The organism is Cytobacillus solani (genome assembly GCF_006704205.1).
GTDB classification, from domain to species: Bacteria; Bacillota; Bacilli; order Bacillales; family Cytobacillaceae; genus Cytobacillus; species Cytobacillus solani.
In genome coordinates, this window is sequence record NZ_CP041305.1 from 2,883,576 (window position 1) to 2,940,556 (window position 56,981).

54 protein-coding genes, 21 tRNA genes, 3 rRNA genes and 1 pseudogene (2 of these 79 cut by a window edge) are annotated in these 56,981 nt (G+C 37.2%); 63 read left to right on the forward strand and 16 right to left on the reverse strand.

The genetic code is table 11. From position 1 onward, the window contains the following. The 6 genes from FI644_RS14400 to FI644_RS14425 form a co-directional block, all read left to right on the forward strand. Window position 1 carries a 1-nt sliver of a hypothetical protein gene (locus tag FI644_RS14400; protein WP_142108546.1) on the forward strand. The gene continues 182 nt to the left of window position 1, outside the view, so just 1 of its 183 coding nucleotides falls inside the window; its start codon lies off the left edge, out of view; the stop codon is cut by the window's left edge — 1 of its three bases falls inside, at window position 1. A 204-nt stretch (window positions 2–205) separates the two neighbouring features. After that, window positions 206–1,003 (forward strand): hypothetical protein, encoded by a 798-nt coding sequence (locus FI644_RS14405; RefSeq protein ID WP_142108547.1) that lies wholly within the window; start codon window positions 206–208, stop codon window positions 1,001–1,003. Window positions 1,004–1,114: 111 nt separating this feature from the next. Further along, window positions 1,115–2,113, forward strand: a complete 999-nt coding sequence (locus FI644_RS14410) for a hypothetical protein (RefSeq protein WP_142108548.1) — start codon at window positions 1,115–1,117, stop codon at window positions 2,111–2,113. Between the two features lie 151 nt (window positions 2,114–2,264). Then, a complete protein-coding gene (locus FI644_RS14415; protein WP_142108549.1) occupies window positions 2,265–2,777 on the forward strand; it encodes a YomO family phage-derived protein in 513 nt (170 codons plus the stop codon). Continuing rightward, window positions 2,755–3,597, forward strand: coding sequence for a hypothetical protein (locus tag FI644_RS14420; protein WP_142108550.1), 843 nt, complete (start codon window positions 2,755–2,757; stop codon window positions 3,595–3,597). Before FI644_RS14415 ends, FI644_RS14420 begins: the two co-directional genes overlap by 23 nt. After that, on the forward strand, window positions 3,575–4,327 hold the full coding sequence (locus tag FI644_RS14425) for a metallophosphoesterase family protein (RefSeq protein WP_142108551.1): 753 nt from the start codon (window positions 3,575–3,577) through the stop codon (window positions 4,325–4,327). Before FI644_RS14420 ends, FI644_RS14425 begins: the two co-directional genes overlap by 23 nt. Before the next feature lie 269 nt (window positions 4,328–4,596). Here the strand turns inward: FI644_RS14425 and FI644_RS14430 are convergent, their stop codons facing one another. Further along, window positions 4,597–4,782 (reverse strand): hypothetical protein, encoded by a 186-nt coding sequence (locus FI644_RS14430; protein ID WP_142108552.1) that lies wholly within the window; start codon window positions 4,780–4,782, stop codon window positions 4,597–4,599. A gap of 210 nt (window positions 4,783–4,992) precedes the next feature. Here FI644_RS14430 and FI644_RS14435 point away from each other — a divergent pair, with 210 nt between their 5' ends. Then, the gene (locus tag FI644_RS14435) at window positions 4,993–5,598 is read left to right on the forward strand and encodes a recombinase family protein (RefSeq protein ID WP_142108553.1); all 606 of its coding nucleotides are present in this window, start codon (window positions 4,993–4,995) and stop codon (window positions 5,596–5,598) included. Between the two features lie 227 nt (window positions 5,599–5,825). Next, complete coding sequence (locus FI644_RS14440; protein WP_142108554.1) at window positions 5,826–6,455, forward strand: hypothetical protein; 630 nt, start codon at window positions 5,826–5,828, stop codon at window positions 6,453–6,455. A 622-nt stretch (window positions 6,456–7,077) separates the two neighbouring features. On the opposite strand, the gene FI644_RS14445 is transcribed toward FI644_RS14440, so the two are convergent. The 5 genes from FI644_RS14445 to FI644_RS14465 are packed head-to-tail and all read right to left on the reverse strand — an operon-like array spanning window position 7,078 to window position 10,272. Beyond that, window positions 7,078–7,668 carry a hypothetical protein gene (locus FI644_RS14445; RefSeq protein WP_142108555.1) on the reverse strand — a complete coding sequence of 197 codons (591 nt, stop codon included), beginning with the start codon at window positions 7,666–7,668 and terminating at the stop codon, window positions 7,078–7,080. A gap of 42 nt (window positions 7,669–7,710) precedes the next feature. Then, window positions 7,711–8,289: an SLATT domain-containing protein gene (locus FI644_RS14450; RefSeq protein ID WP_142108556.1), complete on the reverse strand. Its 579-nt coding sequence runs from the start codon at window positions 8,287–8,289 to the stop codon at window positions 7,711–7,713. After that, entirely contained in the window at window positions 8,286–9,140 is an 855-nt protein-coding gene (locus tag FI644_RS14455; protein ID WP_142108557.1) for an SMODS domain-containing nucleotidyltransferase, read from the reverse strand. The genes FI644_RS14450 and FI644_RS14455 overlap by 4 nt, the downstream gene beginning before the upstream one ends. 34 nt (window positions 9,141–9,174) lie before the next feature. Then, complete coding sequence (locus tag FI644_RS14460; protein ID WP_142108558.1) at window positions 9,175–10,017, reverse strand: hypothetical protein; 843 nt, start codon at window positions 10,015–10,017, stop codon at window positions 9,175–9,177. A gap of 33 nt (window positions 10,018–10,050) precedes the next feature. Beyond that, entirely contained in the window at window positions 10,051–10,272 is a 222-nt protein-coding gene (locus FI644_RS14465; protein ID WP_142108559.1) for a hypothetical protein, read from the reverse strand. Between the two features lie 165 nt (window positions 10,273–10,437). Here FI644_RS14465 and FI644_RS14470 point away from each other — a divergent pair, with 165 nt between their 5' ends. The 5 genes from FI644_RS14470 to FI644_RS14485 all read left to right on the forward strand — a co-directional run bounded on the left by FI644_RS14470 (window position 10,438) and on the right by FI644_RS14485 (window position 12,444). After that, window positions 10,438–11,070: a hypothetical protein gene (locus FI644_RS14470; RefSeq protein WP_142108560.1), complete on the forward strand. Its 633-nt coding sequence runs from the start codon at window positions 10,438–10,440 to the stop codon at window positions 11,068–11,070. Window positions 11,071–11,208: 138 nt separating this feature from the next. Continuing rightward, on the forward strand, window positions 11,209–11,460 hold the full coding sequence (locus tag FI644_RS14475; RefSeq protein WP_142108561.1) for a helix-turn-helix domain-containing protein: 252 nt from the start codon (window positions 11,209–11,211) through the stop codon (window positions 11,458–11,460). Between the two features lie 32 nt (window positions 11,461–11,492). Further along, window positions 11,493–11,687 (forward strand): helix-turn-helix domain-containing protein, encoded by a 195-nt coding sequence (locus FI644_RS14480; RefSeq protein ID WP_142108562.1) that lies wholly within the window; start codon window positions 11,493–11,495, stop codon window positions 11,685–11,687. A gap of 169 nt (window positions 11,688–11,856) precedes the next feature. Beyond that, window positions 11,857–12,003 (forward strand): hypothetical protein, encoded by a 147-nt coding sequence (locus FI644_RS26375; protein ID WP_181758125.1) that lies wholly within the window; start codon window positions 11,857–11,859, stop codon window positions 12,001–12,003. Window positions 12,004–12,108: 105 nt separating this feature from the next. Further along, window positions 12,109–12,444, forward strand: a complete 336-nt coding sequence (locus tag FI644_RS14485; protein ID WP_142108563.1) for a YolD-like family protein — start codon at window positions 12,109–12,111, stop codon at window positions 12,442–12,444. Window positions 12,445–12,480: 36 nt separating this feature from the next. Here the strand turns inward: FI644_RS14485 and FI644_RS14490 are convergent, their stop codons facing one another. Next, window positions 12,481–12,708 (reverse strand): helix-turn-helix domain-containing protein, encoded by a 228-nt coding sequence (locus FI644_RS14490; protein WP_142108564.1) that lies wholly within the window; start codon window positions 12,706–12,708, stop codon window positions 12,481–12,483. A gap of 291 nt (window positions 12,709–12,999) precedes the next feature. Between FI644_RS14490 and FI644_RS14495 the strand changes: the two genes are divergently transcribed. Next, on the forward strand, window positions 13,000–13,635 hold the full coding sequence (locus FI644_RS14495; protein WP_142108565.1) for a hypothetical protein: 636 nt from the start codon (window positions 13,000–13,002) through the stop codon (window positions 13,633–13,635). 83 nt (window positions 13,636–13,718) lie between these two features. Here the strand turns inward: FI644_RS14495 and FI644_RS14500 are convergent. Next, window positions 13,719–13,791: transfer RNA gene (locus tag FI644_RS14500), tRNA-Ala, on the reverse strand. A gap of 223 nt (window positions 13,792–14,014) precedes the next feature. On the opposite strand from FI644_RS14500, the gene FI644_RS14505 reads away from it, so the two are divergent. Together FI644_RS14505 and FI644_RS14510 are read left to right on the forward strand one after the other, a co-directional pair. Then, window positions 14,015–15,121 (forward strand): M24 family metallopeptidase, encoded by a 1,107-nt coding sequence (locus FI644_RS14505; RefSeq protein ID WP_142108566.1) that lies wholly within the window; start codon window positions 14,015–14,017, stop codon window positions 15,119–15,121. 170 nt (window positions 15,122–15,291) lie between these two features. After that, window positions 15,292–16,314: a DUF3231 family protein gene (locus FI644_RS14510; protein ID WP_142108567.1), complete on the forward strand. Its 1,023-nt coding sequence runs from the start codon at window positions 15,292–15,294 to the stop codon at window positions 16,312–16,314. A 132-nt stretch (window positions 16,315–16,446) separates the two neighbouring features. On the opposite strand, the gene FI644_RS14515 is transcribed toward FI644_RS14510, so the two are convergent. Next, window positions 16,447–16,887 carry an Lrp/AsnC family transcriptional regulator gene (locus FI644_RS14515; RefSeq protein WP_056686080.1) on the reverse strand — a complete coding sequence of 147 codons (441 nt, stop codon included), beginning with the start codon at window positions 16,885–16,887 and terminating at the stop codon, window positions 16,447–16,449. 122 nt (window positions 16,888–17,009) lie between these two features. Here FI644_RS14515 and FI644_RS14520 point away from each other — a divergent pair, with 122 nt between their 5' ends. The 7 genes and pseudogenes from FI644_RS14520 (at window position 17,010) to FI644_RS14550 (ending at window position 21,971) form a co-directional block, all read left to right on the forward strand. Continuing rightward, a complete protein-coding gene (locus FI644_RS14520) occupies window positions 17,010–17,417 on the forward strand; it encodes a carboxymuconolactone decarboxylase family protein (RefSeq protein ID WP_142108568.1) in 408 nt (135 codons plus the stop codon). Between the two features lie 168 nt (window positions 17,418–17,585). Beyond that, the gene (locus tag FI644_RS14525) at window positions 17,586–18,140 is read left to right on the forward strand and encodes a TetR/AcrR family transcriptional regulator (RefSeq protein WP_053474597.1); all 555 of its coding nucleotides are present in this window, start codon (window positions 17,586–17,588) and stop codon (window positions 18,138–18,140) included. Between the two features lie 69 nt (window positions 18,141–18,209). Then, window positions 18,210–19,634: a serine hydrolase domain-containing protein gene (locus FI644_RS14530; RefSeq protein ID WP_142108569.1), complete on the forward strand. Its 1,425-nt coding sequence runs from the start codon at window positions 18,210–18,212 to the stop codon at window positions 19,632–19,634. A gap of 332 nt (window positions 19,635–19,966) precedes the next feature. After that, window positions 19,967–20,239 (forward strand): annotated as a pseudogene (locus FI644_RS14535) (Type 1 glutamine amidotransferase-like domain-containing protein); the annotation flags it as partial. Between the two features lie 207 nt (window positions 20,240–20,446). Then, window positions 20,447–20,986, forward strand: coding sequence for an AAA family ATPase (locus FI644_RS14540; protein ID WP_053474599.1), 540 nt, complete (start codon window positions 20,447–20,449; stop codon window positions 20,984–20,986). Between the two features lie 52 nt (window positions 20,987–21,038). Further along, window positions 21,039–21,383 (forward strand): cupin domain-containing protein, encoded by a 345-nt coding sequence (locus FI644_RS14545; protein ID WP_142108570.1) that lies wholly within the window; start codon window positions 21,039–21,041, stop codon window positions 21,381–21,383. A gap of 102 nt (window positions 21,384–21,485) precedes the next feature. Further along, on the forward strand, window positions 21,486–21,971 hold the full coding sequence (locus FI644_RS14550) for a tetratricopeptide repeat protein (RefSeq protein ID WP_053474601.1): 486 nt from the start codon (window positions 21,486–21,488) through the stop codon (window positions 21,969–21,971). Between the two features lie 85 nt (window positions 21,972–22,056). Here the strand turns inward: FI644_RS14550 and FI644_RS14555 are convergent, their stop codons facing one another. The 4 genes from FI644_RS14555 to FI644_RS14570 all read right to left on the reverse strand — a co-directional run bounded on the left by FI644_RS14555 (window position 22,057) and on the right by FI644_RS14570 (window position 25,624). After that, window positions 22,057–23,301 (reverse strand): NAD(P)/FAD-dependent oxidoreductase, encoded by a 1,245-nt coding sequence (locus FI644_RS14555; protein ID WP_053474602.1) that lies wholly within the window; start codon window positions 23,299–23,301, stop codon window positions 22,057–22,059. After that, complete coding sequence (locus FI644_RS14560; protein WP_053474603.1) at window positions 23,298–23,630, reverse strand: (2Fe-2S)-binding protein; 333 nt, start codon at window positions 23,628–23,630, stop codon at window positions 23,298–23,300. The genes FI644_RS14555 and FI644_RS14560 overlap by 4 nt, the downstream gene beginning before the upstream one ends. Further along, window positions 23,623–23,898 (reverse strand): (2Fe-2S)-binding protein, encoded by a 276-nt coding sequence (locus FI644_RS14565; RefSeq protein WP_142108571.1) that lies wholly within the window; start codon window positions 23,896–23,898, stop codon window positions 23,623–23,625. The genes FI644_RS14560 and FI644_RS14565 overlap by 8 nt, the downstream gene beginning before the upstream one ends. Before the next feature lie 70 nt (window positions 23,899–23,968). Continuing rightward, on the reverse strand, window positions 23,969–25,624 hold the full coding sequence (locus FI644_RS14570; protein WP_053474605.1) for a sigma-54 interaction domain-containing protein: 1,656 nt from the start codon (window positions 25,622–25,624) through the stop codon (window positions 23,969–23,971). Window positions 25,625–25,832: 208 nt separating this feature from the next. Between FI644_RS14570 and FI644_RS14575 the strand changes: the two genes are divergently transcribed. From FI644_RS14575 to FI644_RS14620, 10 genes are all read left to right on the forward strand, one after another. Continuing rightward, the gene (locus FI644_RS14575; protein ID WP_142108572.1) at window positions 25,833–27,008 is read left to right on the forward strand and encodes an NAD(P)/FAD-dependent oxidoreductase; all 1,176 of its coding nucleotides are present in this window, start codon (window positions 25,833–25,835) and stop codon (window positions 27,006–27,008) included. Beyond that, window positions 27,005–28,045 (forward strand): proline racemase family protein, encoded by a 1,041-nt coding sequence (locus tag FI644_RS14580; protein ID WP_142108573.1) that lies wholly within the window; start codon window positions 27,005–27,007, stop codon window positions 28,043–28,045. The genes FI644_RS14575 and FI644_RS14580 overlap by 4 nt, the downstream gene beginning before the upstream one ends. Next, window positions 28,042–28,983, forward strand: coding sequence for a proline racemase family protein (locus FI644_RS14585; protein ID WP_142108574.1), 942 nt, complete (start codon window positions 28,042–28,044; stop codon window positions 28,981–28,983). The genes FI644_RS14580 and FI644_RS14585 overlap by 4 nt, the downstream gene beginning before the upstream one ends. Window positions 28,984–29,137: 154 nt before the next feature. Then, window positions 29,138–30,607, forward strand: a complete 1,470-nt coding sequence (locus FI644_RS14590; RefSeq protein ID WP_053474609.1) for an alanine/glycine:cation symporter family protein — start codon at window positions 29,138–29,140, stop codon at window positions 30,605–30,607. A 280-nt stretch (window positions 30,608–30,887) separates the two neighbouring features. Next, the gene (gene opp3b / locus FI644_RS14595; RefSeq protein ID WP_142109043.1) at window positions 30,888–31,817 is read left to right on the forward strand and encodes an oligopeptide ABC transporter permease; all 930 of its coding nucleotides are present in this window, start codon (window positions 30,888–30,890) and stop codon (window positions 31,815–31,817) included. Continuing rightward, window positions 31,814–32,827, forward strand: a complete 1,014-nt coding sequence (opp3C, locus tag FI644_RS14600; RefSeq protein ID WP_053474611.1) for an oligopeptide ABC transporter permease — start codon at window positions 31,814–31,816, stop codon at window positions 32,825–32,827. Before opp3b ends, opp3C begins: the two co-directional genes overlap by 4 nt. Window positions 32,828–32,839: 12 nt before the next feature. Next, window positions 32,840–34,828 (forward strand): ABC transporter ATP-binding protein, encoded by a 1,989-nt coding sequence (locus tag FI644_RS27245; protein WP_075209211.1) that lies wholly within the window; start codon window positions 32,840–32,842, stop codon window positions 34,826–34,828. Between the two features lie 169 nt (window positions 34,829–34,997). Then, window positions 34,998–35,228, forward strand: a complete 231-nt coding sequence (locus FI644_RS14610) for a DUF3899 domain-containing protein (RefSeq protein WP_075209210.1) — start codon at window positions 34,998–35,000, stop codon at window positions 35,226–35,228. 63 nt (window positions 35,229–35,291) lie between these two features. Beyond that, window positions 35,292–36,359: a M24 family metallopeptidase gene (locus tag FI644_RS14615; RefSeq protein WP_142108575.1), complete on the forward strand. Its 1,068-nt coding sequence runs from the start codon at window positions 35,292–35,294 to the stop codon at window positions 36,357–36,359. Between the two features lie 23 nt (window positions 36,360–36,382). Further along, window positions 36,383–38,053 (forward strand): peptide ABC transporter substrate-binding protein, encoded by a 1,671-nt coding sequence (locus FI644_RS14620; RefSeq protein ID WP_142108576.1) that lies wholly within the window; start codon window positions 36,383–36,385, stop codon window positions 38,051–38,053. 91 nt (window positions 38,054–38,144) lie between these two features. On the opposite strand, the gene FI644_RS14625 is transcribed toward FI644_RS14620, so the two are convergent. Then, window positions 38,145–38,840, reverse strand: a complete 696-nt coding sequence (locus FI644_RS14625) for an MgtC/SapB family protein (protein ID WP_053474615.1) — start codon at window positions 38,838–38,840, stop codon at window positions 38,145–38,147. Window positions 38,841–39,041: 201 nt separating this feature from the next. Between FI644_RS14625 and FI644_RS14630 the strand changes: the two genes are divergently transcribed. Both FI644_RS14630 and FI644_RS14635 read left to right on the forward strand, forming a co-directional pair. Beyond that, entirely contained in the window at window positions 39,042–39,968 is a 927-nt protein-coding gene (locus tag FI644_RS14630) for a DMT family transporter (RefSeq protein ID WP_053474616.1), read from the forward strand. After that, on the forward strand, window positions 39,958–40,518 hold the full coding sequence (locus tag FI644_RS14635) for a GNAT family N-acetyltransferase (RefSeq protein WP_053474617.1): 561 nt from the start codon (window positions 39,958–39,960) through the stop codon (window positions 40,516–40,518). Before FI644_RS14630 ends, FI644_RS14635 begins: the two co-directional genes overlap by 11 nt. A gap of 582 nt (window positions 40,519–41,100) precedes the next feature. On the opposite strand, the gene FI644_RS14640 is transcribed toward FI644_RS14635, so the two are convergent. Beyond that, window positions 41,101–41,478 (reverse strand): DUF488 domain-containing protein, encoded by a 378-nt coding sequence (locus FI644_RS14640; protein ID WP_053474618.1) that lies wholly within the window; start codon window positions 41,476–41,478, stop codon window positions 41,101–41,103. 358 nt (window positions 41,479–41,836) lie between these two features. On the opposite strand from FI644_RS14640, the gene FI644_RS14645 reads away from it, so the two are divergent. The 23 genes from FI644_RS14645 to FI644_RS14755 all read left to right on the forward strand — a co-directional run bounded on the left by FI644_RS14645 (window position 41,837) and on the right by FI644_RS14755 (window position 48,683). Next, window positions 41,837–43,387 (forward strand): 16S ribosomal RNA (locus tag FI644_RS14645). A 320-nt stretch (window positions 43,388–43,707) separates the two neighbouring features. Beyond that, window positions 43,708–46,642, forward strand: a 23S ribosomal RNA gene (locus FI644_RS14650). Between the two features lie 113 nt (window positions 46,643–46,755). Further along, window positions 46,756–46,872: ribosomal RNA gene (rrf, locus tag FI644_RS14655) — 5S ribosomal RNA — on the forward strand. The 16S, 23S and 5S rRNA genes sit together here with 20 tRNA genes alongside, the layout of an rRNA operon. A 9-nt stretch (window positions 46,873–46,881) precedes the next feature. Next, window positions 46,882–46,957, forward strand: a tRNA-Val gene (locus FI644_RS14660). 12 nt (window positions 46,958–46,969) lie between these two features. Continuing rightward, window positions 46,970–47,042 (forward strand) — tRNA-Thr (locus tag FI644_RS14665). A 13-nt stretch (window positions 47,043–47,055) separates the two neighbouring features. Then, window positions 47,056–47,131 (forward strand) — tRNA-Lys (locus FI644_RS14670). A gap of 10 nt (window positions 47,132–47,141) precedes the next feature. Beyond that, window positions 47,142–47,223: transfer RNA gene (locus FI644_RS14675), tRNA-Leu, on the forward strand. 12 nt (window positions 47,224–47,235) lie between these two features. Beyond that, window positions 47,236–47,310 (forward strand) — tRNA-Gly (locus FI644_RS14680). A gap of 7 nt (window positions 47,311–47,317) precedes the next feature. Continuing rightward, a tRNA-Leu gene (locus FI644_RS14685) sits at window positions 47,318–47,406 on the forward strand. Between the two features lie 12 nt (window positions 47,407–47,418). Continuing rightward, window positions 47,419–47,495 (forward strand) — tRNA-Arg (locus tag FI644_RS14690). Between the two features lie 8 nt (window positions 47,496–47,503). After that, window positions 47,504–47,580, forward strand: a tRNA-Pro gene (locus tag FI644_RS14695). Window positions 47,581–47,592: 12 nt separating this feature from the next. Then, window positions 47,593–47,668, forward strand: a tRNA-Ala gene (locus FI644_RS14700). 21 nt (window positions 47,669–47,689) lie between these two features. Then, window positions 47,690–47,766 (forward strand) — tRNA-Met (locus FI644_RS14705). 21 nt (window positions 47,767–47,787) lie between these two features. After that, window positions 47,788–47,864, forward strand: a tRNA-Ile gene (locus FI644_RS14710). A gap of 12 nt (window positions 47,865–47,876) precedes the next feature. After that, a tRNA-Ser gene (locus FI644_RS14715) sits at window positions 47,877–47,969 on the forward strand. 19 nt (window positions 47,970–47,988) lie between these two features. After that, window positions 47,989–48,062 (forward strand) — tRNA-Met (locus FI644_RS14720). A 3-nt stretch (window positions 48,063–48,065) separates the two neighbouring features. After that, window positions 48,066–48,142, forward strand: a tRNA-Asp gene (locus FI644_RS14725). A 22-nt stretch (window positions 48,143–48,164) separates the two neighbouring features. After that, window positions 48,165–48,240, forward strand: a tRNA-Phe gene (locus FI644_RS14730). A gap of 11 nt (window positions 48,241–48,251) precedes the next feature. Then, window positions 48,252–48,325, forward strand: a tRNA-Gly gene (locus tag FI644_RS14735). 16 nt (window positions 48,326–48,341) lie between these two features. Next, window positions 48,342–48,418 (forward strand) — tRNA-Ile (locus tag FI644_RS14740). A gap of 15 nt (window positions 48,419–48,433) precedes the next feature. After that, window positions 48,434–48,508, forward strand: a tRNA-Asn gene (locus FI644_RS14745). A 6-nt stretch (window positions 48,509–48,514) separates the two neighbouring features. Further along, window positions 48,515–48,605 (forward strand) — tRNA-Ser (locus tag FI644_RS14750). A gap of 6 nt (window positions 48,606–48,611) precedes the next feature. Continuing rightward, a tRNA-Glu gene (locus FI644_RS14755) sits at window positions 48,612–48,683 on the forward strand. Between the two features lie 290 nt (window positions 48,684–48,973). Here the strand turns inward: FI644_RS14755 and FI644_RS14760 are convergent. Beyond that, window positions 48,974–49,171, reverse strand: a complete 198-nt coding sequence (locus FI644_RS14760; RefSeq protein WP_053477435.1) for a hypothetical protein — start codon at window positions 49,169–49,171, stop codon at window positions 48,974–48,976. 217 nt (window positions 49,172–49,388) lie between these two features. Between FI644_RS14760 and glgB the strand changes: the two genes are divergently transcribed. The 5 genes in view from glgB to FI644_RS14785 are tightly spaced (at most 41 nt apart) and all read left to right on the forward strand, a layout consistent with a single transcriptional unit that may run on beyond the window. After that, on the forward strand, window positions 49,389–51,344 hold the full coding sequence (gene glgB / locus FI644_RS14765) for a 1,4-alpha-glucan branching enzyme (protein WP_053477434.1): 1,956 nt from the start codon (window positions 49,389–49,391) through the stop codon (window positions 51,342–51,344). Continuing rightward, complete coding sequence (locus FI644_RS14770; protein ID WP_053477433.1) at window positions 51,262–52,413, forward strand: glucose-1-phosphate adenylyltransferase; 1,152 nt, start codon at window positions 51,262–51,264, stop codon at window positions 52,411–52,413. The genes glgB and FI644_RS14770 overlap by 83 nt, the downstream gene beginning before the upstream one ends. A 41-nt stretch (window positions 52,414–52,454) precedes the next feature. Beyond that, window positions 52,455–53,483, forward strand: coding sequence for a GlgC family sugar phosphate nucleotidyltransferase (locus FI644_RS14775; RefSeq protein ID WP_142108577.1), 1,029 nt, complete (start codon window positions 52,455–52,457; stop codon window positions 53,481–53,483). Then, window positions 53,480–54,934 carry a glycogen synthase GlgA gene (gene glgA, locus FI644_RS14780; RefSeq protein WP_142108578.1) on the forward strand — a complete coding sequence of 485 codons (1,455 nt, stop codon included), beginning with the start codon at window positions 53,480–53,482 and terminating at the stop codon, window positions 54,932–54,934. The genes FI644_RS14775 and glgA overlap by 4 nt, the downstream gene beginning before the upstream one ends. Continuing rightward, window positions 54,921–56,981, forward strand: the 5' portion of a protein-coding gene (locus FI644_RS14785) for a glycogen/starch/alpha-glucan phosphorylase (RefSeq protein WP_142108579.1). Its footprint extends 339 nt past the window's final position; the window shows 2,061 of its 2,400 coding nt (coding positions 1–2,061); it begins with the start codon at window positions 54,921–54,923; its stop codon lies beyond the right edge, outside the window. Before glgA ends, FI644_RS14785 begins: the two co-directional genes overlap by 14 nt.

Sequence of the window (56,981 nt, forward strand, 5' to 3'; positions counted from 1 at the left end):
GATACAGCAAGTAATATTTGATCTTATATGTGTTCCCCGTATTTTGTTAATAATAATCAATATCGGAATGGATTTATTGAATTCGTCACACAGTCAGCTCTGTCAATTTAATTGAAAGGAGGTGAAGAGGATGTTAAGAACATTGGTATTTATATAAATTATAGAAAAAGATAAGGAACATTAGCACAAGTGGAGGGGAATCAAAATGACAGTACATATGCCAAAAAAGGAATATTACGCATTAAAAACAGAAAAAAAATATGAAATCACAAATGAATTAATATTTGAAGTTGCCCGATACAAACTTTATTACATGCTTAATAATGCCCATAATCGACCAAAAAGGCGAGAAGAATATAAAAATGTTAAATACAAGCTAGGAGAATTTAGAGATGGCATGACTAACCTTTTGAAATACAGACCTGAACTTTATGAAAAGTATTTGAGTTTGATTAAAACATATCTAGAACATGAACTTAATGGTGATTTTGCTCCTACTATACACAGATTACAACAGCATTACGAGTGGGATGCAATTGATATATTGACATCGAAAGAGCATAAGGAATTAGATAATTCTAAAGAAACAATAGTATCAATTGAAAACATCTTTATAAAATCAACTAGCAAAAGTAAAAAGAGAAAAAATTTAAAATTAGCATTACCGTTAAAGAAACAATTTCCTTCCGTAGTTAAAGCTGCTGAATATTTGCAGAATGAATATAACCTTACAAATAACATGATACAAAAAATGATTGATACTGGAGAAAAAATAAATACTAAAAATAGCAGAATAGAAATTTATAAAACGGAGAATCAAATAAAAGTTTTACAAATGAAGATAAATCGAATGGATCAGAGCGATGAAAAGTTATTAGAAAAATTTCCTCAGATACTAAAAATAGTAGAACAATTAAAAGAAATTAGTAGGTGGGAAGGATCAAACTTTTTTAGTTTATTCTTAAAATCAATACCTACCCGTACAATATATAAGATTGATTAAATAACTTCTTGTATTACGTCTTAAATGTTCTTAAAATTTTGGGTTAGTGTAATTAATTATTGTTAAGTTAATGGCTTTGTAGATAAAAAAACTAAATGAAAGGTTGATACAGTGTTCGATAAAGTAAAGAGTAGAACTAGAATTCACATTGAATTGGGTAAGTTTGAACAGTTAAAAAATGAAGGTACATACATAGTAGACATAAAGAGAAATATTAATGCAGATACTGGAGAATTAACATATTCCGTTTCAATTTTAAATCATTCAATTCCTTACATTAGATATTACTTTCCATCGCAGACATTAGTAATTGAGGTATCAGTTCCCCGATATTTATTCGGAGATAATGTACATATGGTCAAAAATGCAAGTGACATAGATTTATTTTTTAACAAATTACATAATGACTTTAAGGAATTACTTAACATAAGCATTGATCGGAATGATTGGATAGCAGCTAATCGTTTTGACGTCTCATATAATTTGGACATAAGTAAAACAGGATTTTTAATTGATGAATGGATAATACATACTTCTCAACAATCCATTCCTTATAAGAAAAATAAGACTGTACACTATGAAAATGACGATAAGCTCACAGGTGTAACATTTAAAGCTAGTGCCACTTCACATGACAAGGTTCATTTCTATAATAAGCATGCAGAAGTTAAGCAAAACAAATATTATCGAGATAAAGAAGATATCCTGCAACGTGCAGAAGGTATGCTTAGAATTGAAATAGTTACTTCTCCATATGAAAGAGATAAGTATTCTTCCAGTAAATTACTAAGTGACTATTTAACAAAGGATTTTTTCGTTTACATAATGCAAAAATATAAAATTAATGAGATATTACATAAAAAATTCGAACAGGAAATTGATGAAGAAACATTTTCCTATCACTGGTTAAAACAGCACATGAAGGTATACCAGATTGAAACCATGTTAGGGTATATAAAAATTCAAAATGATTTGGAAGAATTGGCAAGGTCACTTTATAGTAAGTCCACTTATGATAATCGAATACGAGAGTTTAATAAGTTTCAAAAACTTCTAGATCAGCAAAGAGAAACAAAGCCAATTCAGATAGATTTTAAGAATTTAGCATAGAATTACATACCATAAGAAATCTAGCAAGTTTTATTAATACATATCAGAAATACATATACTTATTGATTTTCAATCGAGAGAGCCGAAGATAGGTCTATTCGTTTCCTCACTATAACTTATAAAAATAAACTAAATATAAAGGAGAATAAATATGAGCAAATTAACTTTGAAAAATGTAGAAATGGATAATAAGAAATTTGATACAAAGAAAGAGATCACTTTCCCAGATGGACATACTTTAAGTATTTATAAATACTTCTCATTTGAAAAGATCAGTAAAGTATTTGACAGTATGACTAAAATGAGCGAGGAAGCGAAGGCTGTAAGGGGAGTAGATTTGAATAAGTTTCAATTATTAGATTTCATTTCTTTATTATTAATTGAACACTTTACAGACTTAAAGTTCTCAAATAATCTCAGGAACAAATTTAAAGAGTATGATTTACTTCTTAACTCCGATTACTATCCTTTAATTTTAAAGGGATTTGATAAAGCTGAAATTGAAAAGTTTTACTCTTATTTTACTGATAAGCTCCAAATGGCACAAACGATGATATCACAAGGGCAAGAAATGAAGAAACAAATTAACGAGATTAATTCTAAGAAAGATACGCTTTTCCCACAATTAGAAGGTGCTAAAAATGAACAAGTTGCAACTAATTAATTATCTTGAAGAATCAAAACATAATAATCTAAGTTCGGGGACAAAAGTCTCCGTTCTTCCTGATTATTTTAGGCAGCAATTACTTGCGGATAAGGTAAATGAAATTATCCAAGAGTTAAATATTCAAGGTTTTCTATTCCATGCTACAACTATGACTGGTGCTATCGGTATCCATGAATCAGGAATGATTATTCCTAGAAAGAATTATGTTGCTGATGCACTTAAAGAGAATGGTGGATTAAGGTATCGTGCTAATACTATCACGGATGGTACACCTGAAAATATGTCCATGGGAGAAAACATTTTTTCATTATCAAATGTCATCGAAGAACTTAAAGGTGAAGTAGGAAGTGAAGAAAAAGTTTTAGATTATGAGAGGAAAATACATGTACTTAGTCAACTTATAGATGAAAATTGTAAGATATACTTTCATGATTTACCAAATTTCACTTTTAAATGGGATGCTACTAGTATAAACCTAAATGACGAAGGGTCAGTTTTAATTTGTATCAATCCTTCAAAGGTAAACCATCGGAAGAAATACTTTTATTTTGAGTATGTAGAGGATATTAAAATTCACGATAATAGCATTGTATATTACTTAGATGATGATTCCGAGCAATACATAAAAGATTACGTCAAAAACAATGCATATTATCAAACTTATGAGATTGTGGCATATGAACCGATACCAATCGAAGATATAGATTATCTCATTGTATTTAACAAACAGGATACGGTGTTTTTAATTAAAAATAATGGAAATGGTGAATATCAATTAATAAAGGAGTTAGGACATGAAGAGAACTTTAGTAATTAGCGATATTCACGGATGTTATGATGAGTTTGTAAAATTATTATATTTAGCCAAATACAGCCCAAGTGAAGATCAACTCATCTTATTAGGGGATTATATCGACAGGGGTAAGGATAGTAAGAAAGTTATTGAAAAGGTTATGGAGTTAGTTTCAAATGGAGCGATTGCACTTAGAGGGAATCATGATGATTGGTTATTGTGTTTTTTAGCAGACCCTGAAATGACAACCAGCTATCTTGCTGAAGGTGTTGGAGGATTCAATACGTTAATCAGCTACTTAGGATTAGATTACTTAAAAAAAGAAAGTAAAATTCAAAGTGTAGTAAAACGAATGAAAAAGGAATATAACTCACATATTCAATTCCTTTTAAATCTTCCATACTATCACGAAACAAAGGATTACATTTTCGTTCATGCTGGTATTAACCCTTTTATATCAGACTGGAAAACTGACATAAGCAACTTAAGTTGGATTAGATGGGATTTTATAAATAGTCCTATTAGGAATGTAGTTCAGACAGTGGTATTTGGACATACAACATGCAGGACTATTCATAACAGTAATGAAATTTGGTTATCTGATGATAAGATCGGGATTGATGGTGCTTGTTGTTTTGGTGGTCAATTAAATTGTTTAGAGATAACAGATAAGGAAATAAATCAATATCATGTAAGTAATGATAATTGGGAAGGGCTGAATGGTTCTCCAATGCCTAGATTGTCAGCGGTTTAGTTTGAGAGGTTCTTTATGAACTTCTCTTTTTTTGTATTATATTTGATAATCATTCTCATTATATGTGATGTAAATGAATATCACTGTTATTGACGATACGATAACCAATAAATCGACCTAAATCCTTTGTTTTCAAGGCTTCTATCGTGATTAGTGTCTTAAGTACGATACACCATATATCGCCCCTAAAAGCCAGTAATCATGCGGTTTAGAGCTATTTTCGCAATGGTTCACGATGCACTATATATAAAGACGAGAACCAGTACGAGTTAATACACTAATTCCATACGATAGTACCAATGTTTTTTCTTTATGTTTTCAAAGGTGTCTATACCCTCTATTAAGTCAGGATGTAAGGTAATGCAATCATAATGAGTAAGTGTATTGATAAAGTCTCTTTTGATTAAATCATTATCTTTTAAAGCTTCATTACAAATACCACGGCAGATATTCATTTTATCTCTCCTTTGTATTCCTAATATATATATAAGAGCGAGAAGCGGTACGAGTCTATAAACCTACACCATAATAGACTATAGAAACACCCCTTTATTATTAGTATATTTAATATGAAAATAATCCTTTATAAACGTCTACAAACAAATTGACCTTTATATACGTTTTGTGTATACTTAGATTATAAGATGAACAGGGAGGAAAAAAGGGTGGGAATTGATTTTGGATATATGAGAGTAAGTACAAAGGAGCAGCATTTGGATAGACAGTATTCTGCATTAAAGCAATATGTCACGAATGAAAAATACATATATAACGACAAAGCAAGTGGTAAGGATATGGAGCGTGAAGGGTTTCAGAGCATGCTTAAAGCTCTACGGGAAGGTGATACACTTTATATTAAATCAATTGACCGTTTAGGTCGCAATAAGGTACAGATTAAGGATTACTTAGAGTATTTCAAGAAAGAAGGTATTAGAGTTAAAATAATTGACCTCCCCACTACTATGCAGGATATACCAGACGGTCAAGAATGGGTTATTGATATGATAAACAACATCATTATTGAAGTATACACTTCTATTGCAGAGCAAGAACGTGAAACATTATTATCGCGTCAAGCAGAAGGAATAGCAGAAGCAAAAGCAAAAGGTAAGCACTTAGGAAGACCAGTGTTAGAACTACCCAAAGAATGGGATAAACTTTATAAGCAATGGAAGGAAAAAGAGATTAAGGCTGTTGAATTTATGAAGTTAGTTGAAATGAAAAAGCCAACATTTTATAAGAAGGTAAAAGAATATGAAGCTAGTCTCTAAAAAGATCAAGTCCATCTCTATTCTCTTTTCCCTTATAATAAAATGAATTAGGAATAAGTAAATAATAGATATTGGATGAATTGAAATTGAATAAATAGAAATAGTTTGAAGGGTAGTCAATTAAGAGACTACCTTTTTGTGTTAATAATTTTTATATTTTGAATAATTTCTCATGATATAGTGGTAAAATTTAACTATATGTGACTTTAGGTACAGGAGGGATTATTTTGTCTAAGAAAGTTTTATTATTTATTTTCATTTTAATATTACTAGCATCTTGTTCCAACAATCAGCAAGAAACTTTAAATGAAATAAATAACAATCAAACAAATGAGGAAGCAACACTAGAAGAAGAAATAGGAAAACAAAGGGAATTAACATCTGAAGAATTAGAGCTTACTGAACTAATTATTAATAAGAAATATGATGAAGTTGCTAGAGAGTGTATCGGATTTGAAAACCAAACTCAAAAGGACTTTTATAAATTAGCAAGTGCATTTAGAGTGTATCAAAATTATAATAAAGATACTGAAAGTGTTTTACCTGTCAGTTTTGAGAGTGTAATAGAAGACCTTGATAAAATTACATTTATTCCACCTCAGTTATCTAAAGAAGTGAAGAATTTAAGGGATTGGGCTATATGGAAAGTTAATTATTTTAACAAGAAGGCAAAACAAGAAAACTCCAAAGGTAAAATCGGAATCGGTATGACACAAGAAGAAGTAATTGAAAGTATCGGTAAACCAACAGATATAAATAAAACAGTAACTGCCAATGGAACTTCAGAACAATGGGTCTATCCAAATTATGTTTATCTTTATTTTGAAGATGGAATTTTAACATCCTATCAAAAATGAAAATATTACAATTCTAAAAGCAGGGTTTTATCCCTGTTTTTTTATACGCCAATTAGAAAGCACAAGAGAGCAATACAGGCGTTCAATGAGTTCCTTATAAATATGGAATTGAATTAAGTAAGACAATCAGAATCGAGAGTTAGTCTTATTAGAATGGATTTAAAGATAATAAAAGAGGGTTTTTATACGAAATAACAAAAAGGTAGTGAGGGGGGGATAATTACATTTACCAGTTATTCTCTATTTCTGTATAGATGCGTAGCACTCTGAGTCATCGAGAATTGTTAATAAAATCACGATAGGATATTAAACCGAGAGCGCTGAGGCACTAAGGAAAATTGTAATGTGTGATAATAAGTTTAATGAATACTCAGAATGATCACAATGTAGACCAGTTAATAAATAAGTTAAAACAGGTTAGGAATAACTGTGAATGTCTTTTAAGGAACAGGGGATTATAAGATAATTATACTTATATAAACAATTTTGTTTAAAAGGAATAAGGTCATAGTGATTATGACCTGAAACATTAACTATTTCCCAAATGAAGGCAGCTGATGCGATCTTATAGTATAGGTTTTTGACTATGTTCATATTAAAAAATATCTCTTTCATGTGGAAATTACTCATCATCATAATATCTAAATAATCCTTTTCTCGTTAACTGTTCTATTGCTTCATCTTTAAAAGGTATGTCACCTTCTATTCTAAATAAAACAGTTTTATCCAACTTATAATTACAATTATCCTTATTTCCATTTAGTCTTTTTTCTATAATTTTTTTATTGAAATCCTCAAATTTCTTTTTACTTACATATCTTCCAAATGCCTTATAATCTTCTAGTGTACAGTTATTAACTTTCATAAAATGTTGAATGAGTTCATTCATTTCTTCTCTATTTACCACAGATGAAGTTCTACCAAAGTGTTGAAATGAATGACATTTGTAGCAGACTAGCTTTAAGTCTTTTAGAAATACTAGTAATTCATCTTGAGAATATTCCTCAATTTCATGTACTTGTAATTTCCTTGTTTGTTCCTCTTCTTTAATCTGTAAACCACAAATTGAACAAGTATTATTATGAATTCTTAAAACTTCATTTCTTATTTTTTTCCAAAGGGTAGAAGTCAGAGCTTTCCTAACTGTATGACCATGATAAGCTGAAGGCTTCCAATCAATAGTTAACTTGAAGTTGCTAAAGTCTGTTTTCATATAACACCCACTAAGATAAATTAATTAATAAAACAAAATATTTTATTGGTTGCTCCTCATATACACTGGTAAAAACTTTTCTACTTCACCAGCATTAAATGTATATTCTTCGTTATCCTTTAATGCCTTTCTGGCTTCAATATAATCTTTACTTGTTGTACTCGGAGACTCCTCATATATCTTAGACAGTTGAAGGAATAATTTGTCTCTGCATTCTAATAATTGTTGATCATTAATTATTTGATCTTTATAATCTGTTATTAACATTAAATATTTATCTCGCATAAAAAGAAATTGACTAGCACTAACCTTGTGAGAATATAAATCCTCTCTGTCTGAGGAGCAAAGGTCATAAATAGAGAATCCAGTAGCCACTAATGCTAGACCAATAATACCAAGATTAAAGTAAATTGAAAAATTCGGATGAGTAGTAATTATAGGAGAGAAAACATCTGAAAGTGAACTAATAACCCCAGCAGAAGTCAAAGATAATAAGAAGATTTGAATAATCTTGATTGTTTTTATCTTCTTATTCAATCTTTCAATTGCTCTTTCGTGAGTTTTATGAGAATAAACCACTCTACCATATAACTCTAAAATATTATTAAAATTATTATTCATATCATTACCTCATTTACAATATTACCAAACAATTTTTCAGATGCGTGTTTTTTGTCTGTGTAGTTGGTAGCTTGGATTAGTTTTAGCAGCTCACTTGCAGCCACTAATGCTTTATCCTCAAATTGAAATTTATTTCTTGCTATCACATCTCCACTTCCATACAATATCCAATACTTGATATCTCTTTGGTTTACGAGATGTAATAAATAAAAACCAAAATATATCTCCAGTGTAAAAAAAATTTTTTCACGATTATTAATCATAAAATCAATAGCTAGATTATCAATTAAAATTCCAGAAATCTCAACTTGGTTAGCCTCTTTCCATGCTCTGGTAAGTCTACAAATATCCTTTATCCATCCATCTGTGGCTTTATTTACTAAATTAATTGCTTCAATTTCTTTTACTGGATCACATTGCTTCCATGCTCCGTTTTTATTTGAATCTGGATAAGTTATTTTTCCATCAATAACAAAAGAGGGAACTATTTCAAATTTAATGCCATCACTAAATTCAACTACTACTACTTGCCCATCACCTTTTTTTAATGTTCTTGAATATGTGCTATCTAAGGCTCTTTTTACATCTTGAAGCAATGCTGACTGTCCATTTTGACTATAATTAGTAAATCGTTGATATTCATGAATAGGGAGTTTAACTATTATATCTACATCACTAAAACCTTTAATTGCAGTACCTCTTCCGTATGAACCTACATATCTACAATTTTTTGAATCTGATTGGATTCCCCAATAGTATTCATTTAACACTTTGACAATTCTATGATATCTATAGGAAATTACTTCATGATTATTTGTTTTTAAATGATATGATAACTTCTTTAAATCCATATTAACTCCCTTAATAAAAGTAAATTTTATATTTCTAATCCATTATTTCTTTCACGAACTGTAAAGAACTCAAAGTATTGACTAATCTAAAATAATCTTTTTTAGTCCACTGTTCAGGATTATCTCTTCCATGTAATATCCAATTCCTATTAATAATATCAGGTCGATCTTCTGAAAAATCTTTACTCAAAAACAAGGAGTCTTGTAAAAAGTGAAATATAGAATATAATATTATTGCGTCAATTTGACTGCTCTTGGTTTTAAAGTCACGCTTCCAATATTTAATTAGTTTCTTCCCAATAAGATTGCTATTAGCAATACTACTTATCTCTCCCTCGATTACTAACATTAGATTGGGTATAGCTACTTTAAATAGCCCTGAGTCATAACAAGTAAAACATTCTTTTAATAGGTCAATCCATTTTTTTTCGATATTTCCAATTATTGAATTCTTTACATTTTTATAAAATACATCCCCTAATTCTTCATCTTTATAAGTGTAGTAATTATAAAAATAAGAATCTACTTGATTCATATTTGCGTCAACTAATTCACCGTTTAAGTAATCGCCAATACTCATCTCGCTAGTAAGTGTCCATCCAAATTTAGAATTACTTTTGGTTATTTTGCAGATTCTTTCATAATTGATTTCTGGAATATTTATTACAGGTAATTCGATTTTGGGTAACTCAAATGGAGGTAACTCGATTTTAGGTAACTTAATTTCAGCTAATTTGAGACTTGTTGCCGCTACAGTATCAACCCTTTCTTTTATAAGAGTCTTAATACCTAATGATAATTCAGAAAAGGTTTTGTGTAATCTCTCAATATCAAGCTCTTTATCATTGAGTTTATTATCAAATTCAAATTTTTTCACACACTAACACCTTTCAGTTTAATAAACTAAAAATTATTTTATCTTTTTTACTCTAACTCTACTATTCATGCCTTCAACTTCTAAATAATAAGTGCTTCCCTCTTGATACACTTTTACGTTTGGGCTATGCATGTATCTATATTGGTATTGATACTCGTCTTGTTTATAAGCTCTTCCATTTACAAGTTCAAATACTGTTTCCCTATCTTTATATCCCTGAAAAGAACCCTTAATACGACTCTCATAAACTAACACAGTGACCCCTCCAGTAAATATTTAACCTAAATCTATCTTAACATTTATGGTTATTATATCCAAAATTAATATATTTAACCGAGATACAACATATATTTTTGAATAATATCCAATCAATTCTATTTTTATGATAATATTTTACTATAAATTATAGGAGGTTGTTTAATGGAAGAGGTTATAGAGATTCCACCAAACCGAGATAATAAGAAAAAGCAAACAAAAGTTGCTATTATTTTAATTATTACCCTTTTGCTAATTATTGGTGGAGTAGTTGGTTGGATAAAATATAAGCAAGTTCAACAAGAAAAGAAAAAAGAAGAATATGCAAATTTAATAGCAGAAACATCAGTTGAAATGTATTTCGAGTTCTTATTATCAAGTTTAATAGTATCTTCATATTCAGATGTTTGGAGAAATGCTATTGATAATAGAAATGATTTTAATGAAAAATTAAGAGATTTTCGTGATGATATATCAAAAGATGGTTTATTAGAGGATAGAGAAAAAGGTAGAGATAAAATACGAGAAAATATGAAATTGTTACAAGACACGCCAAAAGAATATTTGGATTCATATATTGTTTTAAAACAACTATACGGGGTTTATACAAAAATGGTTGATCAATCATTATCTCCAACAGGTTCTCTAATTGAATTTAATAGAAAAACAAATGATTTAGCAAGTCAATTTGAACAACAACAAGAAGAATTATTAATTACAATTCCTGCTGATATTAAAAAGTTAAGAGAAAAATACGAAGAAGATAAAAAGAAGGAAGAAAAGGAAGAGAAATTATAAGGAGGAAATATCCCCCTTGTTTTGTATTGAGTAGATAGAAGAGAGATGTGGGTTAATAAAAATTAATGTAAGGAGTGGCTGAGAAGTCACTCTTTTTTTCTGTTATATCTATTAAAACTTTAAAAAATAATAGATTTCATGAATAACTCTACCATTATTGAATATTCTATAGAAAGGAAAATAGGAATAGGGAGGAAACTAAATGATTACAGAAATAATCAGAGAAGATTTCCAGAAGCTTTAACACCAAGTCACGTGCAACAAATTTTAAAAATTGGCAGAAGACAAACATACGAATTACTTGAGAAACCACCATTCCATGTTGTTAAAGTTGGAAGGTTATATAAAATTTCAAAGAAGGCATTTTTTAAGTGGTTTGATGGAGAGTGATTAATAAAACAATTTATAAAGGAGAAATTTAGGTGAACCAAAACAATTTAATTAAAAATGAATTGCCAGAGGTACTTACACCAAAACATATTCAGGAAATCCTAGGAATTGGCAGAAGAACAACATATGAAATGATGGAAAACCCTCCGTTTCATGTAGCAAAAGTGGGAAAACTTTATAAGGTTTCTAAGAAAACATTTTTTAACTGGCTTGATGGTGACCAATGAACAAACTAAATAAACAAACAATTGAAGATTATAAACTAATTGTTGAGTATTCCGATGAACCTGACGCACCTAGTTTAGAGGATATAACGTTGAGTGACGAGTTTAAAGATATCGTGAGGAAGATATTATTAAGATGAATAATAATGTAAAAAGGAATAAGGGGGGAAGGATGGCAACTGGAGATGAAATCATAAAGGTTATAAATAGGAAGAAATACGATATTGTCATCGTTAAACAAGATAATTTAGAGAAGGATTTAACTGAATACTATAAACTTGTAGCGAAGTTACTGTATAATCTGGCTATAAACCAGTGAGATAATATTTACGAGTTGTTTAAAGGGGATGTTTTGATATCCATCTTTTTTTTTATACATAAACAAGAACGTTTGTTCTATAATATATTTCGAGGAGTGATTATTATGTCTATTCGCGATCGAGGTAAAATTAAATGGTTACCTGCTAGTTTCATGCCATTACAATTTAAAATGATTCGGGAAATGTATAAGGAAGATGAGATGCAAAATAAACCAGAAATCGATGTCTATGAAATAGGGGTCTTAGAAAATAAAATTCACCATGCGATGGAGTATGCACAGTTCGTAAATGTGAAAGTGCGGAGAGATGGATTTTTCCACGATTATCAGGGACGAGTTTGTAGGTTGGATGAAATTAGGAAGGATATCTATTTAAAGAATAATGAAGGTCATGCTGAAAAGATAAAATTTATTGATATAAAAGAGCTAGATATTATTTAAAGGTAAGTTGAAATGAATTAATAAATCACCAGTCAATTAAGATTGGTGATTTTCTTTTGTAGATATAAACTCCACAACTTCTTCAATTGGGCAATCTAAATATTCACAAATACTCATAATTACAGACAAAGCAACGTTTTCCCCTTTAGACATTTTAGCTAAGGTCGCTGGAGAAATTTTCAAATCTCTTTTTAAATCTGTCTTTGTTTTATCTTTTTTTATTAAAGTAATTTCTAACGGCTTATAGCTTGGTTTAAGACCCATAAATTAATCTCTCTCCCCATTATTTCCTTATATCTATTATATTACAAATAAACAATTAGTTCTATAATGAATATTTTAAGTTCAACTTATTGAATTTTATTTTCATGAAAGTGTTGACTGTTATTAAATTAAAATGTATATTTAGTTCAAGAAGTTGAATTATTAATTTTTGAAAATAAACTAAAAGGAGTGTGACATGGAAAGTATCAAAGTTATATACAAATTGATTAATGAAGGTTTATAAGATTGGCATTCGTTTTGTACTAAAAAATTATAAGGGGAGAGATTTAAATGTTAGCATGTCAAAAGGAAGCAATTAATTTTTTCGAGGTTGGGGAAAAAGCATATGGAGTTTTGAACATGATTGAATCTTTAGTAAAAACTAATGATGATTTACATGAGATAATATCTGAAGCAATTGTAAAAAATGAACATAGATCATTCTTTGTTCTAAATAGCATTCATAAAAAAAGGCTTCTCAATAGCTCAATAACTGAGCAAATATTTATTGATACATTTAACACTGATCGGAGGAAAGCACTTGAAGATCTCTTTATAGAAAAAATTCCTCAATGGCAAGTTGATAAATTGGAAGAATATGATTTAACACCCTCACAAATTTATAAATTACATAAGTGTAATATTGGAAAAAGATTTTTAGGATTACTTCAAGATTCTACATATGAAATTATCGAAGAAGATGAAGAAGGAGCAGCCATTCGCCACAAATGGGATGCTCCAAATGGTAAATATACCGTGACAGCGAATATCTACCCTAATGAAATTGTAGCATCTGTATTCGTCCATTTAAAAGGAAGAAGTACAAAATTAAACTATAATTATCTATGTGAAGTAGATAAAAAGAAGTTACCGAAATATGTTACCAGACAATGTGAAGAAATTAAGAAGCTGTTAGAAGAAAGATAAAAAATAGGAGCATTGTTCCCGAATTGTTCCCAGTAACGATATAAAGCCACCTCTCATTTACGAAAAATGGCTTTATATCAATATGGAGCATAGGGGGCTCGAACCCCTGACCTCTACGCTGCCAGCGTAGCGCTCTCCCAGCTGAGCTAATGCCCCGGATAATGATGGATACAAGAAAATTATAACTACAACCATGGTTTTTGGCAAGGGGATTTTACTGCTGAATACATATTCATTGATCACTTTTCTTATACAAAAATATTTGTTGTAACAATGTACAGACGGATAGATTTATGGCATAAATATTGCATAATTAAATTATGAAAATTAGAAAAGTTCATTTGCTATAAGGAAAAAATAAAAGTCGGGGGATGATCATATGAATGAACAATATCAGAGCAGATTAACGGCGTTAGCAAATTATTTGTATACTCTAGATGTAGATTTAGCAATAATTAAAGAACCAAAAAACGTATTCTATTATACAGGCTTTTATTCTGATCCACATGAAAGATTTATTGCATTGGTAATTGATCTTAAAAAGCAAAGCCAATACTTATTTGTACCGTCTTTAGATTTGGAAATAGCTGAAGGAGTTTCGTATGTTAAACGCATTGTACCTATTTCAGATGAGGTCAATCCCTACAAAGTATTAAAGGAAACGATAGGTGAAGGAGTTAAAACGATTGGATTAGAGACAAAAGTGATTTCATTATTTCAGCAGGAACAGCTACATAATAGCTTCCAAAACTTCCGATACGTAAATATTGGCGATTTCATTGCTTCACAAAGAATGAGAAAAACAAAAGAAGAATGCGGTAAGGTCCAGCATGCTATTCATGTGATTGAAAAAGTAATGGAAGAGGGAATTAAAAAGGTGAAGGCGGGTATGACAGAGCAGGAATTGACAGCAGAACTTGAGTATCTAATGAGAAAGTTTGGCGCTGAGGGTCCTGCGTTTTCTTCTATTATACTCTCTGGAGCGAAATCGGCATTGCCACATGGGCGTCCTGATAGTAAGACGATAAATAGAGGTGATTTTTTACTAATTGATATGGGTGTCATTGCTGATGGATATTGTTCAGATATTACAAGAACGTTCGTAGTGGGAGAAGAAACAGTGAAGCAGCGAGAAATTTACGATATTGTTCGCAAGGCGACTCAAGCAGGTGTGGAAGCAGCAAGAGCGGGTATCCCAATTAGGCAAATTGATATTGCAGCCCGAAAAGTCATAAAAGAGGCGGGGTATGGTCAATACTTTAATAATCGTGTAGGGCACGGCCTCGGAATCGACGTACATGAAGAGCCTTCCGTTCATGGAAATAATGACTTAATCGTTGAAAGAGGAATTCTCTTTACTGTTGAACCGGGTATTTATATTCCAGGCTATGGCGGTGTCCGCATTGAGGAAAATGTATATATTGATGAAGATGGACATGGAAAGCTTCTAACATCCTTTCCGACTGAATTAATGCGAATCGGCTAAATCGTATGTGGGGTAATGCATTTACTACCCTGGTTGTAGAGAAGCCCTCAATTCTAGGATCTTATACATAGTTCTAGCTGAGAGTTCTTATAATTTTTGAGTATACTTCCTAATTAATACCATAAAATAACTTCAAAATCATAAATGTAACAAAATTTGGGGGTATTGTTTTGGGGATTTTTAGGGAAACAAAGAAAAACACCTTAACTGCTGCTGAAGTTTCTGCTCTTTGGCTTCAGTACATGGGTGACAGTATGGCAATATGTATGTACAAATATTTTCTTAAAATTGTAGAGGACGAAGAGATTAAACAGATTATAGAGCGGTCATTGCAGTTGGCTGAGAGTCATATCGCAAAAATTCCGAAAATATTAAAGAGTGCAAACTTCCAGGTTCCTATAGGATTTACAGAGAAGGATGTGAATCTTAAAGCCCCACGTCTGTTTTCTGACCAGTATATCCTGTTTTACTCGTACATTATGACGATACATGGGTTAACTGCATATAGCTTAGCGGTAACAAATACAGAACGAAAAGATATTCAAGATTATTTCTTTGAATGTACAGTAACATCTAAAGAATTGTTTCAACAAATAGTGGCATTGTCGAAAACCCACCCCAATTTCTCAAGTGTTCCAGGCATACCATCTTCTGCTGGAGGGGAATTTATTGAATCTGCAGGGATCATTTCTAACTTGATTGGAGACAAAAGACCACTCAATAGTTCAGAACTTAGTACTATTTTCTTTAATTCAAAGAAAACAGGATTTATTATGTCGCTAAGTCTCGCTTTCAGTCAGGTGGCGAAGCTGGAAGAAGTACGTAATTTTATGCTGAAAAATGTTAAATTAGCAGAGAAAGATGTACAAAGCTTTGACTCTATATTACAACAAGAACATTTGCCCGTACCTGAGAGATGGGATGCTGAAATTACAGAAGTAACAGTAAGTCCTTTTTCAGACAAATTGCTTATGTTTCACGCAGCATTTTTAGTAAATGCAGCTCTTTCTTACTATGGTGCGGCATTAGGTTCCAGCTTTCGCTCGGATATTATTCTAAATTACTATACCGTATTTAATCATGCCATGGAGGCAGGTATGATGTGTTACAAAATTATGGTTAAACATGGGTGGATGGAGAAACAGCCAGAAGCAATTGATAGGAAGTCCCTTGCACAAGGTCCGGAAAAATAAACGCAAACTCTTATTGTAAGAAGGCGCATCTTAATAAAAGATCGCCTTTTTTAATTGAACTATAGGAACAACATTGTTATGAACCGTGTCTAATTGTGCTTTTTATTGAAGTAAAATAGGTTTATAAAATAATCAGTCTGGAGAGAATCTTAGATTTGTTGAAACTTTGGAAAAGATAAAATGTGTTACAGTCTGTGCAAATGGGCTGATATGATCAATGAATTCCTCTGCTTTAGAAAATGTTTCAAAATGCATTTTTAACATATAACAAGCATTTCCAGCAATACGGTAACAAAATTCCACGTTTGGAAGTTTTTCAATATGCCTTTTAAAGGATGTATAATCCCCATTTTTTACAGTTGCCTCTATTATGCATTGGATAGGCTGACCTAATGTTTCATAATCAATTTCTAATGTATATTTTTTTATCAATCCAAATGATTCCATCTGTCGGACTCGCTCAGTTACAGATGGGGAAGATAAATTAACCCTTCTTCCAAGCTCACTCATTGATAAACGACTATTATTTTGTAATTCATCTAATATTTTTTTATCAGTATCATCAATTTTCATTTTTTTTAGTGAATCCTCCATTATTCATTAAATTTCACGGAAATTATCTTACTTTTCGTTATGAATTTAATTAAAAATAGTAATTTTGTCTTCTATAATTAATATAACGAGGAGGTGCTTTTATGGCAAGGATTGTAGAATCAAATTTTGGGAAAACATCATTTCAAAGATTGTTAGGACATAATAAAGAGGTAATGGATGCATGGGTATCCTTAGGAGATGTATTAGAAAAGGATGGACGGCTCTCTGCTGCATTAAAGGAGCAGGTCAGACGAACTTTAGCACAAAGTAACGGATGTGAGTATTGTAAAGCGAAAGGAAAACCAGAGCCAGATAAGTTTAACGAAAAAATATCTATGGCAGTAGGCTTTGCTGAAGTATTTTTAAAGATGAGGGGAGAAATGGAGGAGTCAACGTTTAAAATACTGAAGGAATGTTTCAGTGAAGAGGAAATAAGTGAACTATGTGCATTTATTGCCTTTAGCAGTGCTTCACAGTATTTTGGTGCATTGATGAAATTAGAAGCTTAATAGACTTCTTTTATAACGAATATAACAGGGGCTGACTTAGTTAGTCCCTTCCTTAATTGAGGTTGTTGTACGCAGTTGCAATAGATCGTTGAAAACAGAAAAGAAAATTGACTATTAAATAAATGAATTATATAATTTGGTTGGTTAACCAATTAAAAGAGGTGACTTATGAGTAAGGAAGATAAGAAAAAACGCATAATTGAAGCAGCTTATATCATTTTTGCTAAGAAGGGCTATATAAATGCTTCAATTAAAGATATTGCTAATGAAGCAAACGTAGCTCCAGGACTAGTACATTATTATTTTGAAAATAAACTAGAAGTACTGCTCTCTGTTCAAAAACATGTTCAAGATCAGTACCATCAACTGTATAAAAATAAAGATGTAAGTTCTTTATCACTACATAATGCTTTAGAAGAGATAAAAACAAGGGCAGAAACAGACCCAGACTGGTATCGGTGGCGGTACGAAATCTATTCACTCGGACTAAAGAGTAACGAATTGCAATTAGAAGCAGCAAAGATTTTGAAAGAGGGGAGAGATAGTTTATCTGTACCGATAAGAAAACTTGGCAAAAGCAATGGAGATCCTGAAATATTTGCAAGCATACTTTTAGCCTGTTTTGATGGTCTGGCTCTTCAAAAGATTATCGATCCAACATTTGATTCGGAAAAAGCTTATCAATTACTAGAAGGTTTATTTGAAGTCTATTTGAAGAAATAGACTTCAAATTTTAAGGTTTAATTGGTTGGTTAACCAAACAATTTATATCGAATAGAGAGGAAATGGAAAGTGAAAAGATTATTATTCGCATTTGTATGTTTCATTCTTGTTTTTCCATTACATACGAATGCAGACAGTCAAAAACAAAATGAATTAATTGAAAAGTATATGGAAAAAGCATTAGATGAATATCAAATTCCAGGCGCATCGCTTGCAATTGTTCGAGAAGGACATGTTTGGTTCCAAAAAAGTTGGGGGATACAGGGAAATGGTGATCCTGTAACGGAAGACACGCTGTTTACAATAGGTTCAGTTAGTAAACCTTTAACGAGTCTTGCTATTATGAAGTTAGTAGAGAAAGGAATGATTGAGCTTGATCAGGAAATTGATTATTATCTTCCATCCTTTCAATACAATGTAAAAGGGTATGATAAAAAAATTACTATCAGAAACTTACTTACCCATACGAGTGGAATTAGCTCTTATGATGGGTTGAAAATAGCAGATCAAAATTTAAGAGGGAAAGAAGCAATAAGTGAAGCGGTAAAGAAACTAAATAATGTAAAACTTAATTATGAACCCGGTTCAGTTCATCAATATAGTGCAGCAAATTATCTACTTTTAGGAAGAATTATAGAAAAAATTACAGGTGAGACATTTTCTGAATTTATGGATACCGAAATCTATACGAGTTTTGGTATGAATCGAACCGTATCAAGCTTTGAAGAAGCTTCAAAACTTGGTTATCAACCGGGATATCATTCATTCTTTGGAAAGCCAATAAAAAGTAACATGATCTATGATGACAGCGGTGCATCGTATGGATATACTGCATCCTCAGCTGATGATATGGCTAAGTATTTATTATTCTTGTTAGATAGTGAGGATTTATTATCAGATGAATTATTTAAGGAGTACATTTCTCCTCAAGTTCATAGAAAAGATGAGATGTATTATGGTCTAGGATGGAGAATTTCTACTGACGATGAGGATCCTTATATTTTTCATGGAGGAGAAACACCTGATTCAAGAGCTGAATTGTATATTAATCATAAGAATGATTATGGATTTATTTTGCTGACGAATAAGAATGATATTTCTGAAACGATGTCTACTCTTTCAATGAGGGAAGGAATTAAAACAATTATGGAAAGGGGACAGATGCCGGAATTAATTAAGATGAATTATCAAATGCAATGGATTCCGTTATTATTAACGATTCTGTTTGCCTTTTGTGGAAGTTTGAGCTTGTACCGTTTGAAGAAGAAAACGAGCTTTCATTATATGTCATGGAATATAGCTGGATTTTCCCTTCTTCTTTGCTCATTTGTTTTAATTCCAATAGTAACCTATTTATTTGATGCTCCTTGGTATACTATTTATCATTATTCATTCATAACGGCAATATTTATATTAAGTTCCGTTGGGGTTCTTGCTATTTATGGATTCTTAATTATTGTAATGGCATACAAGAGGAAACAAGAAATGAAATGAACTAATTCTTGCTACTCTTGAGGTTCCATTTTGCTGAACTTTGATTTGGAGAAAGAGGTTTCTTTAAATTAGAGGGTTTAAATATTGCCGTTTTTTTGAAAAAGAATGATTTTTTTATCAAGAAATATAGAAAGATTGATTGTATTGTTTATTAGACAATGCAGAGTCAGCTATTCTTCGTCATGGAGGATGGCTTTTCTTTATTTTAATGTAGCTTCAAAAATGATAGAGACACTTTTATTATTAAATGAGTAAATCTATGAAACAAGGAATCATCAATAGATGAAGAGAATATTTATATTTATCAAACTTAATTTGGAGGGGAGTAGAGCATGAGACAAATTATCGCGCTTGGTGGCGGGGGATTTTCTATGGAACCAGAGAATCCTTTACTAGATTTATATATTTTAAATCAGTCTGGTAAAACAAATCCGAAAATCTGTTATGTTCCTACTGCAACGGGAGATTCAGATATATGTATAAAAAGGTTTTATGAGTTTTTTGAAAAACAAAAGTGCCAGCCTTCACATCTGTCCTTGTTTAAACCACCTACAAGAGATATAGAGGGATTTGTATTAGAAAAAGATATCATCTATGTTGGTGGCCATTCATTATATTGGGGAAGAGGTTAGCAAAATAGTAAGCTCGAGACCAAACGCTAAGGCATATAAAGTCTGCTTTGATAAGGAAATCAAAGAAATTGAACTTGAAACGGAATACTTAGGATCTTATTAACCCATTGAGTGCGATGCTTTTTACTTAAATATCATTTAGGGGAACAAAATATTTGGTAAAGATAATGGGAGGCAATGATGACTCTTGAAAAGGGGATTTATATTCTAACAGGGATAATGGCTTCAGGAAAATCTACAATTGCACAAATGTTATCTGAACAATTTGAGAAGAGTGTTCACGTGCGTGGAGATATTTTTCGAAAGATGATTGTAAAAGGGAATATTAATATGACTCCAGAGCATTCTCAAAGTGCGGTAGAACAATTGAAACTCCGTTATAAAATGGCTGCACAAATAGCAGATATGTACTATAAATCAGGTTTCTCAGTTGTTGTGCAGGACACTTATTTGGGAAAAGAGGTAGTTTCTTTTCTTGAAGCATTCGAATCAAAGCCAGTTTACTATATTACGCTTAATCCAACTATTGAGGCAATTATTGAAAGAGAAAAGAAGCGGAATAAGACGGGCTATACAGTTTGGGAGGTTGAACCTCTATATAGCGTATTAATAAATGATAATCCTAGAATTGGGCTTTGGGTAGATACCTCCAATATGACGCCTGAAGAAACATTGTCAGAGATCATTAAATGTATACAAACTGAAGGACGCATTAAATAAATGTTTAGCAGTTTGTTATTTTTTTACTAAATGAAAGGAAAGAGGTCATTAAATGAAAATCAGTAAACAAAATGCAGAACATTACACATGGGGAGATAATTGTGATGGCTGGCATTTAGTGAAGAATAAAGATTTAAGTGTTATTCACGAACGAATGCCCGTTAACACTTCGGAAGTAAGACATTATCATAATTATGCACGTCAATTTTTCTTTGTTTTATCTGGTACTGCAACTATAGAAATAAGCGGGAAACGAATAATATTGAGTCGTGAAGAAGGTATAGAGGTACCACCTTTAGTACCGCATCAAATGCTAAATGAATCAAAACATGATGTAGAATTCATTGTGATATCGCAGCCTACTAGTAAAGACGATAGAATCTTAACGAATAAATAAACAGCTTTCTAAACTACAGGTGGGTTTTTTAATACTTGTGAATGCTTTTAACTATCGAAGAAGGATTAAGAACAAACAGATAAAGGAATGGTGAAGATAGGGATGGAAAAAGAGTTAGATAATGCTATTGATTTACGGAAGAGTGGATATTACAAAGAATCTAACGAAATACTTGTGAAATTGGCAGATGTGTTTCCCGAAAATGCGTCGGTTAACTATCAATGTGCTTGGAGTTTTGATTTATTAGGAGAAGAAGTGAAAGCCGTTCCTTTCTACGAAAATGCAATCAAGTTAGGGCTATCTTCAAAGGAATTGGAAGGGGCCTTATTGGGATTAGGCAGTACATATCGAACATTAGGAGAATATGAAAAGTCAAAAATCACCTTTCTAAAAGGAATCGAATTATTTCCTAATAATAGAGCAATTCAAACGTTCTATTCGATGACCTTATATAATTTGAATCAACATAGTAAAGCGATGGAGTTGTTGCTAAAATGTTTAACAGATACGACAAAAGACGCTGAAATTATTAGTTATAAAAAAGCAATTGATTTCTATTCGGATAAATTAGACGAAATTTGGACGTAGGTTGTGAAAAAAGTAGAAATATTCTACTTTCTGTAAAAAAGATAGATGAAAGCAGATTTTTTCTCTGTTCATCCATCCTTTTTTTTTATCCAAGCTTTTCCTCAGTATGCAACCTTGCAGGGTTTGCATAAAGCTGTTCCCAGAGATCGTACATTTTTCTTCTCCCGCTTTCAATGTCAGGATAAAATTGAATGGCAGCTTGTTTGCGAAGCAAATGGACATTTTTTACGGATTGATTCAACTGCTCGACAATGGCTGTACCGCCTTTACCAGCATGTTTAGCAATCGAATAGCCAGCAATTGTTCCTTGGGCCATCGCAATTTTCCCGCTTTCGATGCCTGTAATATTACCAGCAACAAACAGACCTTCAAGCGGGGTTTCCATCGTTTCTGAATGGTGGGGCACATGTCCGCCAAGTTCAGGAATGTATTGGAATGGGCAGCCTGAAACGGCAGCGAGTTCAGCAAGCGGATACAAACCACCTGCGATACAAACGAAATCAGCTTCATATACAGTTTCCGTACCGGGAATAATATTTCCGTTCGCATCCGTATCGGCTACACGTACACCTTCTACTTGTTCAGTTCCAATAACTTCTAAAGCAGCTTTGCGAAGAAGCAAGGGGGTGCCATTTACCTTAACTCCGCTTTTAGGAAAAAACCTCATTCCTGTCTTACGGAACCAATCATTTTTCATGAAGCGGCTACCCATCCGTAAAAGAGGGGATGGAGCTAGATGTGCGGCATTTAGTAGCGACTTCATGACTTCCTCTGGTTCTCCTGCCTTCCCGCTTAACGGGCTTTTTTCTGGCAGAACAATCCGATTAACATGAATGCCAGCTAGTTGCAGCTCATTTAAAATCGCAAAGGCTAGTATATTCGCCCCGATAATAATCCCCTTTTTTCCAACTTGAACCCGGTGAACATTGGTCATTACTTGAGCAGCGCCTATGGACATTACGCCGGGCAGAGTCCACCCCGGTAGAGGAATGGGATACTCAGCCGCTCCTGTTGCTGCTAATACAAATGGAGCGGTTAATGTTCCAATGCTTGTATGCACATTCCAAAGATCATCATCTTTTTCTAAGTTATAGACGGAAACGCCGCTGCGGATGTCAACTGATTGTTTAAGCGCTTCTTGATGAAGCCTTTCTGATTCTTTAATCCCATTCCACCATTCACCGGATAGTTCCTGATGAAGTTGTCCAATTAATCTGCCGCCAGGCTTTATAAACTCATCAATGACCATCACTTTTAAGCCAGAAGAGGCACAGGTAATGGCTCCAGCTAATCCTGCTGGCCCTGCGCCAATGACGATTACGTCAATCATTGCTGCTCCACCATCCTTTTTACGATATTAGGATGCTGCTTACCGCTTGCAATCACCATGCATTGTTCGACAACTGTTAAGCAAGCTCGTACATTTGCTTGGTCATTCACTGTTACACGGCATTCCATGCAATGACCGATATTGCAGTAAAATCCGCGCGGTGTGCCGCTCTCCTCGTGAATCCGTAATGTTCTGATGCCGTTGGCTAAAAGAGCGGCTGCGATGGTTTCGTTTTCTAGAGCTTCATAAGTTTTCCCATCAAACGTAAACGGAATGGCTTTTCTATCGTCTAATTTTCCTAATATCGGGTGATCTAATAGTCTAGTCATTTTTTTCACCAACAGTTCCAAACGATACCGGGCGAACAGGCGGCTGGTATTTTAGTGGAATATCGCTTCTGGAAAAATTTGAAAGGACATCAATAATGATTCGATCTAATGGAATTCTGCATGTTCGGCCCCCGCAAAAACCCATCCCTGCTCTTGTGCGTAATTTTAATTCCCTCGCTGTGCATTGATATTCTTCTGCTGTAGTCCGAAGCTGCCCATAAGTAACTTCCTCGCACCGGCAGACGACAATTGCTTCATTGCTGTTCATTTGGAATCCTCCTCTATTTTCTTACTATAAAAATACTATGCAAAAAACGTACCAAAATAGAGGAGCAGGATTAATTAATTCCAAGACGCTTTAAACGATTATATAAAGTTGCTCTTGTAATGCCGAGCTTTTTGGCACATTCTAGCTTATTGCCATTTGACATTAGCAGAGCTTTTTCAAGCACTTTTTTCTCATGCTGGTCCATTACCTCTTGCAATGGGAAAATGATGTTATCTATCTCATTCGAGTTGTACTGTTCAGGTACTTTATCTATATCGTTATAACTATGCTGTGAATGGAACGGCAAATAGTCCTTTCTAATGACTCCATCTGTCGCAAAGACGACGAGACGTTCAACAACGTTGCGAAGCTCCCGTATATTCCCTGGCCAGTCATAGCACAGCAATTCCTGCATGACTTCTTGTGAGAACTGATGAATAGGCCGTTGATAGAGCATTGAGAAATCGTTTAAAAAATAATGCGTTAATTCAAATATATCTTCCCGCCTTTCTCTTAATGGAGGAATATGTATGCTTACGACATTGAGGCGGTAATATAAATCTTCCCGAAATTGACCTTCATTCATCAAATCCTTTAATTCTCTATTTGTAGCAGCAATCACTCGGAAATTTGTTTCAATTTCCTTTTCCCCGCCAACCCGGTAAAATTTCCTTTCTTGAAGTACCCGCAACAGCTTTACCTGCATTTCAAGTGGCAATTCACCAATTTCATCTAGAAACAGGGTACCGCCTTTGGCTAATTCAATTTTTCCTTTCTTCCCTTTTTGGTCTGCACCTGAGAAGGCCCCTCGTTCATAGCCGAAGAATTCACTTTCAAATAAGGATGCTGGGATCGCGCCGCAATTTATCGAAATAAATGGTGCATTTTCCTTTTCACTTGCTTCATGGATGGCTTTTGCAAATACCTCTTTGCCGACCCCGCTTTCGCCTAGTATTAGGACGGTTGATTTCACTGAGCACACTTTTTTAGCAAGCTGTACTGTTCTTTGCAAGGCTGAACTATTTCCTTTAATTAAATTAAATGGATCAGATGAATGCTTATACTTTGCGACCTCTTGCTCTAAACGATGGACCTCTGTAGACATATTAAATAACTTCTCGTTTAATACCACTTGATTCGTTATATCTGTTTCAGAAACGACTGCACCGATAATTCGATTATTAAAATAAACAGGATTGGAGTTGATAAGGACAAATAAATCGGAACGAGGCTGATGATGCTGAGCAGTAATTTTTTTTCCTTTATATAAGGATTGTAAGATTTCAAGGTCTTTAGGCTCAAAGAAATTAGTGATTGGTTTGCCGATAATTTCTCTTTGTTTAACTGAAAAAATCTTTTCCGCCCCTTCTGTCCATGTCTGTACATGCTCATTATCATCAATAACGGTGACTGAAGCATCGATTGTTCGTATAACAGTCTCATAGAATGCTTTTAGCTGATTATAAGAATTATGAAGGAAATGGATCATTTGTGGTGCAGTGATACAGCCTATTGGTCTATTATTTGCATCCAAAATAACCATCTTGGAGCCATTTTTAGCGGATTGTACTAAAGAATCAAAGGGGTCATTAATACTGATAATCGGGCTTGGTGTTTCAGATCTTCCTACAAAGAATTCTCCGTTTTTCTCTGTTATACATTCGTTGAAAGACCAGTCGATTAATTTTTTTTCGATGATTTCTTTGATCGGTGGCAAAGAAAACATACAGATCTCCTCCTTGAAGTGTAAAAGAAAATATACACTGTATAAAATATTGTACATTATTTTATCAAATTTTTAGAAAATTACTTGTGAATGAAAGGCGATTTTTCGAGGATTTTTAAAATAGGAGGGGGATGTTTTGAAAAAAAGCCTGTTGGCACATTATTTGCAATAGATACATTAGGCAGCAAAGTGAAGGGAGATTGTAGATGTGAATCATTGTGATGTATTAGTCATTGGCGGTGGAATAATAGGCTGTTCAATTGCCTATTATACTTCCAAATCTGGTATCGACGTAACGATCCTTGAAAAAGGAGAATTTGTCAGCGGAACATCTTCCAGGTGTGACGGAAACATTCTTGCTATCGATAAAGATCCAGGGTTTGATAGTCAAATGTCATTAGTTAGTCAGAAATTAGTAGCTGATTTAAGTAAGGAATTAGCTCATATGTTCGAATATCGTGCACCTGGCAGCATTCTTGTTTGCGAGACAGAAGAAGAGATGGAGGCTGCGCAGAAATGGGTGAACCGCCAAAAAGAAGCGGGCCTGCCATTTCGTATGCTTGACCGACAAGACATCCGGCAGGAATCTAAATTCTTTGCGGATGATTTATTAGGGGGACTTGAATGTGCAACTGATTCTACAGTTAACCCGTATCTTCTTGCTTTTTCATTGCTTGATGCCGCTAAGAAATTCGGGGCAAAGGCATATAAGCAAACCGAAGTTCAATCAATGAAAAAAGAAGAAAATGGCTCTTTTACTGTAGAAACATCAAAAGGGGTTTTTACGGCTAAACATGTTGTGAATGCAGCAGGAATATGGGCTCCTTATTTAGGAGAGATGCTAGACCTATCCATCCCGATTCAACCAAGAAAAGGCCATATTATCGTAGCATCCAGGCAGCAGCATGTTGGTTCTAGAAAGGTCATGGAGTTTGGTTACTTAATTTCTAAATTTGGTGGTCAGCGTCATGTAGATCCTTTGACTGAAAAGTACGGGGTTGCACTTGTTTTTGAACCAACGGAAAGTCAAAACTTTCTGATAGGCAGCAGCAGGGAGTTTGTTGGATTTAATACAAAAGTGAATAACGAGGTGATGAAATGCATCGCAAATCGAGCAATCCGATTTTATCCGAAAATGGCTGACATGATGGTGATTCGTTCATATGCGGGCTTGCGGCCGTGGACAGAAGATCATTTGCCAATTGTCTCAAGGGTCCAACATATTCCTAACTATTATATTGCAGCCGGTCATGAGGGGGATGGCATTAGCCTTGCCGCTGTGACAGGGAAAGTGATAGAAGAGCTTATTAATGAGAAGGAAACTTGTATTCCAGTTGAACCGCTGAGCTTTAACCGGTTTACAGAAAGGGTGTTGGCGAGATGAGAGCAGATAGAGTCTTTACAACCATCGATACACATACAGGAGGCAATCCAACAAGGACAGTCATTAGTGGTCTTCCAGAATTAAAGGGAGAAACTATGTCTGAAAAAATGCTTCATATGAAAAGAGAGTATGACTGGATTCGTAAATTATTAATGAATGAACCAAGAGGACATGATGTCATGTCTGGGGCATTATTGACCGATCCTTGTCATCCTGATGCTGATATAGGTGTGATCTATATTGAAACTGGCGGTTATTTGCCGATGTGCGGACATGACACAATTGGTGTTTGTACTGCGTTAGTGGAGTCTGGGTTAATTCCCATTCAGGAGCCTATTACTACAATCAGCTTGGACACACCTGCTGGACTGGTAGAAGCGGATATCACTGTTGAAAATGGCAAAGCCAAAGAGGTGTCTTTCTGCAATATCCCAGCTTTTCTATTAAAGAGTGTTTCTGTAGATGTGGAGGGGATCGGGAGTGTAGAGGCAGATATTGCTTATGGAGGCAACTTCTATGCCATTATCAATGCAAAATCGGTCGGACTAGATTTAGTACCAGAGAACGCATCAACAATTATTGAAAAAGCAATCTTCATAAGAAATACGATTAACGAAGCAACAGAGATTGTTCACCCGGAACATTCATTTATACGTGGGTTGACGCATATAGAATTTTTCACCGATCCGGTACATGAAGATGCGGATGTGAAAAATACAGTCATTGTTCCTCCAGGTGGAATTGACCGTTCGCCATGCGGAACGGGAACATCGGCTAAATTGGCAACGCTTTATTCCAAGCAAGAAATTAGTGTCGGAGAAGAATTTGTCCATGAAAGCATTGTTGGCTCACTATTCCGTGGCCGTGTTCTTGAAGAGACAGATGTAAATGGAGTGCCGGCAGTCGTGACGCGAATTGCTGGGTCAGCCTGGCTCATGGGCATGCACAAATTCTTTTATAACGAAGATGATCCGCTTAAAGAAGGATTTCTCCTCATACCCCCAATGGAGGAACATGAAATGGAGGACGTGAAATGAAGATTCAAAAGGCATATACCGCAACAGATGTCCATGTAGCCGGAGAAGCTTTTCGTATTATTAAAGATGCACCACTCAGTTATTATCCGAGCTTGCAGCAATTAGATGAGCAATTTCCTCATGTATATGCTGATGAGATTAAGCTATTACTGAATGAACCCCGTGGATTTGCTGGTTTAAACGGTTGTTTAATTGTTCCCCCGTTTAGCCGTGAGGCAGATGCAGCAGTTGTATTTTTTACCCATGAAGGAACGGTACCATTTCAATATGGTGGAGCAATTGCAGTGATTACTGCTTTATTGGAATGTGGTCATTTGTCTCAAAAAAAATCGAATGAATATAAACTGGAAACAGTAAGCGGTGTCATTTCTGTTCGAGCAGTGGTAGAAAAGGATGAGGTTATTTCAGTGGAGCTAGTAAGCAATCCCTGCACAATTATTCAAATGAATATTCCTTATAAAGATACAAATTATTCCCTTGTACAAGCAGATCAATTATATGCCATTTTCAAAAAAAGTGATGTTCCTTTTGAGCTCCAAATGGAAGATCTGTCTGAAGTGCAAAAATGGGGGCAGGAAGTGAATACAGCTCTTGATTCGAACCAATCGATTAAAGGAGTAGTTTTACTCGATGATTTATTAATGCCAAATGGACGAATCAAAACGGTTACCTTCCGAAAAGATAACTTCATTGTCCGTTCGCCAGGGTTCGGCACAGCTGCAGCATGTTATGCAAGCTTACTTTTTAACGGTGAATTTACGATGAAACAACCGTTTGAAAATGAAAGTATTTTTAACAGCTTCATAACCGTTCAATTAGCCAACCAATCAGAGGACGGCTATCAGTTTGCATTCACGAGCCGTGGATTTATTACTGGGATGCAGACATATGTTTTAGATCAGGAAGATCCGCTGGCTGCAGGGTTTTTATTAAAGTAAGTGCTCCGAAGTAGTATTTACTAACAAATGGAGGAACGGGCAGCTTCCTTTACGAAGCTATCTGTTCTCTTTTATAAAGTTGAAATAGCTTTATTTTTTTGATTACATTAATCTGAAAATTCTTATGATTCTTTAAAATCAAAGGGGGTATTCGATGGAACAAATGGTAGATTGGGCAGTTGGGCAGGTATGGAGTCTTGGATTAGTCGTTTTTGCACTTGGAGCCGGATTATTTTTCTCGATAGCTACACGTTTTGTGCAGATTAGATATTTTAAAGAAATGATTAAATTGCTGTTTGAGGGAAAGAGTTCTGAAACTGGTGTATCATCTTTTCAGGCATTTTGTATGGCACTTGCAGGCCGTGTGGGAATTGGAAATATAGCGGGTGTTGCTACAGCTATTGCATTTGGTGGTCCTGGAGCCGTTTTCTGGATGTGGATCATGGCTTTATTAGGGGGAGCGAGTGCCTTTATTGAATCCACTCTAGCCCAAGTTTATAAAATCAAAGAAGGAGACCAATATCGCGGCGGCACCCCTTACTTTATTGAAAAAGGGTTAAGGATAAAATGGTTTGCCTCGTTGGTCGCGATAGTTGTTACTCTCTGTTACGGAATATTAGTACCTGGTATTCAGGCAAATACAATAGCGGTTGGATTTGAAAATACAGCAGGCATTCATAAGAGTATGACTGGAATCGTTTTAGTTCTTTTACTTGGAATCATTATTTTCGGAGGGGTAAAGCGAATTGCAAATGTAGCAGAAAAAGTTGTTCCTTTTATGGCATTAGGGTATGTGATTGTAACCTTTATTATATTATTTGCAAATGCTGCTGAGGTTCCCGCGATGTTCGCCCTCATTATCACAAGTGCTTTCGGAACAAATGAATTATTTGGAGGAATTGTCGGTGCTGCAATTGCCTGGGGAGTAAAACGAGCGGTATTTTCTAATGTGGCTGGTGTCGGTGAAGGAACATATAGTTCTGCTGCAGCAGAAGTTTCCCATCCAGCAAAGCAAGGGCTTGTACAAGGGTTTTCCGTTTATATCGATACGATCGTTGTCTGTACAGCAACAGCGCTAATGATTCTTATTACAGGTATGTATAGCATTACGCCTGAAGGGCAAGAACCAATTGTTGATAAAATGGCAGGCATTGAAGCTGGTCCCATTTGGACTCAGGAGGCTGTAGAAAGTATTTTACCGGGATTTGGCTCTTTATTCGTATCTATTGCGATCTTCTTCTTTGCCTTTACTACCTTAATGGCCTACTACTATATCGCCGAAACAACACTTGTCTTTCTTGATAAAAAACTAAAAATGAATTGGCTAAAAATAATTTTGAAAATCGTATTTTTAGGAATGGTCTACTTTGGAAGCGTTGAATCAGCATCATTATTATGGGCACTTGGAGATCTAGGATTTGGAAGCATGGCTTGGCTAAACCTCATAGCGATTTTGCTTTTAACTAAGCCAGCAATCAAAGTATTTAAGGACTATGAAACTCAGAAAAGGGCAGGTCTGGATCCGGTTTTTGATCCAATTAAAGTTGGAATTAAAGGGGCGGATTTCTGGGAAGAGAAATGCAAAGAAGAGAGTGCTTTCAATAATAATCAGTCTGTTGGATAAAAACTTAATCTCTCATAAATGGGCAGCTTCAATATAGAGGCTGTCTATTTTAATTATTCATTAATCCAAAATTAAGAAAGGGAACACTGGAAAAAAATTTATACATTTTCAAAAAAATATACATAATCATGTCAAATTATTTTGACACCAAAACACTGAGCAGTCTGAAAAAAGATATTTTCTGAATCTTTTTGTAATTCAACTAATGTTGGAATAAAAATTGCATTACTTTAAATATATCCCAATATGGTCAGTATCCCTAGGGGGGAGGTGGAAAATGATGGGCCGATATATTTTTGGAAGATTAGGCTATATGCTAGTTACATTTTTGATTATTGCCACGTTTACGTTCTTCTTAATGCAGACATTGCCAGGGTCCCCATTTAATGATGAAAGGCTATCTGAGTCACAAAAAGAAAAACTTTATGAGAGATATGGATTGGATGAACCTGCTCCTATTCAATATGTAAAGTACATGGCCAATATTTTTAAAGGGGATTTAGGGGTTTCCTTTCAATATGACGGCAGACCAGTTTCAGACATTATAGGGGAACGGATTGGAGCATCAGCCGTCTTGGGGGCTCAATCATTAATTATTGGATGTATGGTGGGAATAATTCTTGGGATTATTGCTGCGATAAGACACAATACAGCGATTGACTATGCTGCCATGGTAATAGCAGTTATCGGATTATCTGTTCCAAACTTTGTGTTTGCCGGATTATTGCAATACTGGGTTGGGGTTAAACTGCAATGGCTGCCAGTCGCGTTTTGGGAAGGTTTTGAATACTCCATATTACCAACGATTTCGTTATCTGTTTTTGTTATTGCGACAATTGCTAGATTTATGCGGACAGAAATGCTTGAAGTATTAGGGCAGGATTATATTGTAACAGCTAAGGCAAAAGGGTTAAATCAATTTGCGGTCGTGATGAGGCATGGGCTTCGAAATGCTGCTATACCAATCATAACAATACTGGGTCCAATGACAGTTTCGCTTTTAACCGGCACATTGGTTATCGAAAAGATTTTTAGTGTTCCAGGACTTGGGGAGCAATTTGTTAAATCGATTATGACAAATGATTTTCCGGTAATTATGGGTGTGACATTATTCTATAGCATCTTATTTATTGGTGTTGTTCTAATTGTTGATATTTTATATGGAGTCATTGATCCAAGGATAAGATTATCTGGGGGGACAAAACAATGAGTATAAACGAGAAAGAAATCACAGATGATCTGTTCCTGCCAGCTGATTCAGAAAATGGTACAGAGGCAATTTCTCGTCCAACTATTACGTATTGGGCTGAAGTGTGGAAGCGCTTTCGCAAGAATAAAGCAGCATTCATAGGACTTATATTGATTTCTATTATTCTAGCTTTAGCCATATTTGGTCCTTATGCGAATGAGCATGGCTATGATGAACAAAATCTAACTAGAGCTAATCTACCGCCAAAGATACCAATTCTTGAACAAGTTTCTTGGCTAGGTGTAAGTGGAACAGACATTCAAGGCATAGACCGTTATAAAGAAAGCGGGATTACCGAATACTTCTGGTTCGGTACAGATAATTTAGGAAGGGACTTGTGGACACGCGTTTGGGAAGGAACCCGTATTTCATTATATATTGCTATTTTAGCAGCATTAATTGATTTAATCATCGGAGTTGTTTATGGTGGAATATCAGCCTATTACGGTGGTCGGATTGATAATATCATGCAAAGAATTGTTGAAATATTAGTAGGTATCCCAAGTCTAATTGTCGTTATTTTACTTATTTTAGTTTTGCAGCCAGGGATCATTTCTATTACTTTAGCAATGGTTATTACAGGCTGGGTGGGAATGGCTAGGATTGTACGGGGACAAATCCTAAAGCTTAAAGAACAAGAATATGTATTAGCTTCCAGAACACTTGGAGCAAAGGATAGAAGATTAATTTGGAAGCATTTAATTCCAAATACAATGGGTCCCATAATTATTACAACTATGTTTACGATCCCGACAGCTATTTTCACAGAGGCATTTTTAAGTTTTATCGGTCTAGGGCTTCAGCCTCCTATCGCTTCTTTAGGAACATTAATAAATGATGGATACAAATTATTGCGGATTTATCCGCATATGCTTGCATTTTCTTCAATAATTATCAGCTTGATCATGATTAGCTTTAATTTGATAGGAGATGGTCTGCGAGACGCCTTGGACCCTAAAATGCGTAAATAGGAGGATGAATACGTGGAAAAAATACTGGAAGTGAAAGATTTACAAGTATCCTTTGATACGTATGCGGGGGAAGTAAAGGCGGTAAGAGGAGTTTCATTCCATCTTAATAAAGGTGAAATACTTGCCATCGTTGGGGAGTCTGGATCTGGAAAGTCAGTTACATCTAAAAGCTTGATGAAACTTATTCCTAATCCTCCGGGGAGAATAACAGGTGGAGAAATTATTTTTAAAGGGGATAATTTGGTCAATTTTACAGAAAAACAGATGCAAAAAATTCGCGGATCTGATATTTCAATGATCTTTCAAGATCCGATGACTTCGCTTAACCCGACAATGACTGTAGGAAATCAAATAATAGAGAGTATTATTAAGCACCAAAAACAATCAAAGCATCAAGCAAAAGATAAAGCGATTAAGTTGTTAGAGATGGTGGGAATTCCTAATCCAGAGAAAAGATTATCCTCTTATCCACATCAATTCTCTGGTGGGATGAGACAAAGGGTTGTTATTGCAATGGCCATCTCTTGTAATCCAAAGGTATTAATTGCCGATGAGCCAACAACCGCACTCGATGTAACAATTCAAGCACAAATTCTGGAGCTTTTAAGAAATTTACAGAAAAGAATGGAGACATCCATTATCTTTATTACCCATGATTTAGGTGTTGTAGCTAACATAGCTGATAGGGTCGCCGTTATGTATGCTGGAAAAATTGTTGAGATTGGGAAAGTGGAAGAGATTTTCTATAATCCACAGCATCCATATACGTGGGGGCTGTTAGGAGCGATGCCAAACTTAAATGAGGATTCGGAGGAGCTTATTACAATTCCTGGTTCGCCTCCAAATCTATTAAATCCACCTAATGGGGATGCATTTGCTGAACGTAATCAATATGCGATGAAAATTGATTATCAGCTAGAGCCCCCTATGTTTAAGGTTTCTGAGACGCATTTTGCAGCAACTTGGCTATTGCATGAAAAGTCACCCAAGATTATACCTCCGGATACTCTAAGAAAACATAGACAAGTTAGTGCGATTGAAAAACAAAAAGATCGTTTAGCTAAAAAAAGAGAGAAGCTTCTTGAAGTAAAAAATTTAAAGCAATATTTTTCTTCAGGATCAAATGTTGTTAAAGCAGTAGATGGGATCAATTTCGATATTTATAAAGGTGAAACCTTTGGGCTTGTTGGAGAATCTGGCTGTGGGAAATCAACAACAGGTCGGACCATTATCCGTCTATATGAGGCCACAGATGGGGAAGTTCTATATAACAATGTAAATATCCATGATAAGAGAGTGTCAGGGGATTTACAAAAATTAAATCAAAATATCCAAATGATTTTTCAGGATCCCTATTCATCTCTAAATCCAAGGCAAACAGTTGCGGATATTATTGCAGAAGGGATGGATATTCATGGGCTTGCATCTAGTAAGAAGGAAAGATTGGGAAAGGTATATGAATTACTAGAAACCGTAGGATTGAATCGGGAACATGCCAATCGGTATCCACATGAATTTAGTGGAGGACAGCGTCAGAGAATAGGAATTGCCAGAGCGTTAGCAGTTGACCCTGAATTTATTATTGCGGACGAGCCAATTTCTGCTTTAGATGTATCTATTCAAGCACAGGTTGTTAATTTAATGAAAAAGCTGCAAAAGGAAAAGGGACTCACCTATCTCTTTATTGCCCACGACCTTTCTATGGTGAAATACATTAGCGACCGTATAGGAGTTATGTATAAAGGAAAAATTGTTGAATTGGCAGAAAGTGAAGAACTTTACCAAAATCCATTACATGCTTATACAAAATCGCTACTTTCAGCCATTCCATTGCCAGATCCAGATACGGAAAAAATACGTAAGAGAATAAAATTTGATGAGAGCCTTTTCTGGAATGGAGAGGGAGAGGAGCCTATTTTAAGGGAAGTAAAGGAAGGGCATTGGGTTTCATGTACAGAGCAAGACTTTCAAAGTATTAAGAAACAATTTAATGCTGTTTAATCAGTCAGAATAATGAGGAATCAACAAGGGGGAGAATCAGATTACTAAACTATCAATTAGAATCATCTTTATTTCTCTAGTCATCTCATCTTGTGGTTCCTTTTTTTCATCCAATGAGAAATGGATAGATTTCATCAATCTATTATTTTTTATAGGACTCCTATTACTAATGATAGGAGGCGTCCTATTTGTATTAAAAGGCGGAATGTATACTGGAATCATTTATAGTTTCCGCCGGTTTTACAAGAGTATTTCGAAAATGGAAGAGTATGTTTCTGAACAGACGGGAGATCCAACTGAAAGACAAATTAAAAGTAGTTTGATTGATTTATATACGTACCCAATCATTATTTCTGGAGCTTCGTTGTTTTTCTTCACTTTAATTGCATCAATTATTTAACAGCTGATTCGTATATGTATAAGGTCTGAAGGCAGGAAATTTAATAATTAGGAGCGATACGTTATGGAAAGACTTGAAAAATTAAGATCTATTTTTGATAAACATGGAATTGATGGGATGCTTATTACAAATGATCAGAATCGCAGGTATATGACCGGATTTACGGGTACTGCAGGTTTAGTCCTCATTACTAAGGAAGAAGCATTTTTAGTTGTAGATTTCCGGTATGCAGCGCAAGCAAATGAACAGGCAAAAGATTACACTGTCATTGAAGTAAGTACAAAGGCAAATCTACTCGAAGAAATTGTTCAGCAAGTTGCGCGTTTAAATATAGGAAAGCTTGGATTCGAACAAGTTCATGTGAGCTACTATTCTTATTCTGAATACAAAGACAAGTTAAGTATTGAATTAGTTCCTTTGACAGGTGTCATTGAGAAACTTCGGATGATTAAGAATGAGAAAGAAATTAAGACTATTAGAACGGCAGCAGAAATTGCAGATGCTGCATTTACACATATTCAAGAGTTTATCAGACCAGGTAGAACAGAAATTGAAGTTTCAAATGAATTAGAGTTTTATATGAGAAAGCAGGGAGCTATATCTTCAGCATTTGACACGATTGTTGCATCAGGTCATCGTTCAGCATTTCCCCACGGTGTTGCAAGCCATAAAGTTATTGAGAAAGGGGATATGGTGACACTTGATTTCGGTGCGTATTACGAGGGGTACCGATCAGATATAACAAGAACACTAGCAATCGATGAACCAAAAGAAGAGCTAAAGGAAATCTACTATATTGTCCTTGAGTCTCTATCAACAGCACTATCAAGTATTAAACCGGGGATAACAGGTAAAGAGGCTGATGCTTACTCAAGAGATTTTATAACTGAGAAAGGCTATGGAAAACAATATGGGCATGGATCTGGACATGGAATTGGTTTAGATATACATGAGGAGCCATTTAAGAATGTGAATTGCCAGATTAAGCTAGAGCCTGGGATGGTTTTAACTGTTGAGCCAGGTATTTATATTCCGAATCTTGGCGGTGTTCGAATTGAAGATGATATTTTAATCACTCGTGATGGAAATGAAGTTCTAACGAAGTCGGCAAAAGATCTAATCATTTTGTAGAAAAGAATAAAGGGGGAAATTTTATGAAAATGAACCGTATCATCTTGATTTTGATGCTTTTTGTTAGTTCTTTGTTGGCAGGATGTTATGGAGGGGAAAGCAAAAAAACAACGAATGGGGAAAGGGAAGAAAGCAGTTCAGATGGAAATTCAGCAGAACAAGTGTTAAATCTTGTTGAAGGTGGAGAGCTTCCGACTCTTGATACACTTGGATTGTTTGATGCGCTGTCAAGCAGAACAATGAATAATATATTTGAAGGTCTTTACAGATTGGATGATTCCCATGCACCGATACCAGGGATGGCAGAGAGTCATGAATTAAGTGAGGATGGAAAGGTTTACACCTTTCATATTCGTTCAGATGTGAAATGGAGTAATGGTACACCCGTTACAGCTAAGGATTTCGAGTATGCATGGAAAAAGGCAATTAATCCTGAAACACTATCAACGTATTCCTATTTGTTTAATGATATAAAGAATGCTGCTGCTATACAGGATTCTGAAAATAGTTTGTTTGGAAAGGTCGAAGAATTTGGCATTAAGGCGATTGATGATCATACCTTCCAGGTTGAATTAGATCATCCGGTCCCATATTTTTTAAGTCTTATCACTTATCCAGTGTTCTTCCCGCAAAATAAGGAATTTGCTGAATCTCAAGGAGATAAATATGCATTAGAGGTTGAAAATCTTATTTATAACGGGCCTTTCGTTTTAGATTCCTGGGAGCATGAGGTCGGCTGGGTTTATAAGAAAAATCCAGACTATTGGGATGCTGATACAGTAAAGCTAGATACGATTAATGTAAAAGTCGTAAAAGAAGCGGCAACGAGAGTCAATTTATATGATACTGGAAAAATCGATTTAACAGAAATTACTTCTGAATTTATTGACCAATATGCGAGTACTCCAGATTACAGTACATTGCTTAAGCCAGAAGTGTTCTTTATCCGGATGAATCAAAATAATAAATATTTGGCTAATGTCAATATTCGCAAAGCCATTGATATGGGCTGGGATAAAAAAGCTGCAGCGGAAAGTCTATTAAATAATGGGTCAGTTCCAGCTACCTATTTAGTGCCTAAGGATTTTGCTTTTGATGAAAGCGGAAAGGACTTCCGGGCAAAATATCAAGGTTTTAATGAAGAAGGGGTAGAGAAAGCAAAAGAATATTGGGAGAAGGGGTTAAAAGAGCTTGGAGTAGAAAAAATGGAGTTAGAGTTTTTAAGCTATGATAGTGAGGAAAGAAAACGTGTCAGTGAATATTTTAAAAATCAATTAGAGACTAATTTACCTGGATTAACTATAACAATTAATCAGCAGCCAAATAAGCAAAAGCTGGAGCTTGAATCAAGCATGCAATATGACCTTACTTATTCAGGCTGGGGACCTGACTTCCAAGATCCAATTACATTTATTGACCTCTATTTGTCAGATGGTTCATATAACTGGTCAAATTATGTTAATGAGAATTTCGATCGTCTCGTAATGGAAGCAAAAACGAATCCTACCGACACGGCTAAACGCTGGGAAAACATGCAAGAAGCTGAGAGAATCCTAATAGAAGAGGATGCAGCGATTTCTCCTATGTATCAGTCTGGCCTTGCCCAGCTTAAAAAGCCTTATGTTAAGGGATATATCGCACATCCTTTTGGTGTATTTGCTTCATATAAGTGGACATATATTGAGGGGAAATAAATAAACGAGAAACCCCTGTTCCTTATACGAATAAAGTTGCTTACTGACAGTTGAGTGTGAAGCCCGTCAAAACAGGACGGGCTTTGTTAGTTCAGCTCATACTCTCCACCTCAACACTCTTAACCCCTTTTAATTGTGAAACGCTGTAATAAACATCGGTGATGCTTTTCTTCTGATTAACAGTCACAATGAGTTGTATGAGATGCTTTTTTTCTTCTAAATCTTTAATACGGACTCGTTTAATTGATATTTTTAATTCTTTGATTGCTGAAAGGATATCCTTAATACTTTCTTTTTCCGTTACTTTAAGTTGGAGGGTAATTTCTTTTTCTCTTAATTTTCTTGGACCAACAAGTGTGATAACAAATGGAATAAATTCAACACTAATAATTAGCAAGGCAACCCCTGCCATGGCTTCGATATAGAAGCCAGCACCGACAGCAATGCCAATCCCTGCTGCTCCCCAAATTAATGCAGCCGTGGTAAGGCCGGAAATGCTGTCATTTCCTCTTCTTAAAATCACCCCGGCTCCTAAAAATCCGATACCTGATACGATTTGAGCAGCGAGTCGTAACGGATCCATCGTAATGTTAATTCCTTCTTTTCCAGGAAACGCATATGCTGACTCGATTGATACAATCGTTAATAAACAGCTTACAATAGAGATAACAAGGCTTGTTTTTAATCCAACAGGTTTTCTCTTCAGTTCGCGTTCGATGCCAATAACGAGACCAAGAAAAGCGGATATCCCTAATTTTATTAAAATTTCCAATTCTAAATTGCTCATGACATCCCCGCTTTATAAATTTTTTGAAAAGGAATAAAGGCGTATCTGGCAGTTGATACATTCCATTGTATACCCAAATATTAAATTGTTTTATGAAAATAGCATTAAATAGATAGGATTTTATTAAATCATAGAAAAAAGTATTTGGAAGATATACAATAGAATAAAATTTACAGCATAATGAAACAAGGAGAATACAGAATGTCAGGCACAAAAGTAAATCCTTATGCGGTTTTGGCCATAGGTGTCATTTCCGTTTCTACTTCAGCTATCCTCGTCAAAGTATCAACTGCTCCATCTGGAGTGATTGCGTTTTATCGGATGTTTTTTTCTGTTCTATTTATGTTACCGGTATTCCTAATAAAATATGTTCCCGAGCTGCGGCTTATTACAAGACGGGATTGGATCTTCTCATTCGTAGCTGGCGTTTTCTTAGCATTTCACTTTATCCTTTGGTTTGAATCATTAAATTACACATCTGTCGCAAGCTCGACCGTGCTGGTGACATTGCAGCCGTTGTTTGCTTTTATTGGGACTTACTTTTTCTTTAAAGAAAAGTTTTCTTGGAAAGCAATTTTGAGCGGGCTAGTTGCAGTTATTGGCAGTGTCATTATAAGCTGGGGTGATTTTAAAATTAGCGGATCTGCCCTTTTTGGAGATTTCCTGGCTTTAATTGCATGTGCGTTAGTGACAGCATATTTAATGTTTGGTCAATCTGTAAGAAAGAGATTATCATTAATTACTTATACATTTGTTGTATACAGCATTAGCGCAATTACACTTTTCATCTATGTTCTTATAAGACAGGAACCTTTAGTTCCTTATGCTGCCAGTGATTGGGTCTATTTTATTCTTTTAGCACTAGTTCCTAATTTACTTGGCCATACATTATTTAATTGGTCGTTAAAATGGCTCAGTACATCAACGATTTCTATGGCCATATTATTCGAACCAGTTGGTGCAGCGATATTAGCTTATTACATACTACAGGAAGCTGTCGTTTGGACACAAGCCCTTGGAGGAGCCATCGTTATTGGTGGAGTTTCATTATTTTTATTAGATGAGCGCAGAATCCGATTGAAGGAAATGAAGAAAAATATGATTGGAGGAGTAAAGGATGGGAATTGAAACGGCTTTTTTAGATTTTCCTCTACTAGAGACCGATAGACTATTACTACGTGAAATTCGTTTGAGTGATGCACCCAATATGTACAGTTATTTTTCAAAAGACGAAGTGACAGAATACTATGATTTAGAATCGTTTACTTCTGAAAAACAAGCAGAGGATCTTATTCATAGATTTCATCAAAGATATTCAGAACGAAAGCAGATTCGCTGGGCTATCACATTAAAGGATAATGATCAGTTAATCGGGACGTGCGGGTTTCATGCGATTGAAGAAGAGCATTACAAGGCTGAAATAGGTTATGAACTGCACCCTAATTTTTGGGGGCAAGGGATAATGACCGAAGTGATTACCGCAGTCATCCATTATGGATTCAACAACATGCTCCTTAACAGAATAGAAGCTTTTTATGATCCAAGGAATGGATCGTCAGGGAGAGTCTTGGAAAAAAACGGTTTTATATTTGAGGGAGTATTAAAAAAGCGGTATTTTGAAAAAGGAAAATTTGTAGATGCTGCTATTTCTGCGATATTAAAGGATAAAATTCGCTAGATCACTGTATATTTAATATAAATTAGTAAAGCTTGAGGGTATTCTTTTATCCTCAAGCTTTTTTAGCAAGTTTTTTTATTTGGGATATTATTCTTTAAGACCCCCACTTCTTGAAGTGGAAGTAAGGATTTTATATAAAAACATGAGTAAAGCCTGCAAATACAAATGCAGCTGTTACTGATAATATGAAAGTTCCTCCATATACTTTTTCTTCTGAGTTAGCTATTTTTATTCCCTCTATATATGAATAGGAGAATAAAAATACTGCCATTAGTACAGACAGGTAGAGTGCAGTTGTTTCCAGTAGGAATCACACCTTTCCAAAAGATAGAGTTAGTAGATAATATGCATGAACTAGTATTCCTATACCATTCTTACTTAAGAGAAAGGGTGTGATTGCTGCGGCTTTTTATCTTTTTATGTGGATAAGTAGGATAATGATATCCACAGCCTGTGAATAAAACAGTGGATTACTTTTCTTTTTCATATTTTTATTGTTAATAACTTTGTGAATATAAATGTTTTTACTCGATAGGAGTAACCATCTCGGTAAAAGAAACTTTTTAGAAAGTTAATTAACATTCATTTAGATATGTTGTCATCCCTCTTAAGAAGCGCTTCTTTTAAAATGTGTGCATTGTTATGAAGTGAGTCCTTTGCAGCGTATAGGAGAGTAATTTTTCTTGTTAAAGCGATTTGATATATTTCTTCAAAGCATTTAGACATGATAGGGTCTGTTTTAAGTTCCTCAAGATACTTGATTCGAAATTCTTCATATAGTGTAGTTCTGTGACCAAACCATTTTCGGAGTTCATGGCTGGGTGCTAATTCTTTTGCCCACACTGTCAATTTTGCTTTCTCTTTAGAAATGCCTCTTGGCCATAGACGATCGACTAAGATGCGACACCCATCCATTTGATCATAAGGCTCATAAATTCTTTTCAATATAATCTGCACCATTACTTACCTCCAAAAATTTAATGAAAATGTGAGTTAGTTCTTATTAGTATATTTCATATACATGAATCAGGAAAAGAAAGTCTTATCCCTTTATTATTAAAAAGGGATAAGAAATAAAAATTATATTGCAAACATTTTTTGGACATGTTATATTAATTTTCGTCCTTACAAAACAACATGATTAACAAATAATAAAGTTTTAAAAAGTTATTGACTAAAAACAAGGACGTGTGTTATATTAATAAAGTCGCTTCTGAGCGACCTTAAGAAATAACGTCATTGCTCTTTGAAAACTGAACGAACAAAAAAACGTCAACGTTTAATTCAAGTTTTAAAACTTAAGAGCTAATCTTACTCTTTATTGGAGAGTTTGATCCTGGCTCAGGACGAACGCTGGCGGCGTGCCTAATACATGCAAGTCGAGCGAATCTGAGGGAGCTTGCTCCCAAAGATTAGCGGCGGACGGGTGAGTAACACGTGGGCAACCTGCCTGTAAGACTGGGATAACTTCGGGAAACCGGAGCTAATACCGGATAATCCTTTTCTACTCATGTAGAAAAGCTGAAAGATGGCTTCGGCTATCACTTACAGATGGGCCCGCGGCGCATTAGCTAGTTGGTGAGGTAACGGCTCACCAAGGCGACGATGCGTAGCCGACCTGAGAGGGTGATCGGCCACACTGGGACTGAGACACGGCCCAGACTCCTACGGGAGGCAGCAGTAGGGAATCTTCCGCAATGGACGAAAGTCTGACGGAGCAACGCCGCGTGAGTGATGAAGGTTTTCGGATCGTAAAACTCTGTTGTTAGGGAAGAACAAGTACCGTTCGAATAGGGCGGTACCTTGACGGTACCTAACCAGAAAGCCACGGCTAACTACGTGCCAGCAGCCGCGGTAATACGTAGGTGGCAAGCGTTGTCCGGAATTATTGGGCGTAAAGCGCGCGCAGGTGGTTTCTTAAGTCTGATGTGAAAGCCCCCGGCTCAACCGGGGAGGGTCATTGGAAACTGGGAGACTTGAGTGCAGAAGAGGAAAGTGGAATTCCAAGTGTAGCGGTGAAATGCGTAGAGATTTGGAGGAACACCAGTGGCGAAGGCGACTTTCTGGTCTGTAACTGACACTGAGGCGCGAAAGCGTGGGGAGCGAACAGGATTAGATACCCTGGTAGTCCACGCCGTAAACGATGAGTGCTAAGTGTTAGAGGGTTTCCGCCCTTTAGTGCTGCAGCAAACGCATTAAGCACTCCGCCTGGGGAGTACGGCCGCAAGGCTGAAACTCAAAGGAATTGACGGGGGCCCGCACAAGCGGTGGAGCATGTGGTTTAATTCGAAGCAACGCGAAGAACCTTACCAGGTCTTGACATCCTCTGACAATCCTAGAGATAGGACGTTCCCCTTCGGGGGACAGAGTGACAGGTGGTGCATGGTTGTCGTCAGCTCGTGTCGTGAGATGTTGGGTTAAGTCCCGCAACGAGCGCAACCCTTGATCTTAGTTGCCAGCATTCAGTTGGGCACTCTAAGGTGACTGCCGGTGACAAACCGGAGGAAGGTGGGGATGACGTCAAATCATCATGCCCCTTATGACCTGGGCTACACACGTGCTACAATGGATGGTACAAAGGGCTGCAAGACCGCGAGGTTTAGCCAATCCCATAAAACCATTCTCAGTTCGGATTGCAGGCTGCAACTCGCCTGCATGAAGCCGGAATCGCTAGTAATCGCGGATCAGCATGCCGCGGTGAATACGTTCCCGGGCCTTGTACACACCGCCCGTCACACCACGAGAGTTTGTAACACCCGAAGTCGGTGGGGTAACCGCAAGGAGCCAGCCGCCTAAGGTGGGACAGATGATTGGGGTGAAGTCGTAACAAGGTAGCCGTATCGGAAGGTGCGGCTGGATCACCTCCTTTCTAAGGATGAAATGAAGTCTAACTTCATTAAAAGACGTTTCATTGTTCGTTCAGTTTTGAGAGAGTGATTTTCTCTCGAAACTTTTTTGTTCTTTGAAAACTAGATAATGTAATAAAGAAGAATAACCGAGTAATCGCCATCTTAGTTTTTTCTCTTATAATGTTTTAGAAACAAAATAAGAGTACAAACCATGAGGGCAATGAGAAGCAAGTAGTTCAAGGAAACGATTGAGGAAACACCGGAGCGTGCGTAGTTGGCACGTGAGGATGTTGACGATTGAGTTGACGCAGAAATACGCAGCTTATCATTGACCGAAGTAGGTTAAGTTAGAAAGGGCGCACGGTGAATGCCTAGGCACTAGGAGCCGATGAAGGACGGGACTAACACCGATATGCTTCGGGGAGCTGTAAGTAAGCTTTGATCCGGAGATTTCCGAATGGGGGAACCCTCTATCCGTAATGGGATAGAATCTTTACCTGAATACATAGGGTATTGAAGGCAGACCCGGGGAACTGAAACATCTAAGTACCCGGAGGAAGAGAAAGCAAACGCGATTCCCTGAGTAGCGGCGAGCGAAACGGGATTAGCCCAAACCAAGAGGCTTGCCTCTTGGGGTTGTAGGACACTCTACACGGAGTTACAAAGGAACGAGGTAAATGAACAGGTCTGGAAAGGCCGGCCAGAGAAGGTAAAAGCCCTGTAGTTGAAACTTCGTTCCCTCCAGAGTGGATCCTGAGTACGGCGGGACACGAGAAATCCCGTCGGAAGCAGGGAGGACCATCTCCCAAGGCTAAATACTCCCTAGTGACCGATAGTGAACCAGTACCGTGAGGGAAAGGTGAAAAGCACCCCGGAAGGGGAGTGAAAGAGATCCTGAAACCGTGTGCCTACAAGTAGTTAGAGCCCGTTAATGGGTGATAGCGTGCCTTTTGTAGAATGAACCGGCGAGTTACGATTACATGCGAGGTTAAGTTGAATAGACGGAGCCGCAGCGAAAGCGAGTCTGAATAGGGCGAATGAGTATGTGGTCGTAGACCCGAAACCAGGTGATCTACCCATGTCCAGGTTGAAGTTCAGGTAACACTGAATGGAGGACCGAACCCACGCACGTTGAAAAGTGCGGGGATGAGGTGTGGGTAGCGGAGAAATTCCAATCGAACTTGGAGATAGCTGGTTCTCTCCGAAATAGCTTTAGGGCTAGCCTCATGTAGAAAGAGTCTTGGAGGTAGAGCACTGTTTGGACTAGGGGCCCCCATCGGGTTACCGAATTCAGACAAACTCCGAATGCCAAAGACTTATCCATGGGAGTCAGACTGCGAGTGATAAGATCCGTAGTCAAGAGGGAAACAGCCCAGACCACCAGCTAAGGTCCCAAAGTATACGTTAAGTGGAAAAGGATGTGGAGTTGCTTAGACAACCAGGATGTTGGCTTAGAAGCAGCCACCATTTAAAGAGTGCGTAATAGCTCACTGGTCGAGTGACTCTGCGCCGAAAATGTACCGGGGCTAAACGTATCACCGAAGCTGTGGATGGACATCTGCGATGTCCGTGGTAGGAGAGCGTTCTAAGGGCGTTGAAGCTAGACCGCAAGGACTGGTGGAGCGCTTAGAAGTGAGAATGCCGGTATGAGTAGCGAAAGATGGGTGAGAATCCCATCCACCGAATGCCTAAGGTTTCCTGAGGAAGGCTCGTCCGCTCAGGGTTAGTCGGGACCTAAGCCGAGGCTGAAAAGCGTAGGCGATGGACAACAGGTTGATATTCCTGTACCACCAAACTCCGTTTGAGCAATGGGGGGACGCAGGAGGATAGGGTAAGCGCACTGCTGGATATGTGCGTCTAAGCAGTTAGGCTGCAAGCGAGGAAAATCCCGTTTGCGTGAAGGCTGAGCTGTGACAGCGAGGGAAATATAGTACCGAAGTTCCTGATTCCACACTGCCAAGAAAAGCCTCTAGCGATGGATTTGGGTGCCCGTACCGCAAACCGACACAGGTAGGCGAGGAGAGAATCCTAAGGTGAGCGAGAGAACTCTCGTTAAGGAACTCGGCAAAATGACCCCGTAACTTCGGGAGAAGGGGTGCTTTTTAGGGTGAATAGCCCTGAAAAGCCGCAGTGAATAGGCCCAGGCGACTGTTTAGCAAAAACACAGGTCTCTGCGAAGCCGCAAGGCGAAGTATAGGGGCTGACGCCTGCCCGGTGCTGGAAGGTTAAGAGGAGGGGTTAGCTTACGCGAAGCTCTGAATTGAAGCCCCAGTAAACGGCGGCCGTAACTATAACGGTCCTAAGGTAGCGAAATTCCTTGTCGGGTAAGTTCCGACCCGCACGAAAGGCGTAACGATCTGGGCACTGTCTCAACGAGAGACTCGGTGAAATTATAGTACCTGTGAAGATGCAGGTTACCCGCGACAGGACGGAAAGACCCCGTGGAGCTTTACTGTAGCCTGATATTGAATTTCGGTACAGCTTGTACAGGATAGGTAGGAGCCTTGGAAGCCGGAGCGCCAGCTTCGGTGGAGGCATCGGTGGGATACTACCCTGGCTGTATTGAAATTCTAACCCATGCCCCTGATCGGGGCAGGAGACAGTGTCAGGTGGGCAGTTTGACTGGGGCGGTCGCCTCCTAAAAAGTAACGGAGGCGCCCAAAGGTTCCCTCAGAATGGTTGGAAATCATTCGAAGAGTGTAAAGGCATAAGGGAGCTTGACTGCGAGACCTACAAGTCGAGCAGGGACGAAAGTCGGGCTTAGTGATCCGGTGGTTCCGCATGGAAGGGCCATCGCTCAACGGATAAAAGCTACCCCGGGGATAACAGGCTTATCTCCCCCAAGAGTCCACATCGACGGGGAGGTTTGGCACCTCGATGTCGGCTCATCGCATCCTGGGGCTGTAGTCGGTCCCAAGGGTTGGGCTGTTCGCCCATTAAAGCGGTACGCGAGCTGGGTTCAGAACGTCGTGAGACAGTTCGGTCCCTATCCGTCGTGGGCGCAGGAAATTTGAGAGGAGCTGTCCTTAGTACGAGAGGACCGGGATGGACGCACCGCTGGTGTACCAGTTGTTCTGCCAAGAGCATCGCTGGGTAGCTATGTGCGGAAGGGATAAGTGCTGAAAGCATCTAAGCATGAAGCCCCCCTCGAGATGAGATTTCCCATAGCGTCAAGCTAGTAAGACCCCTGAAAGATGATCAGGTTGATAGGTTTGAGGTGGAAGCGTGGTGACACGTGGAGCTGACAAATACTAATCGGTCGAGGACTTAACCATAAATGATTACTCTACTTCTTCTTTAACATTATCTAGTTTTGAGAGAATAAATTTCAATTTTTCTCTTGAAAAAATTAAAAAAGACGTTATAATAAAACTTGTCTTCAAAAAAGTTTGGTGGCGATAGCGAGAAGGTCACACCCGTTCCCATCCCGAACACGGCAGTTAAGCTTCTCAGCGCCAATGGTAGTTAGGGGCTGTCCCCTTGTGAGAGTAGGACGCCGCCAAGCTTTAATAATGGAGGATTAGCTCAGCTGGGAGAGCATCTGCCTTACAAGCAGAGGGTCGGCGGTTCGATCCCGTCATCCTCCACCATTACTTTATTATGCCGGCCTAGCTCAATTGGTAGAGCAACTGACTTGTAATCAGTAGGTTGGGGGTTCAAGTCCTCTGGCCGGCATGTTTCCTAGAAAGAGCCATTAGCTCAGTCGGTAGAGCATCTGACTTTTAATCAGAGGGTCGAAGGTTCGAGTCCTTCATGGCTCACCATTTAAATAATGCGGGTGTGGCGGAACTGGCAGACGCACTAGACTTAGGATCTAGCGCCGCAAGGCGTGGGGGTTCGACTCCCTTCACCCGCATCATTTTTATCTGCGGAAGTAGTTCAGTGGTAGAACACCACCTTGCCAAGGTGGGGGTCGCGGGTTCGAATCCCGTCTTCCGCTCCAATTACTTGCCGGGGTGGCGGAACTGGCAGACGCACAGGACTTAAAATCCTGCGGTAGGTGACTACCGTACCGGTTCGATTCCGGTCCTCGGCACCACTTTAAAAAATAGCGCCCGTAGCTCAATTGGATAGAGCGTCTGACTACGGATCAGAAGGTTATGGGTTCGACTCCTTTCGGGCGCGCCATTTAAAAACGGGAAGTAGCTCAGCTTGGTAGAGCACTTGGTTTGGGACCAAGGGGTCGCAGGTTCGAATCCTGTCTTCCCGACCATTCATATTTTATGGGGCCTTAGCTCAGCTGGGAGAGCGCCTGCCTTGCACGCAGGAGGTCAGCGGTTCGATCCCGCTAGGCTCCACCATAACTCTTATAACTATATTTTGGCGGTGTAGCTCAGCTGGCTAGAGCGTACGGTTCATACCCGTGAGGTCGGGGGTTCGATCCCCTCCGCCGCTACCAAAATATTTAGGATTGCATTTAGGACCTTTAGCTCAGCTGGTTAGAGCAGACGGCTCATAACCGTCCGGTCGTAGGTTCGAGTCCTACAAGGTCCACCATATTTATTATTCGGAGGAATACCCAAGTCCGGCTGAAGGGATCGGTCTTGAAAACCGACAGGCGGGTCAAACCGCGCAGGGGTTCGAATCCCCTTTCCTCCTCCATTTAATTTAATAATACTATCGCGGGGTGGAGCAGTTCGGTAGCTCGTCGGGCTCATAACCCGAAGGTCGCAGGTTCAAATCCTGTCCCCGCAATATGGTCCGGTAGTTCAGTTGGTTAGAATGCCTGCCTGTCACGCAGGAGGTCGCGGGTTCGAGTCCCGTCCGGACCGCCATTTTTAAAATAATACATAACGTGGCTCAGTAGCTCAGTCGGTAGAGCAAAGGACTGAAAATCCTTGTGTCGGCGGTTCGATTCCGTCCTGAGCCACCATTTAGTATATTGCGGGTGTAGTTTAGTGGTAAAACCACAGCCTTCCAAGCTGTTGTCGAGGGTTCGATTCCCTTCACCCGCTCCATTATTTATAATATAATGGGCCTATAGCTCAGCTGGTTAGAGCGCACGCCTGATAAGCGTGAGGTCGATGGTTCGAGTCCATTTAGGCCCACCATGAATGATTTATTATTCCGCAGTAGCTCAGTGGTAGAGCTATCGGCTGTTAACCGATCGGTCGTAGGTTCGAGTCCTACCTGCGGAGCCATCATATGGGGAAGTACTCAAGAGGCTGAAGAGGCGCCCCTGCTAAGGGTGTAGGTCGGGTAACCGGCGCGAGGGTTCAAATCCCTCCTTCTCCGCCATATGCTGGCCCCTTGGTCAAGCGGTTAAGACACCGCCCTTTCACGGCGGTAACACGGGTTCGAATCCCGTAGGGGTCATAAGAAAAAGCTGTCAACTATAAGTTGGCAGCTTTTTTTTCGTCTAGCAGGTAATTTGAATAGAATTTCAAAAAGACCAAACGCTCGATAAAATTCGGCAAGTGCTAGATAAGACAAAAAAGTTGCTCGATAAATTCGGAAACATGCTAGGTAAAATAAGATAGTTGCTTGAAAATGTCCGAAACCTCCCATATTCAATCGAAAAATGTGCGGAACATTCAGTGTGCAGCTAGATTTATAACGAACATATGCTAATGAATATAAAAAGATCTTTTTTTGGCAGCAAATAGCTAATCAAACTTTACTTCTCTTTCCTCTAGCTTTCTTCCTGGATTGTTCAAGTCAATATCAGAAGTAATTCCAGTAGATGGCCCTCTAAATAAATCTCCTACTGCAAGTATTTTTCCATCAGGCGCTTCGAATAAAGGCGTTTTTACTTCATTTTTAGTTGCTTCATTAATTAAGTACTCTTCCTCTTTATTGCTCAATACAGTATTCCACCTTTCAAAAATTACTTTTCTTAGTTTGTCTAGTGTTAGTTGATTTTATGTCGAAATCAGATGAATGGATCAGAATCCTACCGCTTTATATCAATTTACTTCACTTATTGTCAATAAATTTAGAAAGTATTTACAAGGTTATTATTATAATCAAACGAATATATTCATGGAGGTCTACAAATAGCTTTATGGGAGAAGGGGTGTAATGAATACTGTAACTGATTATGAAATGCATTTATTTCATGAAGGAACATTATATGAGAGTTATCGTCTCTTTGGTGCGCACTTGATTAAGGAAAATGAAAGAATAAATACTCGTTTTTGTGTTTGGGCACCAAACGCTCAATCTGTCAGATTAGTTGGAAATTTTAATAACTGGAATGGAGAACGCTTTCAGTTACATAGAGTAAATAATGAAGGGATATGGAGCATTCTTATTAAAGGGGATATGCAAGGATGCATATATAAATATGAAGTCATTACACAAGATGGCAGAAGGATATTAAAAGCTGATCCTTTTAGCTTTTTTTCAGAGGTCAGGCCGAGAACTGCCTCCATTGTATACTCGTTAGAAGGCTATGATTGGAAGGACTGTGAGTGGATAAAGAAAAGGCAGGAAAGGAATCACCTTGCAGAACCAATGGCAATCTATGAAGTACATATTGGTTCGTGGAGGAAACATAAGGATGAGTCCTATTTATCCTATAAGGAACTAGCTGTGGAATTAATCCCATATGTAAAGGAGCTTGGATTCACTCATATTGAGTTATTGCCATTAACTGAGCATCCGCTCGACGAATCATGGGGTTATCAGGGGACTGGATACTATTCAGTAACAAGCAGGTATGGAACACCAAAGGAATTTATGCATTTCATTGATCAATGTCATCAACACAACATAGGGGTCATACTAGATTGGGTTCCCGGTCACTTTTGTAAGGATGAGCATGGATTATTTCAATTTGATGGTTCATTTTTATATGAATATGAAAGACCTGTTGACCGAGAAAATGCAGTATGGGGGACAGCAAATTTTGATTTAGGAAAAAAAGAAGTTCAAAGTTTCCTTATTTCGAATGCACGATTTTGGATGGAGTATTACCATATTGATGGTCTTCGGATCGATGCCGTTGCTAATATTCTATACTGGCCAAATCGCTATGGGGAGAACAATCCATATGGAACCCATTTTTTAAAAACGCTGAATCAAACAATATTATTATATGATTCTTCTTTTTTGTTGACGGCAGAAGATTCTACGGCATGGCCGGGCGTAACTTATCCAGTGCAATATGGCGGGCTTGGTTTCAATTATAAATGGAATATGGGGTGGATGAACGACATTCTTATGTATATGGAAGCATCTCCAGAACAGCGAAAATATCTTCATGGAAAAATCACGTTTTCACTGCTCTATGCATTTAAAGAGAACTTTGTCCTTCCGCTTTCTCATGATGAAGTGGTTCATGGAAAAAAATCACTTTTGAATAAAATGCCAGGCGATTACTGGCAAAAATTTGCCCAATATCGCCTGCTGCTAGGCCTAATGATGGCACATCCGGGGAAAAAATTACTGTTCATGGGATTCGAGCTTGGCCAGTTCGATGAATGGAAGGATCAATCACAATTAGATTGGAATTTGCTTGAATATGAAATGCATCGAAAGTTAAATGCATATGTTAAAGAACTTCTAGCGATGTATCACTGTTCCAAACCGCTTCATGAATTAGATTCCCTAAGTAAGGGCTTTGAATGGATTGATGTACATAATCATCAGCAATCGATCTTCTCTTTTATCCGGAAAGAAAAAGAGGAAGAAGAGCATCTTGTTGTTGTATGTAATTTCACGGAGCGTGTTTACCATGATTATCAGATTGGCGTACCGCAACAAGGTTCCTATCAAGAAATATTTAATAGCGATCACGATAAGTTTGGCGGGTCTCATTTGATTAATACGGGCCAGTTGCAAACAGAAAATATGGAATTCCATGGAAAGCCATCCTCTTTGAAAATGACCATTCCACCATTTGGAATATCAATATTACGTCCTATAAAGCATCGAAAGGAGAGAAATGAAAATGGGCAAGAAAAAGTGCATAGCCATGCTATTAGCTGGAGGAAAAGGAAGCCGGCTTCACTCATTGACAAAGAATTTAGCTAAGCCTGCAGTTCCATTTGGAGGAAAATATCGAATTATCGATTTTACTTTGAGCAATTGCACGAATTCGGGTATTGATACGGTCGGTGTTCTTACTCAATATCAGCCTCTTGTTTTGAATTCCTATATTGGAATTGGCAGTGCATGGGATTTAGACAGAAGAAATGGCGGAGTGACGGTTCTTCCGCCGTACAGTGAGTCTTCTGAAGTGAAGTGGTATAACGGAACAGCAAGTGCTATTTATCAAAATTTAAATTTTATCATGCAGTATGATCCTGAATATGTATTGGTATTGTCAGGTGACCATATTTATAAAATGGATTATGAGCGTATGCTGGAATATCATTTCAAAAAACAGGCGGATGTTTCGATTTCTGTCATTGAAGTCCCCTGGGAAGAAGCAAACAGGTTCGGCATTATGAACACAGATGCGGAGATGAGAATTACGGATTTCGTAGAAAAGCCAGAGGCTCCAAAAAACAACCTTGCTTCCATGGGGATCTATATATTTAATTGGCCCGTATTAAAGGAGTATTTAGAGAAGGATAATGGAGATTCTACTTCAAGCCATGATTTCGGTAAAGATGTGATCCCGATGCTGTTAAAGGAAAATAGGAAGTTAGTTGCCTATCCATTTAAGGGATACTGGAAGGATGTAGGCACAGTACAAAGTTTATGGGAAGCAAATATGGATCTATTGGATGAAAAATGTGAATTGAACTTATTTGATTATGACTGGCGTATTTATTCTGTTAACCCGAATCACCCGCCTCAATATATTTCACCTATCGCAAAAGTAGAAGAGTCTTTAATCAATGAAGGATGCATCATTGAGGGGGATATTGAGAGGTCTGTCCTTTTCCAAGGGGTAACTGTCGGAAAGGGTTCAATTATACGTGAAACGGTTGTCATGCCTAATGCACAAATTGGTCAAAATGTTTTTATTGAAAATGCCATTATACCAACGAATATGGTTGTACCAGATGGAACAGTTGTAAGGAAATCGGATGAAATTATACTCCTAACAGACGAAATGCTCGAGGAGATAATGCAGATTAAGAGAATTGTCTAGTATGTTTGTCGAGGCCTAAGTCTAATAAGGAGGAACCGAAATTGAATAAACGTGTCCTTGGTGTAATTGATGCGACTACTTATCATGAGGGGCTTAAGGAGCTTATGATCCATAGATCACTTGCAGCTATTCCTTTTGCGGGAAGATATCGTCTCATCGATTTTGTTCTATCGAACATGGTGAATGCCAATATTGAAAGTGTAGCGATCTTTCCAAAATTTCAATACCGTTCCTTAATGGATCATCTAGGTTCAGGTAAAGATTGGGATTTAAATAGAAAGAGAGATGGGCTGTTTTTTTTTCCATCATCCATTATAGAAGGAATACGCAGGGGGATCGGATCTTTCAGTCATTTTGCTGCAAATATGGATTATTTCCAACGCAGTAAACAGGAGTATGCATTAATTACTAATTGCTTTACTGTTTCTAATATGGATTTCAAGCCAGTATTGGATAAACATATACAAACCGGCTGTGATATTACGGAAATATATCATTTAGGAAAGTCAATGCAAATGTATCTAGTTAAAACAGCATTCCTTATTGACCTTATTCAGACAAGGGAAAAGACAGGATATACCTGCATGAGTGATGTGGTCACAGATATTTATCATACCTATCGAATATGCCGTTATGACTATCATGGATATGCAGCCATGATTGATTCTATAGAGTCTTATTTTGCAGCAAGTATGGAGCTTCTTACTCCTGAAGTATGGAATAAGCTTTTTCAAAAGGATCACCCGATTTTTACAAAAGTAAAGGATGAACCGCCAACCCGTTATTTAAGGGGCGCATCCGTCCATCATTCAATCATAGCCAATGGGTGTCAAATTGAGGGAGTTGTCGAAAATAGTATTATTTCTCGCGCGGTCAAAATTGGGAGAGGAGCAGTAGTGAAAAATAGCATTATCATGCAGAAGAGCCAGATTGGCGATCATTGTGTATTGGATTCGGTGATCATAGATAAGGACGTCAGAATTGAGACAGGAACGGTTATGACAGGCTCGAGAACGTCACCCAATGTGATTCGCAAAGGTACTGGTCAAGGAGCGCTGATGAATATATGAAGATATTATTTGCCATTTCTGAATGTGTTCCTTTTGCAAAGTCTGGAGGGCTTGCAGATGTGGCGGGGGCATTGCCAAAGGAATTAGTAAGACAAGGGATAGATATAAGAGTAATCATGCCTAAATACGGGTCAATAGAAAATAACTTAAAGGCACGTATGGAAAAGAAGGCTGAATACACTGTAGAAGTAGGGTGGAGAAATCAATATTGCGGAATTGAAGAATTAGAATTTCAAGGGGTTAGCTATTACTTTGTAGACAATGAGTATTATTTTATGCGTGAAGATTTATACGGCTATTTTGATGATGGCGAACGATTTGCTTTTTTTAACAAGGCTGTATTAGATTCTCTTCCACATATTCATTTTCAGCCGGATATCATTCATTGTCATGATTGGCATACAGGTATGATCCCTTTTCTTTTAAAAATGGAGTACAAGGAGAAAGAGGGCTATCAATCTATTCAAACAGTATTTACAATTCATAATTTGCTATTTCAGGGGATCATGCCGAGAGATTCACTTAAAGAATTATTTGGGTTACAAGAAAAATATGATCATGTAGATTATTTGGAGTTTTATGGATGCATCAGTTATCTGAAGGGGGCAATCATTGCTGCAGATAAAATTACAACGGTTAGCCCTACATATAAAAATGAGATTCAAACGAGTGTTTATGGAGAAAAACTTCATGAGTTATTGCAAAGCAGGTCAAATGATTTAGAAGGGATCCTAAATGGAATCGATCTGGAGCTATATAATCCAGAAAGAGATCCCTTTCTGTTGAAAAATTATAGTAAGAAAGATGTAACAGACAAACGAGTGAATAAATTGCATTTGCAGGAACTATTGGGCTTGCCAATTAAAGAGAAAACGCCACTTATTGCGATGATCACAAGGCTTACGAAACAGAAAGGAATCGATCTTGTCCGGCATGTATTTCGTGAATTGATAGCAGAAGACATTCAACTCATCATTCTTGGTACTGGTGACCATGAATACGAGCATTTTTTTCAGCAAATGGAAGCAGCCTATCCACATAAATGTAAAGCATATATCGAGTTTGACGAAGGACTTGCACATAAAGTATATGCAGGTGCAGATTTATTTCTTATGCCATCCCAGTTTGAGCCTTGCGGACTTGGCCAGATGATTGCTATGAGGTATGGAGCAGTTCCAATCGTAAGGGAAACAGGCGGATTAAATGATACGGTTTTATCTTTTAATGAACAAAGTGGGGAAGGAAATGGCTTTACATTCAGTCAGTATAATGCCCATGATATGCTTTTTACAATTGAGAGGGCACTTAGTTTTTATCGGGATGAAGCATGCTGGAGAAACATTGTGCAAAATGCGATGGCAATGGATTACAGCTGGGCACAATCGGCAATAAAGTATAAACAGCTATATTCGGAGCTCGTCTCAAGGAGTGAGATTCATGTTTACAAATAAAGAAGAGTTTAAAGAGAATTTCCTAAAAAAACTTGAGATGATGTGTGGGAAGAGCTTTGGTGAGAGTACGAAACGAGATCATTACTTTACACTTGGCAATATGGTTAGAGAGTATGTTAGCACGAATTGGATTAATACGAATGAGCGTTATCGAACGGCAAGGGAAAAGCAAGTTTATTATTTATCCATTGAATTTCTGCTTGGACGGCTGCTCCATCATAATTTATTAAATTTGGGCCTTGTGGATGTGGTCAAGAAAGGGCTCGAGGATTTAGGAATCGACCTGTATGAACTTGAAGAAATAGAACCTGACGCAGGTCTTGGAAATGGAGGACTTGGAAGACTTGCGGCTTGCTTTATGGACTCGTTAGCGTCATTAAATTTTCCAGGGCATGGCTGTGGAATCCGTTATAAGCATGGTTTGTTTGAGCAGAAAATTGTTGATGGCTATCAGGTAGAGCTTCCAGAACAGTGGCTTCGGCATGGGCATGTATGGGAAGTAAGGAGAGCAGATTTAGCGATTGAGGTTCCGTTTTGGGGAAATGTTGAGACGAAGATGGAAAATGGAAAATTGGTTTTTCGTCATGAACATACAGAAAAGATTACCGCAGTGCCATACGATCTGCCAATTGCAGGGTTTCAAACGGAAACGGTAAATACGCTCAGGCTTTGGAATGCAGAACCTTCTCCATATCCTATTCATCAGGATATTTTAACGTATAAGCGGGAAACCGAGTCAGTGTCTGAATTTCTTTATCCAGATGATACACATGATAGAGGAAAAATTCTGCGGTTAAAGCAGCAATATTTTCTCGTTTCAGCAAGTATCCGGTCGATTATTCGGTCCTTTCGAAAACAAGTTGGCGACTTATATTCACTTCCTCAACATATAGCGATTCATATTAATGATACACATCCAGTGCTGGCTATACCAGAGCTAATGAGGGTTTTGCTTGATGAGGAGGACATGAGCTGGGATGATGCGTGGGAAATCACAATAAATACGATATCCTATACCAATCATACAACCTTATCCGAAGCACTTGAAAAATGGCCCGTCCGAATTTTCCAGCCATTATTGCCGCGTATTTACATGATAGTGGAAGAAATCAATGAACGCTTTTGCCGTTTGCTCTGGGATCAGTATCCTGGTGACTGGCAGCATATTGAGCGTATGGCTATTATCGCTCATCATGAGATTAAAATGGCCCATCTAGCACTTGTAGGCAGTTATAGTGTCAATGGGGTAGCCGCACTTCATACAGAAATTTTAAAAATAAGAGAAATGAACAATTTTTATCAAATCTTCCCACAAAAATTCAATAATAAAACAAATGGAATTACCCATAGAAGATGGCTGTTAAAAGCGAATCCTCTCCTTGCGAAATTAATTACAGAAGGTATTGGGGATAAGTGGATTCGTGAACCTGAGCATTTATGTATGCTTGCGCAATTCAAAGAGGATTTCTCATTTCTTGAGCAGCTATCAAGAGTTAAACAGCATAATAAACGAAGGCTTGCTGATAGGATTACGATGCAAACAGGAATGTCTATAAATACTGAATCGATATTTGATATTCAAGTGAAGCGTCTGCATGCTTACAAAAGACAGCTTTTAAATATTCTTCATGTGATGTATTTATATAATAGGCTAAAGGAAGATTCAACCTTTCAAATGCACCCACGCACGTTTATTTTTGGTGCGAAGGCATCCCCTGGTTATTATTATGCAAAGAAAATTATTAAATTAATTCATACGGTAGCTGATAAGGTAAACAAGGATGTACGCACAAATGAACGACTTAAGGTTGTTTTCCTTGAAAATTACCGAGTATCACTTGCAGAAGAGATATTCCCATCTGCAGATATAAGTGAGCAAATATCAACGGCTAGTAAAGAAGCATCTGGAACTGGGAATATGAAGTTTATGATGAATGGGGCGATTACCGTTGGGACACTTGATGGAGCCAATATTGAAATGAAGGAAAAGGCGGGGGCTGACAATATATTTATTTTTGGGCTCCCTGCAGAGCAAGTATTAAATTAT

Excerpts from the sequence above, each read along its gene's own strand:
- FI644_RS14405 (WP_142108547.1), top strand. The coding sequence starts at position 206 with ATGACAGTACATATGCCAAAAAAGGAATATTACGCATTAAAAACAGAA.
- FI644_RS14415 (WP_142108549.1), top strand. The coding sequence starts at position 2,265 with ATGAGCAAATTAACTTTGAAAAATGTAGAAATGGATAATAAGAAATTT.
- FI644_RS14420 (WP_142108550.1), top strand. The coding sequence starts at position 2,755 with ATGAACAAGTTGCAACTAATTAATTATCTTGAAGAATCAAAACATAAT.
- FI644_RS14425 (WP_142108551.1), top strand. The coding sequence starts at position 3,575 with ATGAAGAGAACTTTAGTAATTAGCGATATTCACGGATGTTATGATGAG.
- FI644_RS14430 (WP_142108552.1), bottom strand. The coding sequence starts at position 4,782 with ATGAATATCTGCCGTGGTATTTGTAATGAAGCTTTAAAAGATAATGAT.
- FI644_RS14445 (WP_142108555.1), bottom strand. The coding sequence starts at position 7,668 with ATGAAAACAGACTTTAGCAACTTCAAGTTAACTATTGATTGGAAGCCT.
- FI644_RS14450 (WP_142108556.1), bottom strand. The coding sequence starts at position 8,289 with ATGAATAATAATTTTAATAATATTTTAGAGTTATATGGTAGAGTGGTT.
- FI644_RS14455 (WP_142108557.1), bottom strand. The coding sequence starts at position 9,140 with ATGGATTTAAAGAAGTTATCATATCATTTAAAAACAAATAATCATGAA.
- FI644_RS14470 (WP_142108560.1), top strand. The coding sequence starts at position 10,438 with ATGGAAGAGGTTATAGAGATTCCACCAAACCGAGATAATAAGAAAAAG.
- FI644_RS14475 (WP_142108561.1), top strand. The coding sequence starts at position 11,209 with ATGAATAACTCTACCATTATTGAATATTCTATAGAAAGGAAAATAGGA.
- FI644_RS26375 (WP_181758125.1), top strand. The coding sequence starts at position 11,857 with ATGGCAACTGGAGATGAAATCATAAAGGTTATAAATAGGAAGAAATAC.
- FI644_RS14485 (WP_142108563.1), top strand. The coding sequence starts at position 12,109 with ATGTCTATTCGCGATCGAGGTAAAATTAAATGGTTACCTGCTAGTTTC.
- FI644_RS14490 (WP_142108564.1), bottom strand. The coding sequence starts at position 12,708 with ATGGGTCTTAAACCAAGCTATAAGCCGTTAGAAATTACTTTAATAAAA.
- FI644_RS14495 (WP_142108565.1), top strand. The coding sequence starts at position 13,000 with ATGTTAGCATGTCAAAAGGAAGCAATTAATTTTTTCGAGGTTGGGGAA.
- FI644_RS14505 (WP_142108566.1), top strand. The coding sequence starts at position 14,015 with ATGAATGAACAATATCAGAGCAGATTAACGGCGTTAGCAAATTATTTG.
- FI644_RS14515 (WP_056686080.1), bottom strand. The coding sequence starts at position 16,887 with ATGAAAATTGATGATACTGATAAAAAAATATTAGATGAATTACAAAAT.
- FI644_RS14520 (WP_142108568.1), top strand. The coding sequence starts at position 17,010 with ATGGCAAGGATTGTAGAATCAAATTTTGGGAAAACATCATTTCAAAGA.
- FI644_RS14525 (WP_053474597.1), top strand. The coding sequence starts at position 17,586 with ATGAGTAAGGAAGATAAGAAAAAACGCATAATTGAAGCAGCTTATATC.
- FI644_RS14540 (WP_053474599.1), top strand. The coding sequence starts at position 20,447 with ATGACTCTTGAAAAGGGGATTTATATTCTAACAGGGATAATGGCTTCA.
- FI644_RS14545 (WP_142108570.1), top strand. The coding sequence starts at position 21,039 with ATGAAAATCAGTAAACAAAATGCAGAACATTACACATGGGGAGATAAT.
- FI644_RS14550 (WP_053474601.1), top strand. The coding sequence starts at position 21,486 with ATGGAAAAAGAGTTAGATAATGCTATTGATTTACGGAAGAGTGGATAT.
- FI644_RS14555 (WP_053474602.1), bottom strand. The coding sequence starts at position 23,301 with ATGATTGACGTAATCGTCATTGGCGCAGGGCCAGCAGGATTAGCTGGA.
- FI644_RS14560 (WP_053474603.1), bottom strand. The coding sequence starts at position 23,630 with ATGACTAGACTATTAGATCACCCGATATTAGGAAAATTAGACGATAGA.
- FI644_RS14565 (WP_142108571.1), bottom strand. The coding sequence starts at position 23,898 with ATGAACAGCAATGAAGCAATTGTCGTCTGCCGGTGCGAGGAAGTTACT.
- FI644_RS14570 (WP_053474605.1), bottom strand. The coding sequence starts at position 25,624 with ATGTTTTCTTTGCCACCGATCAAAGAAATCATCGAAAAAAAATTAATC.
- FI644_RS14580 (WP_142108573.1), top strand. The coding sequence starts at position 27,005 with ATGAGAGCAGATAGAGTCTTTACAACCATCGATACACATACAGGAGGC.
- FI644_RS14585 (WP_142108574.1), top strand. The coding sequence starts at position 28,042 with ATGAAGATTCAAAAGGCATATACCGCAACAGATGTCCATGTAGCCGGA.
- FI644_RS14590 (WP_053474609.1), top strand. The coding sequence starts at position 29,138 with ATGGAACAAATGGTAGATTGGGCAGTTGGGCAGGTATGGAGTCTTGGA.
- opp3b (WP_142109043.1), top strand. The coding sequence starts at position 30,888 with ATGGGCCGATATATTTTTGGAAGATTAGGCTATATGCTAGTTACATTT.
- opp3C (WP_053474611.1), top strand. The coding sequence starts at position 31,814 with ATGAGTATAAACGAGAAAGAAATCACAGATGATCTGTTCCTGCCAGCT.
- FI644_RS14610 (WP_075209210.1), top strand. The coding sequence starts at position 34,998 with ATGATAGGAGGCGTCCTATTTGTATTAAAAGGCGGAATGTATACTGGA.
- FI644_RS14615 (WP_142108575.1), top strand. The coding sequence starts at position 35,292 with ATGGAAAGACTTGAAAAATTAAGATCTATTTTTGATAAACATGGAATT.
- FI644_RS14620 (WP_142108576.1), top strand. The coding sequence starts at position 36,383 with ATGAAAATGAACCGTATCATCTTGATTTTGATGCTTTTTGTTAGTTCT.
- FI644_RS14625 (WP_053474615.1), bottom strand. The coding sequence starts at position 38,840 with ATGAGCAATTTAGAATTGGAAATTTTAATAAAATTAGGGATATCCGCT.
- FI644_RS14630 (WP_053474616.1), top strand. The coding sequence starts at position 39,042 with ATGTCAGGCACAAAAGTAAATCCTTATGCGGTTTTGGCCATAGGTGTC.
- FI644_RS14635 (WP_053474617.1), top strand. The coding sequence starts at position 39,958 with ATGGGAATTGAAACGGCTTTTTTAGATTTTCCTCTACTAGAGACCGAT.
- FI644_RS14640 (WP_053474618.1), bottom strand. The coding sequence starts at position 41,478 with ATGGTGCAGATTATATTGAAAAGAATTTATGAGCCTTATGATCAAATG.
- glgB (WP_053477434.1), top strand. The coding sequence starts at position 49,389 with ATGAATACTGTAACTGATTATGAAATGCATTTATTTCATGAAGGAACA.
- FI644_RS14770 (WP_053477433.1), top strand. The coding sequence starts at position 51,262 with ATGGGCAAGAAAAAGTGCATAGCCATGCTATTAGCTGGAGGAAAAGGA.
- glgA (WP_142108578.1), top strand. The coding sequence starts at position 53,480 with ATGAAGATATTATTTGCCATTTCTGAATGTGTTCCTTTTGCAAAGTCT.